The organism is Candidatus Methanomethylophilus sp. 1R26, from assembly GCF_001481295.1.
GTDB lineage: Archaea > Thermoplasmatota > Thermoplasmata > Methanomassiliicoccales > Methanomethylophilaceae > Methanomethylophilus.
This window is the reverse complement of sequence record NZ_LOPS01000013.1, coordinates 1-46376: the sequence shown is the minus strand read 5'-3', so window position 1 is coordinate 46376 and position 46376 is coordinate 1. Positions and strand designations below refer to the sequence as shown.

53 protein-coding genes, 5 tRNA genes and 3 pseudogenes are annotated in these 46376 nt (G+C 59.0%); 21 read left to right on the top strand and 40 right to left on the bottom strand.

The genetic code is table 11. The features are described from left to right. Positions 1-163: 163 nt before the first annotated feature. The 5 genes and pseudogenes from AUQ37_RS02755 to AUQ37_RS02735 form a co-directional block, all read right to left on the bottom strand. Positions 164-239: transfer RNA gene (locus AUQ37_RS02755), tRNA-Glu, on the bottom strand. A 227-nt stretch (positions 240-466) separates the two neighbouring features. Beyond that, on the bottom strand, positions 467-847 hold the full coding sequence (locus AUQ37_RS12005) for a PD-(D/E)XK nuclease domain-containing protein (protein ID WP_255354870.1): 381 nt from the start codon (positions 845-847) through the stop codon (positions 467-469). A 441-nt stretch (positions 848-1288) separates the two neighbouring features. Continuing rightward, positions 1289-1954 (bottom strand): annotated as a pseudogene (locus tag AUQ37_RS12000) (AAA family ATPase); the annotation flags it as partial. An 8-nt stretch (positions 1955-1962) separates the two neighbouring features. Further along, positions 1963-2202, bottom strand: coding sequence for an AAA family ATPase (locus AUQ37_RS12845; protein ID WP_058747306.1), 240 nt, complete (start codon positions 2200-2202; stop codon positions 1963-1965). A gap of 243 nt (positions 2203-2445) precedes the next feature. Further along, a complete protein-coding gene (locus AUQ37_RS02735) occupies positions 2446-2919 on the bottom strand; it encodes an HD domain-containing protein (RefSeq protein WP_201013665.1) in 474 nt (157 codons plus the stop codon). 26 nt (positions 2920-2945) lie between these two features. Between AUQ37_RS02735 and AUQ37_RS10660 the strand changes: the two genes are divergently transcribed. From AUQ37_RS10660 to AUQ37_RS02725, 3 genes are read left to right on the top strand one after another with little or no spacing between them, the layout of a single operon-like run. Further along, positions 2946-3167: a hypothetical protein gene (locus AUQ37_RS10660; protein WP_201013664.1), complete on the top strand. Its 222-nt coding sequence runs from the start codon at positions 2946-2948 to the stop codon at positions 3165-3167. Further along, positions 3148-3948 carry a nitroreductase family protein gene (locus AUQ37_RS02730; protein WP_058747305.1) on the top strand — a complete coding sequence of 267 codons (801 nt, stop codon included), beginning with the start codon at positions 3148-3150 and terminating at the stop codon, positions 3946-3948. The genes AUQ37_RS10660 and AUQ37_RS02730 overlap by 20 nt, the downstream gene beginning before the upstream one ends. A 7-nt stretch (positions 3949-3955) precedes the next feature. Then, the gene (locus AUQ37_RS02725) at positions 3956-4606 is read left to right on the top strand and encodes a bifunctional precorrin-2 dehydrogenase/sirohydrochlorin ferrochelatase (protein WP_058747304.1); all 651 of its coding nucleotides are present in this window, start codon (positions 3956-3958) and stop codon (positions 4604-4606) included. Here the strand turns inward: AUQ37_RS02725 and AUQ37_RS13415 are convergent. From AUQ37_RS13415 to AUQ37_RS02690, 10 genes are all read right to left on the bottom strand, one after another. Beyond that, positions 4600-4752 carry a topoisomerase DNA-binding C4 zinc finger domain-containing protein gene (locus AUQ37_RS13415; RefSeq protein WP_201013663.1) on the bottom strand — a complete coding sequence of 51 codons (153 nt, stop codon included), beginning with the start codon at positions 4750-4752 and terminating at the stop codon, positions 4600-4602. The two genes, AUQ37_RS02725 and AUQ37_RS13415, sit on opposite strands and share 7 nt — an antisense overlap. 26 nt (positions 4753-4778) lie before the next feature. After that, complete coding sequence (locus tag AUQ37_RS02720) at positions 4779-6830, bottom strand: UvrD-helicase domain-containing protein (protein WP_235584850.1); 2052 nt, start codon at positions 6828-6830, stop codon at positions 4779-4781. A 19-nt stretch (positions 6831-6849) separates the two neighbouring features. Beyond that, positions 6850-8370: a cobyrinate a,c-diamide synthase gene (locus AUQ37_RS11995; protein WP_082662363.1), complete on the bottom strand. Its 1521-nt coding sequence runs from the start codon at positions 8368-8370 to the stop codon at positions 6850-6852. Positions 8371-8374: 4 nt separating this feature from the next. Beyond that, on the bottom strand, positions 8375-9112 hold the full coding sequence (locus AUQ37_RS02710; protein WP_235584845.1) for a hypothetical protein: 738 nt from the start codon (positions 9110-9112) through the stop codon (positions 8375-8377). Next, complete coding sequence (locus AUQ37_RS11990) at positions 9058-9459, bottom strand: nitrogenase component 1 (RefSeq protein ID WP_235584844.1); 402 nt, start codon at positions 9457-9459, stop codon at positions 9058-9060. Before AUQ37_RS11990 ends, AUQ37_RS02710 begins: the two co-directional genes overlap by 55 nt. After that, complete coding sequence (gene cfbE / locus AUQ37_RS02705) at positions 9456-10610, bottom strand: coenzyme F430 synthase (RefSeq protein ID WP_235584849.1); 1155 nt, start codon at positions 10608-10610, stop codon at positions 9456-9458. Before cfbE ends, AUQ37_RS11990 begins: the two co-directional genes overlap by 4 nt. A 102-nt stretch (positions 10611-10712) precedes the next feature. Further along, positions 10713-10877, bottom strand: a complete 165-nt coding sequence (locus AUQ37_RS11985) for a hypothetical protein (RefSeq protein WP_320408843.1) — start codon at positions 10875-10877, stop codon at positions 10713-10715. A gap of 5 nt (positions 10878-10882) precedes the next feature. Further along, the gene (locus AUQ37_RS02700; protein WP_235584843.1) at positions 10883-11461 is read right to left on the bottom strand and encodes a sirohydrochlorin chelatase; all 579 of its coding nucleotides are present in this window, start codon (positions 11459-11461) and stop codon (positions 10883-10885) included. After that, positions 11461-12258, bottom strand: a complete 798-nt coding sequence (locus tag AUQ37_RS02695) for an AAA family ATPase (RefSeq protein ID WP_058747302.1) — start codon at positions 12256-12258, stop codon at positions 11461-11463. The genes AUQ37_RS02700 and AUQ37_RS02695 overlap by 1 nt, the downstream gene beginning before the upstream one ends. A gap of 109 nt (positions 12259-12367) precedes the next feature. After that, complete coding sequence (locus AUQ37_RS02690) at positions 12368-12826, bottom strand: universal stress protein (RefSeq protein WP_058747301.1); 459 nt, start codon at positions 12824-12826, stop codon at positions 12368-12370. 206 nt (positions 12827-13032) lie between these two features. Here AUQ37_RS02690 and AUQ37_RS02685 point away from each other — a divergent pair, with 206 nt between their 5' ends. The 6 genes and pseudogenes from AUQ37_RS02685 to AUQ37_RS13410 all read left to right on the top strand — a co-directional run bounded on the left by AUQ37_RS02685 (position 13033) and on the right by AUQ37_RS13410 (position 17717). Next, on the top strand, positions 13033-13527 hold the full coding sequence (locus AUQ37_RS02685) for a homoserine dehydrogenase (protein ID WP_235584842.1): 495 nt from the start codon (positions 13033-13035) through the stop codon (positions 13525-13527). Then, positions 13523-14527 (top strand): homoserine dehydrogenase, encoded by a 1005-nt coding sequence (locus tag AUQ37_RS02680; protein WP_058747311.1) that lies wholly within the window; start codon positions 13523-13525, stop codon positions 14525-14527. Before AUQ37_RS02685 ends, AUQ37_RS02680 begins: the two co-directional genes overlap by 5 nt. Then, positions 14520-15650 carry a citramalate synthase gene (gene cimA / locus AUQ37_RS02675; protein ID WP_235584840.1) on the top strand — a complete coding sequence of 377 codons (1131 nt, stop codon included), beginning with the start codon at positions 14520-14522 and terminating at the stop codon, positions 15648-15650. The genes AUQ37_RS02680 and cimA overlap by 8 nt, the downstream gene beginning before the upstream one ends. A gap of 5 nt (positions 15651-15655) precedes the next feature. Then, positions 15656-16078, top strand: coding sequence for an alpha-isopropylmalate synthase regulatory domain-containing protein (locus tag AUQ37_RS11980; protein ID WP_235584847.1), 423 nt, complete (start codon positions 15656-15658; stop codon positions 16076-16078). Continuing rightward, positions 16075-16350 (top strand): ACT domain-containing protein, encoded by a 276-nt coding sequence (locus AUQ37_RS02670; RefSeq protein WP_058747300.1) that lies wholly within the window; start codon positions 16075-16077, stop codon positions 16348-16350. Before AUQ37_RS11980 ends, AUQ37_RS02670 begins: the two co-directional genes overlap by 4 nt. Positions 16351-16354: 4 nt before the next feature. Next, positions 16355-17717: pseudogene (locus AUQ37_RS13410) on the top strand (PFL family protein). 96 nt (positions 17718-17813) lie between these two features. Here the strand turns inward: AUQ37_RS13410 and AUQ37_RS02660 are convergent. The 5 genes from AUQ37_RS02660 to AUQ37_RS02640 form a co-directional block, all read right to left on the bottom strand. Further along, positions 17814-18242, bottom strand: a complete 429-nt coding sequence (locus AUQ37_RS02660) for a universal stress protein (protein ID WP_058747299.1) — start codon at positions 18240-18242, stop codon at positions 17814-17816. Between the two features lie 144 nt (positions 18243-18386). Beyond that, a tRNA-Trp gene (locus tag AUQ37_RS02655) sits at positions 18387-18561 on the bottom strand. Between the two features lie 178 nt (positions 18562-18739). Continuing rightward, positions 18740-18836 (bottom strand) — tRNA-Arg (locus tag AUQ37_RS02650). A gap of 22 nt (positions 18837-18858) precedes the next feature. After that, on the bottom strand, positions 18859-19080 hold the full coding sequence (locus AUQ37_RS02645) for a hypothetical protein (protein ID WP_058747298.1): 222 nt from the start codon (positions 19078-19080) through the stop codon (positions 18859-18861). Next, positions 19077-19460, bottom strand: a complete 384-nt coding sequence (locus tag AUQ37_RS02640; RefSeq protein ID WP_157844257.1) for a hypothetical protein — start codon at positions 19458-19460, stop codon at positions 19077-19079. Before AUQ37_RS02640 ends, AUQ37_RS02645 begins: the two co-directional genes overlap by 4 nt. 621 nt (positions 19461-20081) lie before the next feature. Here AUQ37_RS02640 and AUQ37_RS12840 point away from each other — a divergent pair. The 5 genes from AUQ37_RS12840 (at position 20082) to AUQ37_RS02615 (ending at position 23453) form a co-directional block, all read left to right on the top strand. Continuing rightward, positions 20082-20456, top strand: coding sequence for a hypothetical protein (locus AUQ37_RS12840; protein ID WP_058747296.1), 375 nt, complete (start codon positions 20082-20084; stop codon positions 20454-20456). A 5-nt stretch (positions 20457-20461) separates the two neighbouring features. Next, positions 20462-21280, top strand: coding sequence for a hypothetical protein (locus tag AUQ37_RS10650; protein WP_058747295.1), 819 nt, complete (start codon positions 20462-20464; stop codon positions 21278-21280). Beyond that, positions 21216-21689, top strand: coding sequence for a hypothetical protein (locus AUQ37_RS10645; protein WP_201013662.1), 474 nt, complete (start codon positions 21216-21218; stop codon positions 21687-21689). Before AUQ37_RS10650 ends, AUQ37_RS10645 begins: the two co-directional genes overlap by 65 nt. Before the next feature lie 207 nt (positions 21690-21896). Further along, positions 21897-23144: an InlB B-repeat-containing protein gene (locus AUQ37_RS02620; protein WP_058747294.1), complete on the top strand. Its 1248-nt coding sequence runs from the start codon at positions 21897-21899 to the stop codon at positions 23142-23144. Positions 23145-23240: 96 nt separating this feature from the next. Then, on the top strand, positions 23241-23453 hold the full coding sequence (locus tag AUQ37_RS02615; protein ID WP_058747293.1) for a hypothetical protein: 213 nt from the start codon (positions 23241-23243) through the stop codon (positions 23451-23453). A gap of 191 nt (positions 23454-23644) precedes the next feature. On the opposite strand, the gene htpG is transcribed toward AUQ37_RS02615, so the two are convergent. The 6 genes from htpG to AUQ37_RS02595 all read right to left on the bottom strand — a co-directional run bounded on the left by htpG (position 23645) and on the right by AUQ37_RS02595 (position 28597). Further along, on the bottom strand, positions 23645-25087 hold the full coding sequence (htpG, locus tag AUQ37_RS02610; RefSeq protein WP_201013666.1) for a molecular chaperone HtpG: 1443 nt from the start codon (positions 25085-25087) through the stop codon (positions 23645-23647). Further along, entirely contained in the window at positions 25084-25554 is a 471-nt protein-coding gene (locus AUQ37_RS10640) for an ATP-binding protein (protein WP_201013661.1), read from the bottom strand. Before AUQ37_RS10640 ends, htpG begins: the two co-directional genes overlap by 4 nt. A gap of 89 nt (positions 25555-25643) precedes the next feature. Next, positions 25644-26990 carry a CotH kinase family protein gene (locus AUQ37_RS02605; RefSeq protein WP_058747292.1) on the bottom strand — a complete coding sequence of 449 codons (1347 nt, stop codon included), beginning with the start codon at positions 26988-26990 and terminating at the stop codon, positions 25644-25646. Beyond that, the gene (locus AUQ37_RS02600) at positions 26975-27490 is read right to left on the bottom strand and encodes a DUF4956 domain-containing protein (protein WP_235584838.1); all 516 of its coding nucleotides are present in this window, start codon (positions 27488-27490) and stop codon (positions 26975-26977) included. Before AUQ37_RS02600 ends, AUQ37_RS02605 begins: the two co-directional genes overlap by 16 nt. Before the next feature lie 26 nt (positions 27491-27516). Continuing rightward, positions 27517-27669, bottom strand: a complete 153-nt coding sequence (locus AUQ37_RS11965) for a hypothetical protein (RefSeq protein WP_235584837.1) — start codon at positions 27667-27669, stop codon at positions 27517-27519. A 76-nt stretch (positions 27670-27745) separates the two neighbouring features. Continuing rightward, entirely contained in the window at positions 27746-28597 is an 852-nt protein-coding gene (locus AUQ37_RS02595; RefSeq protein WP_058747290.1) for a hypothetical protein, read from the bottom strand. 64 nt (positions 28598-28661) lie between these two features. On the opposite strand from AUQ37_RS02595, the gene AUQ37_RS02590 reads away from it, so the two are divergent. Then, entirely contained in the window at positions 28662-29444 is a 783-nt protein-coding gene (locus tag AUQ37_RS02590; protein WP_082662367.1) for a polyphosphate polymerase domain-containing protein, read from the top strand. A 107-nt stretch (positions 29445-29551) separates the two neighbouring features. Continuing rightward, a complete protein-coding gene (locus AUQ37_RS02585; protein ID WP_235584836.1) occupies positions 29552-30895 on the top strand; it encodes an MFS transporter in 1344 nt (447 codons plus the stop codon). A gap of 93 nt (positions 30896-30988) precedes the next feature. Here the strand turns inward: AUQ37_RS02585 and AUQ37_RS02580 are convergent, their stop codons facing one another. Then, the gene (locus AUQ37_RS02580; RefSeq protein ID WP_058747289.1) at positions 30989-32428 is read right to left on the bottom strand and encodes a nicotinate phosphoribosyltransferase; all 1440 of its coding nucleotides are present in this window, start codon (positions 32426-32428) and stop codon (positions 30989-30991) included. Positions 32429-32725: 297 nt separating this feature from the next. Between AUQ37_RS02580 and AUQ37_RS02575 the strand changes: the two genes are divergently transcribed. Continuing rightward, on the top strand, positions 32726-33289 hold the full coding sequence (locus AUQ37_RS02575) for a hypothetical protein (RefSeq protein ID WP_058747288.1): 564 nt from the start codon (positions 32726-32728) through the stop codon (positions 33287-33289). A gap of 478 nt (positions 33290-33767) precedes the next feature. On the opposite strand, the gene AUQ37_RS02565 is transcribed toward AUQ37_RS02575, so the two are convergent. The 7 genes and pseudogenes from AUQ37_RS02565 to AUQ37_RS02535 all read right to left on the bottom strand — a co-directional run bounded on the left by AUQ37_RS02565 (position 33768) and on the right by AUQ37_RS02535 (position 39049). After that, positions 33768-33840 (bottom strand) — tRNA-Ala (locus tag AUQ37_RS02565). An 86-nt stretch (positions 33841-33926) separates the two neighbouring features. Then, a pseudogene (gene purF, locus AUQ37_RS13405) lies at positions 33927-35329 on the bottom strand (amidophosphoribosyltransferase). A 31-nt stretch (positions 35330-35360) separates the two neighbouring features. Further along, positions 35361-35531, bottom strand: a complete 171-nt coding sequence (locus tag AUQ37_RS02555; protein WP_058747286.1) for a 50S ribosomal protein L37e — start codon at positions 35529-35531, stop codon at positions 35361-35363. Positions 35532-35685: 154 nt separating this feature from the next. Then, a complete protein-coding gene (locus tag AUQ37_RS02550) occupies positions 35686-36810 on the bottom strand; it encodes a YkgJ family cysteine cluster protein (RefSeq protein WP_235584833.1) in 1125 nt (374 codons plus the stop codon). A 57-nt stretch (positions 36811-36867) separates the two neighbouring features. Beyond that, positions 36868-38070, bottom strand: coding sequence for a dihydroorotase family protein (locus tag AUQ37_RS02545; RefSeq protein ID WP_201013660.1), 1203 nt, complete (start codon positions 38068-38070; stop codon positions 36868-36870). Continuing rightward, positions 38067-38672 (bottom strand): TIGR00296 family protein, encoded by a 606-nt coding sequence (locus tag AUQ37_RS02540; protein WP_058747285.1) that lies wholly within the window; start codon positions 38670-38672, stop codon positions 38067-38069. Before AUQ37_RS02540 ends, AUQ37_RS02545 begins: the two co-directional genes overlap by 4 nt. Continuing rightward, positions 38669-39049: a hypothetical protein gene (locus AUQ37_RS02535; RefSeq protein ID WP_058747284.1), complete on the bottom strand. Its 381-nt coding sequence runs from the start codon at positions 39047-39049 to the stop codon at positions 38669-38671. Before AUQ37_RS02535 ends, AUQ37_RS02540 begins: the two co-directional genes overlap by 4 nt. A gap of 234 nt (positions 39050-39283) precedes the next feature. Here AUQ37_RS02535 and AUQ37_RS02530 point away from each other — a divergent pair, with 234 nt between their 5' ends. Beyond that, positions 39284-39490 carry a hypothetical protein gene (locus AUQ37_RS02530; protein ID WP_058747283.1) on the top strand — a complete coding sequence of 69 codons (207 nt, stop codon included), beginning with the start codon at positions 39284-39286 and terminating at the stop codon, positions 39488-39490. Here AUQ37_RS02530 and AUQ37_RS12835 read toward each other — a convergent pair. The 3 genes from AUQ37_RS12835 to AUQ37_RS12830 form a co-directional block, all read right to left on the bottom strand. After that, a complete protein-coding gene (locus tag AUQ37_RS12835) occupies positions 39477-40133 on the bottom strand; it encodes an ArsA family ATPase (RefSeq protein WP_201013659.1) in 657 nt (218 codons plus the stop codon). The two genes, AUQ37_RS02530 and AUQ37_RS12835, sit on opposite strands and share 14 nt — an antisense overlap. Continuing rightward, positions 40067-40648 (bottom strand): ArsA family ATPase, encoded by a 582-nt coding sequence (locus AUQ37_RS10630; RefSeq protein ID WP_201013658.1) that lies wholly within the window; start codon positions 40646-40648, stop codon positions 40067-40069. Before AUQ37_RS10630 ends, AUQ37_RS12835 begins: the two co-directional genes overlap by 67 nt. Positions 40649-40754: 106 nt before the next feature. Beyond that, entirely contained in the window at positions 40755-40883 is a 129-nt protein-coding gene (locus tag AUQ37_RS12830; RefSeq protein ID WP_255354869.1) for a hypothetical protein, read from the bottom strand. 446 nt (positions 40884-41329) lie between these two features. Here AUQ37_RS12830 and AUQ37_RS02515 point away from each other — a divergent pair, with 446 nt between their 5' ends. Genes AUQ37_RS02515 through AUQ37_RS02505 form a run of 3 tightly spaced genes read left to right on the top strand, consistent with a single transcriptional unit; the run spans position 41330 to position 44017 of the window. Beyond that, positions 41330-42295 carry a hypothetical protein gene (locus AUQ37_RS02515; protein ID WP_157844256.1) on the top strand — a complete coding sequence of 322 codons (966 nt, stop codon included), beginning with the start codon at positions 41330-41332 and terminating at the stop codon, positions 42293-42295. Further along, complete coding sequence (locus AUQ37_RS02510; protein ID WP_058747280.1) at positions 42292-43218, top strand: ABC transporter ATP-binding protein; 927 nt, start codon at positions 42292-42294, stop codon at positions 43216-43218. The genes AUQ37_RS02515 and AUQ37_RS02510 overlap by 4 nt, the downstream gene beginning before the upstream one ends. A 25-nt stretch (positions 43219-43243) precedes the next feature. Next, the gene (locus AUQ37_RS02505) at positions 43244-44017 is read left to right on the top strand and encodes an ABC transporter permease (RefSeq protein ID WP_058747279.1); all 774 of its coding nucleotides are present in this window, start codon (positions 43244-43246) and stop codon (positions 44015-44017) included. Between the two features lie 410 nt (positions 44018-44427). Here AUQ37_RS02505 and AUQ37_RS02500 read toward each other — a convergent pair. The 3 genes from AUQ37_RS02500 to AUQ37_RS02490 form a co-directional block, all read right to left on the bottom strand. Further along, a tRNA-Met gene (locus AUQ37_RS02500) sits at positions 44428-44537 on the bottom strand. An 88-nt stretch (positions 44538-44625) separates the two neighbouring features. Continuing rightward, positions 44626-45435: a 30S ribosomal protein S3ae gene (locus tag AUQ37_RS02495; protein ID WP_058747278.1), complete on the bottom strand. Its 810-nt coding sequence runs from the start codon at positions 45433-45435 to the stop codon at positions 44626-44628. Positions 45436-45569: 134 nt separating this feature from the next. After that, a complete protein-coding gene (locus AUQ37_RS02490) occupies positions 45570-46298 on the bottom strand; it encodes a B12-binding domain-containing protein (protein ID WP_235584832.1) in 729 nt (242 codons plus the stop codon). Positions 46299-46376 lie beyond the last annotated feature (78 nt).

Below are 46376 nucleotides of genomic sequence, written 5' to 3'. Positions count from 1 at the left end.
CGGCGACAGAGAGATGCGCAGGCTGCTGTGCCAGTCGGCGATCGTCCACGTCCGCACCGCCGAGGACTCGGTGGTCTCGGCCCTCTACAACAGGCTGAGGGCGAGGGGGGTCTCCCACCGGGAGGCCTAGGTGGCGGGCGCTGCCTGAATGGAATAAGTAGAATGGTGCTCCCGATGGGATTTGGACCCATGTCGAAGCCTCGAGAGGGCTTCATGATTGGCCGCTACACTACAGGAGCAGTATTCTTCCACATTCAGATGTTGTTTATAATAGTTACGCTGGAAGAACCGTGAACCAGGCCCCGAGGCATTGCTGAAATCTGATCCCAGAAACAATCTGTCAGTGCTCGACAGCAGGCATGTGGCAGAAGCCACACTTTCGTATCTCCGCCGTTCCATGATTCGTCGTTGCGCAGAAAAGGGCATCGCCCTCGGACGACTTTCGGAAAGGTAATCCCGGGAAACATCATTTACCGCAGGAAATGCGCTCGACGGCAATCTTCGTCTTCTTCCCGAAGAAGGCAACGCCGTAAAGGATGGCCTCACCCTTCAGACCTGAGAAGTACCGTCTGTCGCGGATCTGGGTTATCGCCGCCTTCGCCGCCGTCTCGGCCTGCTTGGCGGTTCTGCAGCGCTTGATCTCGATGATGATGCTCGGACTCCTCGGGACGAGGCTCAGGACGCGGATATCGTAGTAGCCGTCCCCTGCCTCATGGTCGGAATCAACCTCGCAGGTGCCTCTGAGGCGAGCAAGCATCATGAGGACCATCATTTGATAGACGTGCTCCGAATCGAGGATCCTAATGCTCGCAAGAGCGTCCAGAACATTCTGCAGAGACTCTTCCATCGCCTTCACGTCTCCTTTCAGCACAGCGCTGCAGAAGCCATCGACCGGCTTCCTCACGTCCCTGAACCTCCCAAGAGCCCCGATGACGGCATCGCAGTAGACCTTCTGCATCTCCCTGTTAGGGATGGTGAGCCTGTAATGGCCTCCGTCCATCTCCGCGCGGAGGTATCCCGACGCGGCCAGAACGGAGTAGATGTCCTTGCCGCCGGGGTCGCGGAGACCTTCGAACGTAACGGACATTTCGATATCCGCAGATATCGAACCTCCCGATTCAAGTATTTTGAGATCCCCGAACATATCATGATCGACGTTGTTCACCAGATCCGCTATGATGCTGTTGCCGCTGGTTCCTGCCCAATACTTCCCGGGCGTGAACTTCTCGCTGACGTACATGAGGATGCTCCACGGATTGTACAAGTCTGCGTTCCCGAAGCGGTAGCCGTCGTACCATTCCTTCGCTTCCGCGAATTTCTCAGGGCTTCCGAAGTCCGCGCATAGCTTCCGGACCTCCGGCTCCGTGAACCCGAACATGTCATCGAATCCGGCGGACAGGATGCTGTCTGCTCTGAGGTTGTTGAGCCCGCTGAAGATGCTCTCCTTCGATATCTGCATGATGCCGGTCATGACCGAAAACTCCAGCGAGTCGTTCCCTTTGAGGGCGTCCGACAGGAAATTGCGGAAGAATCCCAGGATGCGCTTCGAATCATCCAGGCTGCAGGTGCTGTTGATGGGCGTGTCGTACTCGTCGACGAGGATGACCGCTTTCTTCCCGTAATGCTACTTCAAGAAGCCCGACAGAAAGCTCAGGGCCGATTGCAGCGCTCCGATACCCTCTTCGCCATCGGCGATGGATCTGTACAGTTTCTTCTGCGATGGGGAAAGCCTGTCCGAACCGTCCAGCTCTCCGAATCTCTGAAACAGTTTCATCATGCCGGCGCGGACTGCATCCACGGTGTCCTCGTAGTTGTCCCCGTACATCGTCTTCATGTCGACGGAGATGACCGGGAAGGAGTTCTTCAGAGGGTCGTCCGGTCTGAGCTCGGAGACCTTCAGCCCGTCGAACCAGGAATTCCCTTTGTATCTCTGGTTCAGGTAGGCGTCCAGCATGCTGAGGTTTAGCGATTTCCCGAAGCGCCTGGGCCTTGTGAACAGGAAGGCCTTCGTGGACCTTTTTCGAGGATCCTGCCGATGAGCTCCGATTTGTCGACGTAGTACGCTCCCTTGTCGCGTACCTCGCTGAAGTTCTGGATGCCGATCGCCGCTTCCATGGACTTCCAATCGATTGCCGTGTTTAAATCACTGTCCTTCCCTTTCTCTCTTTGATCCTCGGAACCGAGATGTCCCATGGAGAGCATACGCGGAAACGGTTTACTTATAACCCGGATGCGGCAGTCAGCGGGAACTCAGCATCGGCGCCGAACAAAATTCCGGGTCCTCTCAGCCTCTGATCCAATATCGCTGTGACCGGATTTCTTCAGATGCTGAATTTCAGATTCATAGCATATAACTGCGTCTGGCACATCCGGAATGAGCGATCCATGAAACTCGTAGCATATGCTGTGCCGCGGCAGCATGCTCTTTCCGGGGATCCAGACCTGTTACGTTCGGAACTTCCCCTCCCACTCGTCGGCGAACTCCTCAAGAAAACTCTCCAGCACCTCATGGCGGTGCTCCGCAATCCTCTTCCCTGCCTCCGTGTTCATCATGCCCTTCAGCTTCAGCAGCTTTTGGCGGAAGTGGGATATGGTATCGGGAGACCCTCTCAGGTACTCCTCCTCGGTCGGATCCCCGCTGTACTTCGCGAATGGGTCGTACATCGGCCTCTTGTGGGCCCCTCCGTAGGCGAAGGCCCTCGCTATCCCTATCGCCCCTATTGCATCGAGCCTGTCCGCATCCTGGACGATCTTGCCTTCCAACGAAGAAGGGACGACGGTTCCGGATGCCTTGAACGGGACCTCGGAAATCGCTCTGAGCACCGCCTCGGTCTCCTCCTCGGTCGCATGCACCTTCAAAAGGAAGTACCTGGCCTTCGGCTGGCCCGCAGTCCCCTCCCAGCTTCCTGTCGTCGACATCGTGCAGCAGGGCGGCGGCCCCGACGATGACCGGGTCGGCTCCTTTCTCCTCCGAGCAGATGGACATCGCCGTCCTGTACACCCTGATGCTGTGCCAGATATCGTGCCCCGATGAATCAGCCGCGAACACGCCCGTTATGTACGCCTCTGCCCTGGCCTCCCAGTCCGCATCCATGCACCCCGCCATGACGTGTCCGTATTTCTATATCTGGAAGGCGATTATCCGCCATGGAGTTCCTTGCATCTGATATCCTGGAGGCCGACCCTTCCGTATGCGTCGGCTGCGGGAGATGCGCGTCTGTCTGCATCAGGAACGCGATCGAGATCCGCGGGAAGAAGGCCGTCTACACCGGGGACAGATGCTTCGCCTGCTTCCACTGCTTCGCCGTCTGCCCGAAGGGGGTTATATCGGTGAAAGGCTCGGACTACGTCCCGAAGCCTGTTGCTAAAACGCCCGTTCTGGATTGCGGGCAGTTCATGGGCTTCCTGGAGCAGAGGAGGAGCATCCGCTGGTTCGACAGGAACCTGACCAGGGAGGAGCTGGAGCCGGCGCTGGCGGCCGGGGCCCTGAGCCCGACTGCGATGAACTACGAGGATGTCGAGTTCGCGGTCGTGGATGACAGGCTCGATGATTTCATGCAGATGGTGTACGAGATCCTGAAGCCAATCCGCGGAGAGCTTCCCAGGATCGAGGAGTTCTGCCGCTGGATGGAAGGAGACCGGCCGGACCCGAAACGCCACCCCTTCCTCTGGGAGGGAAGGCAGCTCATCCTGACGTTCGCGAAGGTCGATGCGAATGCCTTCATAGCCATGGCGAGGGCGGAACTCGCCCTCTATGCAGAAGGGCTGGGAGGGTTCTACTCCCTCTTCATGAACATGGCGGCCGAGAGGGACCCGGAGAGGTTCGCCGGGTTCTTCCCGGATGTGCCGCGGGATAAGAAGCTGAAATGCGTCTTCGTCTGCGGGCATCCCAGGATCAGGTTCGCGAGGACAGTGCCGCCGAGGAACATCTCGGTTCATTGGAGCTGATTTTTATATGGCAGGGAAAGAAGAGCAGGCGAGGATGGTGCCGGTCTTCCTGAAGCCGTCGAAGGACCGCAGGATCGTGGTCTTCGGCGGAGGAGAGGTCGCGTATCGTAAATGCAGGCAGTTCAGGGGTTTCGACATCACGGTCATCGCCGAGGATGCGGTCGACGGGATATCGGAGGTGGCGGACAGGCTGATCATCGCCGAGGTCGTCCCGGAAGAGGTCGCAGGATATCTCGACGGTGCATTCGCCGCGGTCGCCGCCACGAACTCGCAGGAACTCAATGCCGCCATAAAGGACGAGGCGCTGAGATGCGGGGTGCTGGCCAACTCCGCCCACGGCGGAGGCGACCTGCTGCTGCCGTCTTCGGTCAGGAAGAGGAACTTCACCGTTGCCGTGTCCTCGGAGGGCTCGGCGCCGGCGTTCCCCCCGTACGTCGCATCGAAGATCGACAGTTTCCTGGGCCCGGAGTACGAGGACATGCTCGACCTGCTCACCGAGCTCAGGAAGGGCCTGAAGGAAAGGATCTCCAGGCAGCCCGACCGGGCGAGGTTCCTCGCCGAGGTGCTCGCCGATGAGGCTGTATGGAACCTCCTCAGGAACGGAGACAGGGCAGGGGCTGAGAAGGAAGCCAGGAAGATTTTGGAAAAATATCATTGACCGTATCTGCGCCCTTTTCTACGGGGATGCTGATATCTCGTCTCCTCGTTCAGAGTATAGCTGCAGTCGGGATACCTGCTGCATCCCCAGAACGTTCCGAACCTGCTCTCGCGGAGCGTCAGCGGCGCCCCGCACTGGGGGCACATATGCGAATCCTTCCCCCTTATCAGGGCTACAGATGACAGCATCTCGGCCGCGAACGGGGATTCCGACTTCGGGTCCAGTACCAGGAACGTGCCCTTCCTGCGCGCGTGACCGCCACGTAGAACAGCCTCCTCTCCTCCGCGAGCGGGAATTCGTCCTTCCCGGCCATCAGGAACTTCGCCAGAGGCGATTCGTCCATTAGGTTGGGGAATCCCAGAAGGCCGTTCCGGCAGTTGATTATGAACACATAATCCGCTTCCAGGCCTTTGGAGCGGTGCACGGTGAGGAACCTGATCTTCAGGTCCGGGCGCGGCTCGAAGAGCACCTTATCGTCTCCCGAATCCCCCGCGTCCATGCCCGGATACTCCAGGAGCTTCTCGTCGAAGGTGTACCTCCCCAGCAGCAGAACGGAAGCGCCCCGGGGAAGATTCCCCAGAATATCCGACAGCTCCGGGAACGGAGGCCCGCTGTGGCGCACCCACAGCCCCTCCAGGAACGTGTTCCCGTCCCCGCCCTGCAGGTACTTGCGGATCTGCCGGGGGTTGCGCATGATGAACCTCCCGCTCGCTTCCAGCAGCTCCCCAGAGAAACGGTACGTGCGCTCGATCCTGAGCACCTCCGCCCCTCCCCAGTGGCTCTCGAAGTCCATGATGTACCCGACATCCGAGCCGTTGAAGCGGTAGATGGACTGCCAATCGTCCCCCACGCAGAAGAGGCAGTAATCGGAGCTTGCGCGCAGCTCCTTCATCAGCCTGAACGACGGCCCGGCCAGGTCCTGATACTCGTCGACGATGACCCAGCGGTACGGATTGCGGTACCTTCCGCTGCGGACCTCCTCAGCGGCCAGGTTGAGCATGTCAGAGAAGTCTACCGCTCCCTCCCGGCGCAGGTACTCGGTATAGGCGGAGACCATGGGGTTCAGCAGCTTCCTGAGCGAGCGCAGCATCAGCCTCTCGGCGCCCGGTTCCCCGTCGGGATAGACCTCCTCAGGAGGTTTGCCGGTATCGCGCAGGAGTATGAGCGAGGACGACAGCCGGGACACCAGCTGAGAACGGACGACAGGATTCCCGACCATGTCCTCGAGACGGTCGCGGTGGATATCGGAGAACGCCGCCCCGGCGGCCTCCAGCCTCTTCTCCAGAAGCGTCCTCAGGTTCCCTGCCAAACGCTCCCCGGCAGCGACCTCGATCACCCTGCACCCCTCCGCCTCGGCGGATTTCCGCTTCTTCTCAAGCTCCTTCAGGTACTCCTCTTCGGCGTTCGGACGGTTCTTCAGGAACCACCTGCACGGCTCCCCGTCCGCGCCCATCCCGGTGTAGAGGACGCGGATCCTCCTCCCGTTCAGGAAGAAACCCGCCCCCGGCCCGTCGAAACGGTAGGATATCCCGCCGAAATAGAGCGCATCGGCGATCTCCCGTTCGCCCGAGAGGTTCATGGATTCCCCCTTCTGGCTCTTCAGAGGGGAATGGCGGTACCATGCCGTCCTCTCCTCCCAGCTTCCGAAGGAGGACTCGTCCCTCTCCCCGCCGGAGAGGGAGATGAACTCCGCGGCATCCTCCAGGTACCCGGGGACCTCGGAGAGGATGTCCAGCGAGTCGCTGACGAACCTGCCCATCTCCATCTTCGATACTATCGGGCGGGAACCTTCCGCGGCCTCGATGATCCCCATTCCCAAGGAGTGGAAGGTGGACACCTTCACCTCCTCCCCCGTCTCCGCGCGCAGCCTGGCCGCCAGCTCGTTGACGGAGGCGTTGGTGAACGACAGTGCCAGTATCTCCTCCGGGCGGGCCCTTCCCGTGGCCAAGAGGTACTTGACCAGCCCCACGATGACCGTCGTCTTCCCCGTGCCGGCGCCGGCGACCACCAGCCTGCTGCGGACATCGGTGGCGATGGCCTGCAGCTGCCGTTCGTCGAGATCGCGCCCTTCCACAGGGTTGATGATCCTGCCTGCTTCCGCGCCCTTCTCTTTCCCCAGGGTCTCGTTGTGCAGCCTTATCCTGTTGACCGCTTCCCCGACATTGCGCTTCAGATCGGAGTACGCATTCCTGGCGGAGACTGAGGACAGGGAGAAACCGCTCATGTCCAGAAGCCGGCCGGCCTTATCCAGCATGCGGTCGCATTCGTCCGGCTCCAGGAACCTGTCCTCGGGAGGGACCATGGCATCCGCGGCGGAGGCCCTGCGGCGTATCTCCTCCGCTGTCTCGGCTGCATTCGGGAACCTCCGCGCCATGAGCGGGATTTGGAGGTGTGGGTATATTATCTGTTCGCTTCCGGACGATTATAACTTCATTCACGCCTTCGGCGAAGCCCTTGGCCCAGTCTGCATAGGACAGCGCATGCTGGTGCATATAGGTCCCCAGGCTCCGGCGGGCGGTCAGCCCGTCCATACCGCCGCGGATCCCCAGACCGCGGTCGACCTTGACCGATAGTTCCGAGTCCTTCCCGGGGACCACCTCGGAGTAATGGTACTCGTGGCCTTTCATCGGCCCCCTGAACAGCGGGTTGTTCCCCAGCCCTTCCGCCAGCATGTAGGTGGGGCCGTGGCGGACGTCGACGAACACGGCCTCGGCATCGAAGACGCCCGCCATCCTACGGACGGAGCCGTCCTTGAGCCTCATGCTCCGGCACATGGTCATCAGCCCGCCGCATTCGCCCAGGATGGGCTTCCCTTCGAGCGACATCTGCTTCAGGCCCTCCAGGAAGTCCGTGTTGGAGGATATCTGATCCGCGTACAGCTCCGGGTATCCGCCGCCGAGGTAGGCCATGTCGGCATCCGGCATCCCCTCCCCGTCCGCCGGCCTGAACGCCTCGACCTTTATCCCGGACGCCTCAAGGCACTCGAGGTTCTCGCGGTAGTAGAACGAATACGCATCGTCGATGGGGACGGCGGCCTTCATTCCCGCCTCCCTGACCGTGTAGGGGCATGACTCCGGGAGGCCCGCAGGGCTGTCCTCGGCGATCCCCATGAGCATGTCGGTGTCCACAGCGTCGGCCAGCCTCTCGAGGGGCTCGATCTCCCCTTTCTCGAACGAATGCAGGGTCTTGAGACCCAAATATCTCTGCCCCAGGGTGTTCTCCCGGTCCTTCCGTATCTTCCCGAGGACCTTGATGCCCGGGCAGTACTCGCGCATGGCGGCATCGAGCTTGTCCGCATGCTGCTTCCCGGAGACCTTATTGAGGATCACCCCGGCGATCCTCACATCCGGGTCGAAGTCCCTGAACCCGCGGATGATGGCGGCGGCGCTCCTGGTCAGCGACCCGGCGTCGACTACGAGGACCACCGGGAACCCCAGCAGCTTTGCGAGATATGCTGTGGACCCGACGTCCCCGTCGCCGGTGAACCCTTCATAAAGCCCGCGGACGCCTTCGACGATGCAGAGGTCTGCATCGCGGGAGGCCCAGCCGACGAGGTTCCTGATCGTCCCGTCATCCATCATGAACGAATCGATGTTCCTGCCGGGGCGGCCGGTGGCCGCCGTGTGGTACATCGGATCGATGAAGTCCGGGCCGGCCTTGAAGGCCTGCACCCGGTATTGTTTCGATAATTTCGACATCAGGCCGGTGGTTATGCTGGTCTTTCCGACCCCGCTGCCGGTGCCCGATATGACGATCCCCTTCACGGGATCACATCTCCCTGACGATCTCCCTGAGGGTGTCGGCGGTCTCCAGGTGGACTATGCCGGTCGCTCCCATGACCATGTTGTGGCTGGACACCTCGCCCACCGCCTGCAGGAAGTTCTGGTTCAGGTAGTTCGCGAGCTCCCTGGGCTGGTCGGTGATGAGGATGTCCTCCTTCTTCAGGCCTGGGAGGGCATGGCAGATACCGAGGACCACGGTTAGGTCGGGCTTCTGCGCATCCAGCTCCGCCTGCATGCGGTCGCCGACCACTGCGTACTCATCAAGGCCTCCGACGATCCTGTCGATCTTCACCCCGTCGGAATCAAGCTCGGCGAGGATGCTGTCGCAGTACCTGCGGATGCGGGGAAGCCCGAGGTTCCTGTCCATGTTCGCCATGAAGAACGTGCTCCCGCCCAGTTTCCGGCGGGCCTCTTCCACGGCCACGAACATATCGGCGAAGCGGTAGGCAAGCTCCTTCTTGGCGTTCATGACGACCGCTACTTTCTTCCCGTCCTTCAGGGCCTGCGCGATCCCCCTGCAAACGTGCAGCTTGGTCGGGCTGACCGCCGGCGACAGGTACGTCCTCGCGGCCATCCCCCTGCGCTTCTCCAGCTCCGTGGCGGCCTTCAGCAGGGCGGTCTGCCTGTCGCATTCCGCCTGCGGGATGATGCCGGCCGCCGCGCCCGCTTTCAGGGCGCGGATGGCCCCCTCGGTGTTGGCCGGGAGGCAGCCGTGGCAGTCCACGGCGAAGACGGTCCCGCCGATGTCCGCCCGGCGGATGGAGGCGGCGATGTCGTCGCCGATGATGGAACTGGCACAGGTGCTACGACAGCGACGGTCTTCGGGTCGAACTTGGCGCGGACCTCCTTGAGCGTGCGTATCAGGGGCTCGGAGCCCCCGAAAATGAGGTCGTCCTCCTTCAGGGCGGAGGTGACCACCCTGACGCCGGCGTTCTCCAGCGGGCGGGAGGCCATGAAGCTGCAGCCGGCCGGGCCGTGCAGGACGATGACGCCGACGTCCATGTCGCGCAGGGTGTACATGGCCGCCACTATGGGGTTCGGCCGGGGGTGGATCACGGCCGGGGTGCTCACTGATACCCCTCTTTGACCATGCAGATGACCGTGTCCTTCCCCTCGGGGACCTTCTGCTCCTCGCCGGGCTGGGTCAGCACGATCGGCACCCCGTAGCGGGCGCAGACCTCTCCGATCTCGTCCTTGTCGAGCTTGTCGCAGACCTTGCGGTTCACCGGGTCCATCATGATGACGGCGTTGCCCAGGACGTCCATCTGCTTGAGGCAGGACAGCAGGTAGTCGATGCTCATGTGGGATATGCCGGGGTTCCTGTCCTTCAGGTACCTGACCCCGTCTTTCACGGAGACCTCTCCGCGTCCCGGGACGCCCGGGAACGACTCCATCGCCGCGATAACGGCCTCGGCGGGCACGTCCATGGCGTCGCAGATCTCCAGGGCGAGGTCGAAGGACCTCAGGTACTGGAGTGCCAGATAGTCGGCCCTGAGCGTCGCCTCATGCTTCCCGCGGTATTCCACGGAGACCTTCAGGGGCTCTCCGAACACAGGTTTCCCGATCGGGATCACGCGGTGACCGTAGGTGCGCAGCGGCTTCCCGTACTTCGACCATATGCCCTGCTCCTCCTCGGCGACGATATTGACGCCCCTGTCGGTCAGCACGTACTTCTTGGCGTCCTCGGAGGTCCGGGTGTTCTTGGCTATCCCGGGGTTCCCGACCAGGTTGGTGATGGCGGCGATGTCCGCTTTCCCGGAGCCTCCCAGCGACACCTCGCAGACCATAACGTCGTACTCGCCCTTGGGCATGGTCAGGAGCATCGGCGGGGCGATCGACTTGAACTCGGTGATGAAATGCTTCCCTTTGGCGTACGGGCCCATGCCGCGGGAGCAGTGCAGGTAGACGTACTTCCCCTGCTCCGAAAGGATATGTGCCAGGATGTACGCGGTGCTGGTCTTGCCCTTGACCCCGGTGATCTCCACCCTGAACCTCTTGTCATGGATGAACTCCCCCACGGCCTCGGAGTACCAGATCCTCCTGTCGTAGGTGGCCTCCCCGATGAACCTGTCCGCGCAGTGGATCGGCTGCACCAGCAGGTCGAAGTGCTCTGCAGGGGGGTCGAGCATGACCCTCGCGCCCTTGTGCTTCAGGTCGCCGAGGATATCGCGGGGCGTGACATGGTAGACGTCCGTGGCGGTGACCTCGTCGCCTCTCTTCAGATACTCCTCCGCGAGGACCTTCCCCCCCGTGGACCAGATCGAGAACCAGAACCTTCATTTTCCCGGACCTTCACATCCCGTAGAAATCCCTGGCGATCTTGATCATCGCATCGCAGAGGCGCGGGTCGTCCTCGACCGGCCTGAGATAATCGACGCGGATCCTGCGCCTCCGGCCTCGATCTCCCCTCCGTCGGAGTACGGAGGTATCCCGATCTGCTCCGGGATCTCCTCGCCGAGATGAAGGCCCATGGCGATGAACATCGGCACGGCGACTATGCGGCCGACGCTTCGGCGGCGAGAGCGGAGACCGCGTCCGCGACGGACGGCTCGTTGAACTCATTGTACGCATGGGCGACATGCCTGAACCCGTACCTCCTGAGCCTGTTCTCGGCATCGGCAACGGCCTCGGTGTTGCCGGACAGGGGATCCAGGGTCCCGTGTCCCAGCACGAGGATGCCGTCGTCCTTCGAAGCGCCGGCGTCCGCAAGCTTATCGCAGAGGATGCTGGCGAGCAGGTCCCCTGCGCCGAAGGCGGGGGCGGTGCGGACCTTCATCGGCCTGCCGAACTTCTCGGTCACCCCGTATGAGCAAGGGAGGCCCAGCTTCTCCGGGATCAGGGACCGGGTCATCTTCCCCTCGGCGATGTAATAGGGGATGACTAGGACGTCGTCAATGCCGGCGGCGGCCATCTCGGCAGCGGCCTCCGGGATGGACGGGGAGCTCACGCGGAAGTATCCGATGTGCACCTCCGGGATCCCCCTGGCCCTCATCCTGGCGGCCTGCTTCTCCATGACCTCCTCGAGGTTCCCTTTCCTGGTTCCGTACCCTGCGATAAGTATTCCCTTCGTCATCAGCAATCACATCCTCCGAGAGGGCCCAGGCGCATGGCGCCGGCCACATCCTCGGACAGGTCGTAAAGCGTTTGCGCCAGTCTCCTGTACTCCTCCGCCTGGGCGGAGTCCGGAGCGCCTGACACCACAGTGGTGAGCCGGGCCTCGCATTCCTGAACGGCCGGGCTCCTGGGGACGCGGTAGACGGTACGGGACCCCATTTCGGCCGCGGCCGCATCGACGAGCCCATCCTCACCGGCAACTCCGCGGGAGTTCTGGATCAGCCCGCCGAACCTGGCATAGCCGTCCTCCCTGAACCCGGCGACGGCCTCGGAGATATTGTTGGCCGCATAGAGCGACATCATCTCGCCCGAGGTGACGACGAACACGTCCCTGGCATACCCGTTTCTTATAGGCATGGCGAACCCGCCGCAGACGACATCGCCGAGGACATCGTACACGATGACGTCCGGACGGCAGACGTCCATGGCGTCCAGCCTCTCGAGCTCAGCGAAAGCGGCCATGATGCCCCTTCCGGCGCAGCCCATCCCGGGCCTGGGACCGCCGCACTCCACGCAGAGGACCCCGTGCCTCCCCTCGGCGACTATGTCGTCCAGCTCGAGTTCTCCTCCGTCCCTCATCTTCTGGAGGACGGTGGCGGGCCTCTCTGTGCCGGTGAGCAGGCGCGTCGAATCGGCCTTTGGGTCGCATCCGATCTGCATGACCCTCAGGCCTTTCTCGGCCAGCGCATCGGATACATTGGAGGATGTCGTCGATTTGCCGATCCCCCCTTTGCCGTATACGGCGATCCTGCGCATGCACCGAGTTATGACCGCTTGGATAATAAGATTAATCCCTGCTCGTGTTACTGATGCCGGCAGGCACGTTTCCCCGGCGGGCCGCATGCGGTGCGGCCCGTCTGCGGGTTCAATCCTCGGGGCTGCGGCAGACCAGGACGGGGCACTTGGACAGCCTGACGACCTTCTCGGCGACGGAACCGATGATGGCCCGCCTCATGCCGGTGCGTCCCAGGGTCCCGGTCACCACAAGGTCGTGATTCTCGGACTCGGCGACGATGGCCTCATACGGATGGCCCGAAACGATCTTGGGCGTGACGCAGACCCCCGCCTCCTTCCCCTTCTGGATGATGTACTCGAGGGACTCCTCGGAGATCTTTATGATGTAGTCGCGCTCCTGGCTGCTGCCGTCTGAGGAGGCATAGTTGCCGTAGCTGCCGATGTCGAAGACGCAGAGCGCGGTCACACTGGACCCGAGGCGCTTGGCAAGGGCGAGGCCGGTATCGACGGCGGCATGGTTGCTGTTGCTACCGTCGACCGCGATGAGGATTCTCTTGAAGAGCGGTGTTGCGCTGGTTTCTTCGGTCATATTCGGAACATGATATCCGATACGCGGATATCAAACCATCCCTGAACGGAGCCGTGTCCGATTCAGTGAAACAATGGAAATACCGAACACATTCAGGGAAGGAAGGCCCACAGGACAAGAAGCTGCGGGCCCCTTCCTGTCACTTATTTAATATGCCCTCTGCCATACACGCCTGTTACCGAAGAGGTGAGCCCCCATGATGGTTAATGCCGAACTGTACGTCCGCGATCTCCCCCGGCCAATTGGTCGGGTCCCTCGAGCCCATATCCATGGTCGACGGGAACATCGTGGGCGTCGTCCACGACCGCGAGCAGAAGGTCAACAACAGGATCCTGGTCAGCGTTACCTTCGAAGTTTCGACCACCCGCGAGCTGGACCAGCTTAAGGCCATCTGGAGGTCCAAGGACATCGTCATCTCGAAGCTCGGCTCCGTCTACGAGACGGTCACAGCCGAGTACATGCTCCTCGGCAAGTTCGGGGCGGCATACGTGGACGACATCATCGACAATGCCTCGAAAATCGTCGACTTCGAGAGCGTGGATGTTTCGTACACCTCGAAAAACTCCGCCGACGACTCGAGGACGGCGCTCATCACCGCTGAACTCAGAGACCATGAGGACCGCGACAAGCTCGACAGGTTCCTCTTCTCATCCTCGGAAAGGGACGGCCTCATGCTCATCAGGGGGCTGGGCTTTGATTAAGATCGCCGTCTCCGGCTTCGGCACCGTCGGCCAGGGGGTCGCCGAGGTCCTCCTCAGGAGAAGGGATTTCCTCACCGGCCGCTACGGGGAGATGCCGCAGATCGTCCTCGCCATGGATTCGAGGACATATGCGGCGGACCCGGAAGGCCTGGATTTGCAGGCCCTTATAGACCGGAAGAAGGAGACCGGATCCGTAGGCAAGACCGGATACTCCGACTCTGCCGAGCTGCTCTCCCGGACGGACTACGATATGCTGATCGAGGTCACGCCGACCGACATCAAGACCGGCGGTGCGGGGCTGAAGAACATCACCCGCGCCCTGGAATCCGGGAAGGATGTGATCACGGTGAACAAAGGCCCGCTGGCACTGAGGTTCTGCGAGCTCATCGGGCTTGCCAGGAAGAACGGCTGCAAGTTCCGCTTCGAGGGCACCGTCGGCGGCGCCATGCCGATCATCAACCTCTGCCACGAGAACCTCGTGGGGGAGCACATCCGTTCCATCCGCGGGATCTTCAACGGGACCTGCAACTACATACTCAGCAAGATGGACAAAGGGCAGCCCTACGAGCAGGCGCTCAAGGAAGCCCAGCAGCTCGGCTATGCGGAGACCGACCCGACCAACGACGTCGAAGGCTACGACACCGCCGCCAAGGTCACCATCCTCGCCAACTCGGTCTTCCACAAGAAGGTCACCGTGAACGACGTCAAGATCACCGGTATAAGCAAGATCACGGCCGAGGCCGTTGCCCAGGCCGCATCCCACAACATGGTCATACGCCTCATCGGAGAGGTGTCCGAGACCAAGCTGGAAGTAAGTCCCAGGCTCATACCTGTCGGCCATCCGCTCAGCATCAGCGGGACGCTGAACATCGCCCAGATCGAAGCAGACCTGGCCGGGCCCATCACCATCACCGGCAGAGGGGCCGGTAAGATCGAGACCGCCTCCGCAATCCTCAGCGACCTCATCGCCATTCTGGACGAGAGGCGCGGGCATGCCTGACGTCTGGCTCTACGATACTTCCCTCCGCGACGGGGCCCAAGGGGACGGAGTATCGTTCTCCGCCGCCGACAAACGCGAGGTCGCCCGCCGGCTTGACGCCTTCGGGATACCGTACATCGAAGGAGGATGGCCGGGCTCCAACCCTGTAGACGATGAGTTCTTCAGAGACCCGCCGGAACTGAAAAGGTCCGGGCTCTGCGCTTTCGGGAGCACCCGCCGCGCCGGCGTGCCGGAGAGCGGTGATGCCTGTTTGGCCTCCCTCGCCTCCTCGCCGGCCCCCGTCTGCACCGTGTTCGGCAAAACCTGGGACTTCCATGTGGAGAGGGCGCTCCGCACGACCCTGGAGGAGAACCTGGAGATGATCTCCGGCTCCGTCCGCTTCCTGAAAGACAGGGGCAAAGAGGCCGTGTTCGATGCTGAGCATTTCTTCGACGGGTACGCCGCCAACCCCGGCTACGCGATGCAGTGCCTCGGGGCGGCCGTATCGGCAGGCGCCGACTGGCTTGTGCTCTGCGACACCAACGGCGGGACCCTTCCCGACCGCGTATCCGAAATCGTGAAGAAGGTCTCGGGAGAGTTCGATGCCCCCGTCGGCATTCACGCCCATAACGACTGCGGCCTCGCCGCCGCGGTCTCCGTCGCCGCCGTCAAGGCCGGCGCGGAGATGGTCCAGGGAACGGTCAACGGGATAGGGGAGCGCTGCGGGAACGCCGACCTCTGCACAGTCGCCGGGATCCTGGGGACCAAAATGGGCATGGACCTCGGCGTGGACCTGAAGAGATTGACCCAGCTGTCCGCGGGCATAGCCGATGTGGAGAACCTCGTCCGCCCTCCGGGGCTCCCGTTCGTGGGCGAAGACGCCTTCGCGCACAAGGGCGGCATGCATGTGTCGGCGCTGGTCCGCGACCCGCGCACCTACGAGCATATCGATCCATCCTCCGTCGGGAACTCCCGCCGCGTTCTGGTGTCCGACATGGCCGGGAAGGCCAGCATCGCCGAGAAGCTCCGCGAGCTCGGCATCGAGGAGGGGGCGGACTCCGGCGCCATCGCCGACAGGGTGAAGGGCCTGGAGGCTGAGGGATACCAGTTCGAGGCGCCGATGCCAGCTTCGAGCTCCTGGTGAGGAAGATGCGCGGAGAGCTGAGGCCGGCCTTCCGCCTCGACGGATTCCGCCTCTTCATCGATGCAGGCGCCGGCGGGGGCATAACCAGCGAGGCCAGCATCAAGGTCTCCGACCTGCGGGGGGAGACGGAGCACACCGCCGCCGACGGCCACGGACCGGTGGACGCCCTCAACAACGCCATCCGTAAAGCGCTCTCGCGCTTCTTCCCGGTCATCGACAGCATGAAGCTGACCGATTACAAGGTCCGCGTCCTCGATGCCAAGGCCGCCACGGCATCCACCGTCAGGGTGCTGATAACCACTTCGGACGGGGTGCGCAGCTGGACCACAGTTGGCGTATCGGAAAATGTTATAGAAGCTTCGCTATACGCATTATTGGATTCGGTCGAATACGCCGTGTATAAAGAGAAGGAAGGGAGAACCAAATGACCAGCAGAACCGTAGTCACCCTCGTCGGTAAGGACCACACAGGAATCATCGCCGCCGTCTGCAATTACTTCGCAGAGAACGACATCAACATCCTGGACCTGAGCATGACCACCGTCGAGGACTACATCAACATGATGCTCATCGTCGACCTCGACAAGTACTCGAAATCGTTCCCGCAGCTGACCGAGGACCTGGACTCCATCGCCAAGAAGGTCGGATGCTCCATCAAGGCCCAGCACGAAGACGTTTTCAACATGATGCACAGGATCTGAGACCATGGTAGACCTGAACGAGGTCATCGAGACCAACCAGATGGTCTCGGCAGAGAACCTGGACGTCAGGACCATCACCATGGGGATCTCGCTCCTTGACTGCATGACACCTGACCTGGACGACCTGTGCCAGAACATCTACTCCAAGATATCGGACAGCGCTAAGGACCTGGTCTCGGTCGCGACGAGATCGCCCTGGAGATCGGCATCCCGGTGATCAACAAGAGGGTGTCCGTCACCCCCATCGGCATCGTCGGGTCCCCCGCCTGCAAGACCCCCGGAGATTTCGTGGAGATCGCCAAGGCCCTGGAGAAGGCATCGCAGAAGGTCGGGGTCAACTTCCTCGGAGGATACTCCGCGCTTGTCCAGAAGGGGATGACGTCGGCGGACCGCCTCCTCATCGACTCTATACCCGACGCCCTCGCCGAGACCGAGCACGTCTGCTCGTCCGTATCCCTGGGCTCCACCAAGACAGGGATCGACATGGATGCGGTCAGGCTGATGGGGCAGAAGGTCGTAGAGACCGCTCTGGCCACAAAGAACAGGGATTCCATCGCTGCGCCAAGCTCGTCGTGTTCTGCAACCCCACCGACGACAACCCCTTCATGGCCGGCGCCTTCCACGGCGTGACCGAGGGGGACCGCGTCATCAATGTCGGCGTCTCCGGACCGGGCGTCGTCCGCACTGCGGTGTCCAAGGTGCACGGGGAGAGCTTCGAGGTCCTCTGCGAGACCATCAAGAAGACCGCGTTCAAGATCACCCGCGTCGGCCAGCTGGTGGCCAAAGAGGCCTCCAAGAGGCTGAACACCCCGTTCGGCATCGTGGATCTCTCCCTCGCCCCCACCCCCGCCGTCGGGGATTCCATCGCGGACATCATCCAGGAGATGGGGATGGAACGCTGCGGAGCCCCCGGCACCACGGCGGCGCTGGCCATCCTGAACGATCAGGTGAAGAAGGGCGGCATCATGGCATCTTCCTATGTAGGCGGACTGTCCGGCGCGTTCATCCCCGTGACCGAGGATGCATCCATGGCCGAGGCCGCCGCCTGCGGAGCTCTCACCCTCGAGAAACTCGAGGCCATGACCTGCGTATGCTCTGTCGGCCTCGACATGATCGCCATTCCCGGCGATACCCCCGCATCCACCATTTCCGGGATCATCGCCGACGAGATGGCCATCGGGATGGTCAACCAGAAGACCACCGCCGTCAGGGTCATACCGGTCATCGGCAAGAGGGCCGGCGACTCCATCGAGCTCGGAGGCCTCCTGGGGAACGCGAAGATCATGCCGGTCAACCGCTACGGATGCCTTGACTTCATCGCCCGCGGCGGAAGGATCCCCGCGCCGATACACAGCTTCAAGAACTGACGTCCGGCGCATCTGCCGGAACAGCCTCGGGCGGGCACTGCCCGTCCGAGGATCCGGATCGTTTTGAGATAATGCAGCAGGGAACTGCGGCCGGCCTCAGTTCTCCGAGGGGCGGCAGACGACCACGGTGCACTTGGCAGACCTGATGACAGTCTCCGCGACCGAACCGAGGGCCAGCCTGCGGAACCCGGTCTTGCCGAGGGTGGCCAGCACCACGAGATCGAAATCCGCCGACATCGACACGATCACTTCGCTGGGATGCCCCTCAACGACCTTGTATTCGGCATCCACTCCCAGAGCATCCGCCTTCTCCTTGACATAACAGAGCGCGGACCTGGATTCATCGTGGATGGACTTGCGGTAGGCCGCCGTGCTGTCGCGGGGGACGGTGGAAGACGGCCCCGGATCGGCCACGGAGACCGCGGTGACCTTGGACCCGAAGATCTTGGCCATTCCGAGGCCCTGATCTACCGCTGCCTTGTTCGATTCGCTGCCGTCGACTGCGATGAGAATCTTGCCGTACATGATTTCAATATGTCCGAACGGAGAATTAAACGGAACCGCGCACAGGTTCGCGTCCAGGAAAGAAAAGCAGAAATCTCAAAAGTCCCGTGCGGGAGGAAAAGTTTGTCTCCCCGTCGATACGGGGCAGCGCTCATAGATGCGGTATGGTGGGGACTGAGGGATTTGAACCCCCATGGGCGGGTTTCCACCACGGGGAGGAGCTACCTCCCCATGAAATTGATGAGTCATCGCTCCAGTTATTCATCATAACTTCAGCAAACTCAGTCAAATCACGCTCATAACTGGAGCCCGCTAGTCTACCAGGTTAGCCTAAATCCCCAATTGAGCGGCGCCGAGAGCGTCGGCGTCACTGCTTGCGCATCTTTGCAGCTCTCTTTCTTCTCCTCATCTTCTTCTTGCGCCATTTCCAACGCTGGTTGCCGCGTTTCTTCCAGGCGCGTGAGCTTCTCTTCATGTTATTCCTCTCTGGGCGCCTTTTGGCGCAGACGGACTCTGAGCGGGCCCGTCGGGACTTTCGGTAGCTTGCCACTACTTTCGAACCCGAGGCGTCTGGCTTAGAAGGCCAGCGCTATATCCTGGCTAAGCCACGGGCCCTTAGCACCACCATCTGGTACTATCATTTAAAACTTACCACAGCGGACTTCAGGGCCTCCAAAGAGGCCAGATCGCCCGATGCGCTCCCGTAGTACTTGTGATAGAGATCCACTATGGTGCCGGAACCCGACATGATCAATGCGGCCTCGGTTATGCAGAGGACAGCGATGATGAACAGGAAAGGCCACCAGTTGAGGACCTTCCCTATGAATATGGCCGCTTTCGTGATGAAATTGAATATCATGTACACGACCGATCCCGCGAGGACTGCGACAATGATCCTCGGAGCTCGTGGGAGAGACCCTCAAGGTCCCCGGTCATCTCGCCGAGGTATGCATACGCGAGCAAAACAGCCAAGATTCCGAGCACAGCTGCGAAATCGATGTTCTTGAACGGACGGATCACCATCGCATATCCGGCGACAATGCAGATGACGACGCACTCATCGGTCCATTCCCCGTAATTGATCGCGGCCGTATAGATCGCGGCGGCGCCCGCGGCCATACCGACCAGCACCATCAGTTTGTACGCTGCGGAATCCCTGTGCTTGAGATACAGAAACACTATCAGCAACGCGGATACACCGGCCGCCAGGAGAACATACTCAGCAATGCTGCCATCCATCCCATCCACCCTTCATGCGCTCATGCAGAAAAGCGGATTTATACGTAACGGAAAGGGCCGTTCAGACAGAGGAGAGGGGAACGGAATGCCAGGTGAGTGCGAATAGATCCGCGGCAGTTGTGCAATCGGCGGCGAATGGCAAACGCCGCCTCCGCGGACGCGTCTGGAGGAGGAAGAGGCATTCCGTCCCTTCTGTAGAGCATAATGTATAGCGCGTATATAAATTAATGGATATAGCATCCATCCATTATACGGCCGATACGGAATGCACTGCGGATCATGCGCTGCCCGGTATCGGCAACCGACAAAGACCGGATCCTCGAGCATTCCCGCCGGAAAACAATAAAAAACGACGTGAAGACTATGCCGGTTCGGACGGGTTATGTGGTGCGAACGGATTCATCGTTCAGCCGAACCGGCTTCTAGAGGAGGGAAGACCTCGGGCCTTCCTTGATTCCGTTTAAGAACTCAGGGTATTTAAAATAATGGACGAACCATCCATCCAACATATTACATCATCGGGCCCTGCCGCCTGCATAAAGTCATCCAGCCGCAGCCTGAACGCGCCTATCTGATTATATAACAATGAATCCATCCCGAGCGCACATTGAGGCATAACCAATGAGCGACCAATCTGTCACGCTCGCCGTCGTCATCATCTATTTCATAATCGTGATCGGCGTCGGGTACTACTTCTACCACCGCTCCACGAACCTGTCGGACTACATCCTTGGCGGGCGTTCCCTCAACCCTTACGTCACCGCGCTGTCGGCGCAGGCATCGGACATGAGCGGGTGGCTGCTCATGGGACTGCCCGGGTCGATCTACGTGGCAGGCATGGGGCAGGTGTGGATCGGGATCGGACTCGCGATCGGTTCCTATCTTGCCTGGCTGTTCATAGCCAAAAGGCTTAGGATCTATTCTGAAAAAGCGAAGAACTCCCTTACCCTCTCCGAATACTTCGAAAACCGCTTCCACGACGATACCGGCGCCTGAGGACCGTGAGCGCAGTCATCATCCTCGTTTTCTTCACCATCTATGTCGCATCCGGATTCGTCGGGGCCGGCAATGTGTTCAGGATGATCTTCCCCGACTTCACTTACACGGCCGCCATGATCATCGGGGCGGTCGTTCTGATCGTTTACACATTCCTCGGAGGGTTCAGAGCGGTCTGCTGGACCGACCTCCTGCAGGCGATACTCATGATATTCGCCATCGTACTGGTCCCCCTGGCCGCTGTCAACGAACTCGGCGGCTGGGACAACACGGCGGACATCCTCGATGACATGATGAGCACCGGACGCGCTCCGGACCACTTCACCAGCCTGCTGTACAGCGGCGGGACCGGGATCGCCGCCGCGACGGTCATATCCTGCCTCGCCTGGGGCCTGGGATACTTCGGGATGCCCCACATCATAGTCAGGTATACCGCCATCAAGAACCCCGCCGACCTGAAGATCTCGAGGCGTGTCGCCACGGTCTGGGTGGTCATATGCCTTGCGGCCGCGTGCGCCATGGCCATCATCGGCAGGGCGTACATCTCCGACAGCGGAACCGCGCTGGACAACCCGGAGAACATCTTCATCGTCCTCGCAGACTCCATGTTCCCGGCAGCCCTGGCGGCCATCATATACGCTGCGCTGCTGGCGGCCATTATGTCCACTGCAGACTCTCAGCTGCTGGTCGCTTCGGGCGCAGTATCGAACGACCTCTATACCCACATATTCAAGAAAAAAGGCCGACGACAGGAAGCTCATGTGGGTCGCCAGGGGCGTCGTGATCGTCATCGCCGTCATCGCCGCGCTGCTGGCGCTCGATAAGGACGGCGCCATCATGGACCTCGTCTCCTACGCATGGGCAGGATTCGGAGCGGCCTTCGGCCCTGCTGTGATCCTATCTCTGTACTGGAAGAAGACCAATGCGAAGGGGGTTATGTGGGGGATGGCCACAGGGTTCGCCACTGTCATCATCTGGAACACGTTCTTCATCGCCGGAGGGATCATCGCCGGAGGAGACTGGCTCATCTGGGATTCCCAGCTCTATGAGCTCGTTCCCGGCTTCGTCCTCTCCTTCATCGTCACCGTTGCCGTCTCTGTGAAGACCGGCGGCGCGGGCAAAGAGATCGAGAAGGAGTTCGACGATTATGAGGCGGCCGTGGACGACCCGGATTGGGGATCCGACCCCAAGGTCTCTGGGCCCCAGACGACTCTCAAGGAAAAGGGCCAGTGAAACCTTGGCGGGCATTCGCCCGCCTTTCCTAAACAATCCTCGGCCTGCACAGTCCGGAAAAGGGCCTGAAAGCACCGTATCGAGACATGGATTGATCCGGCATCCAGATCAGGTGGCCAGAGAGCAGATGCCTCCGGATGCAGAACACTGGATGGGAGAATCCGAGGGAATTATTAATAAAGTGTCAGCGATTGTTGTCTGGATCTGATGAATTCTGCCATATACATCATAGGTGCCCTGCTCGCAGCGGCCGTATGCGTCGGAGCCGGCGCATACGTCGTCGTGGGGGGGGGAGATGACGGCAGTTCCGCCGAAGAGGAACTGACTTTCGACTCTGCTGGCGGCTCCGATATCGGGAATGTCGCAGTAAACGAAGATGGCAAGACCAAGATTCCTGCCGCAGTTCCGACATTCGCCAAACACTCTTTCAAAGAATGGAACACCAGATCTGACGGGACCGGCGATTCATTCCTTCCGGGAAATGAATACAATTTCACCTCCGGCCTCACTCTTCATGCAATCTGGAACAACGTCTACACCATCTCCTTCAACACCAGCGGCGGGAACGGCATTGACTCTGCAGACGTGGTAGACGGGAAGCCGTACGTCTTACCCCCAGCCGTCAAAAACGGCATGTACTTCAAGGGATGGAACACCAGAGAAGATGGTTCCGGAGAATCCTATGCCTCCGGAACAGGATTTGTTCCTGCATCCGACACAATCCTCTATGCGCAATGGGCTGAATGGGGCCTGCTGAACGCCCGTGTCGGCACCGAGCTAGTATACAGCATAAGCGGAGATGTCGACCCCCAAGGCCACGAATGGATAGAGGATAAGATAACGTCCATCAGGGACGCGATCAACATCGCACTGTCGGCGCACACGGGCTGGAAGATCGATTTCGGCGTAGACAGCACATCTTTCGTCGGAGAATATACCCAGAAGATCACGGCATTCAGTGATAACGGGACTGATAGCAATGACGACGATTCCTTCACCTACTCGCGCGGCGGGTCCGCGGCAGTGACGCTTAAGTTCCACATCTCCGCCGATCACGATAACAAATCATACTCCCGCTTGAGCGCGGAATTGATTAAAGCGGTATTGACGTCCGAGAAAGTAGGCTGCGCTTACGCCGGTAACAATGATTACATCTATACATGGACCGACTGTAAGCTCGTCGGCGATGCAAACGATGAAAAGACCATAGGCATGAACGGGGCCTTTACATGCACTGTCGCTCAGGTAACCCCCTCGGCAGAGGCAGCATACAGATTGATAGACAACAGCTTCCTGGGAACCATCGATGCAGTGTCGGTCACGGTGACGGTCGACGGGGCCCCCATAAACTTCACAGTTTCCAAAGACACACTCATAACGGTGATGATCTCCAGCGATGTTACGGGCCTTTACTCGTTCGAAGCATCACTGAAGGAAATCAACGGCAGGTGGTGATGCATTATGTCAGGAGAGATATTCGGTTACACATACGGAGAGTTCGCACTATATGCTTTAGCGGCCTGGGTTATCCTCAGTATCCTGGGCGGGTTGATGCTGTACGCCACGAACAGAGGGAACGAGAGCCTGGTGAAGGAATGTCTGATCGCAGCAGGTTACATCCTGATTGTGATAGTTTACATCGCTGTGTCCCTGGTGGCCCTGGCGTTCAGCCTGATCGCAGGAGTCATCGTCGTGGTCGTCGGCCTGCTGATAATCGCAGTCATCGCCACTGACGGAGACCTGCTGGACATCTTCGACTGGTGACCGCTCCGTCAGAATATTGAAGGTTAGGGCACTGGCCTCTCCGGGATGCCGGTGCCCGCACGACCGCACAGGCTGAAATCCTCGGCGATCGCGGATTTCATCCTTAGGCCGGAATCCTGATAAGAGGTTCGGCCCGATCGTCCATGAAGGCTGAAACCTCAGCAGGACCCTGGTCAGATCGCTCCCTGCCCTCAGAGCATGCTGAGGACGAGATCGGAGTACGCGACAGGATCGTCCAGCGGCTGGCCGGCCATCAGGCATGCCTGGCCGTACATGACCTTCACGATTTTCGCGGCCCTGTCCTTATCGGTCTTGAACGCCTCGTTCAGGGCCTTGAAGGCATCCGATTCGGAGTTGAGCTCCAGGACCCTTGCTGCTTTCACGCCGTCGCCGGCCGCGCCGGGCATCTCCCTGAAGTACTTCTCCACCTCGAAGGTTATGCTGCCCTGGGTGGTCAGGAGCACGGCGTGGTTCTTCAGCTTGTGCGAGATCTTCACCGCCGCAACACCGTCGCCGAGAGTCTGTTTCGCGAAGTCCGTGAGCTCCTTGAACTCCTCGTCCTTCTTCTCGGCGGCCTTCTTCTCTTCGTCCGTCTCCAGGCCAAGGTCCTCGTTAGTTACGTTGCAGAATTCCTTCTCCTGGTACTCCCTGAGCACATTGGCTACGAAGGAGTCGATCTCATCGGTGAACGCGAGGACGTCGTATCCCTTGGCGAGCACAGGCTCCGCCTGGGGCAGCTCCTTCGCATGCTCAACGGTGTCCGCAGAGACATAGTAGATCTTCTTCTGGCCCTCGGGCATGCCCTTCACGTAATCGGCGAGCGAGATGAGCTTGCCCTCCTTCGCGGACCCGAACATTATCAGGTCCTTGAGGAGATCTGCATCCCTGCCGTACTGGTCGACGCAGCCGTACTTAAGCTGCCTCCCGAAGCTGCCGTAGAACTGCTGGTACTTCTCCGGCTCGTCCTTCATGAGCCTCTCGAGCTCTTTCTTGACCTGCTTGGTCAGGTTGGAGCCGACCGCTTTCAGCTGGGAATCGTGCTGCAGCACCTCCCTCGAGATATTGAGGCTGAAGTCGGGCGAGTCCACCACTCCGCGGACGAACCTGAAGCAGTAGGGAACGAGGTCCGAGCACTTGTCCATGATCAGCACACCGTTGGAGTACAGCTGCAGCCCGGGCTGGAAGTCGCGGGTGTAGAAGTCGTACGGGGCCTTGGATGGGATGAACAGCATGGCCCTGTAAGTGACTGCGCCCTCGACGTTGACGCGGATGACCGAGATCGGCTTCTCGTAGTCGTGGAATTTGTCCTGATAGAACTGGAAGCATTTCTCGTCGTCGGCCTCCTCCTTAGACTTCTTCCATATTGGGACCATGGAATTGACGACCTTGTCGACTTTGGTGGTGACGTAGTCCTTCTTGGGATTGCCCTTCTCGTCCTTCTCGCCGGTCTCCTTCCACTCGCTCTCGTCCACAGTCATGTGGATCGGCCAGCGGATGTAGTCGGAGTACTTCTCCACCAGTTCCCTGAGCCTCTCGGTCTCCAGGAACTCGGAATAATCCTCGCCCTCCGCATCCGCTTTGACATGCATGATGACGTCCGTACCGAACGAATCCCTCTGGGACTCTTTGATCATGTAGCCGTCGGCGCCGTCTGACTCCCACTCGTTGGCCGTGCCACTCCCGTAGCGCGGGACACCACCTTGACATCGTCGGCGATCATGAACGCGCTGTAGAACCCGACCCCGAACTGGCCGATGGCCTCGCTGTCCTTGTCCTTGTCACCGACTTCTTTCTTGAACTCGAGGGTGCCTGAATGGGCGATGTACCCCAAGTTCTTCTCCAGCTCATCGGCAGTCATGCCGATCCCGTTATCGGACACGGTGATGAGCCTCTTGTCGCGGTCGACCTTCACATCGATCCGGAAGTCGTCCCTGCTCACCTTGGAGTCAGGCTCCTGCATTATCCTGTAGTTGAGCTTGTCTATCGCATCCGATGCATTGGAGATAAGCTCCCTGAGGAAGATCTCCTTGTGCGTGTAGATGGAATTGACCATCATGTCCAGAATGCGCTTCGATTCCGTTTTGAACTGTTTCTTCGCCATTCGGATCACTGTCTGAACGGCACAATATTAAATGCCCTTCTATATAAATATTATGAACTGCAGGTTAACAACGTCCGGCAGATATCACCTCATCGGTAGATCCTGCCCGCGTATTCGGAGTAATAGGACACGACATAATCGAGGCTGCGGTACAGCCAGTCGGCGAGGTAATCCATGTGCGATTCCCAGGTCCTCAGCTGGATGAACTCGAGGGGGTTCGACCAAATGGAGGACCCCAAGACCGGCCAGCGGTCGAAATTGCGTTCGAAGTCGGAGCTGTGCGACATCTCCTCGCTGTACAGCGACGCCCAGAGCTCCCGGACCGCACCGGCATCCGCCTCCAGTATATCAGCGACCTGGGTCCGGAACTCATCGTAATCCAGGAGATAATGGTACCAGGCGTTGGTCTCGGCCGCCCAGAGATTGTCCGGGTCCTTGCTGTGCTCGTTCCTGGTGTTCCCGGAGCTGGTATCGAAGTCCCAGACAGGCCCGCTGGAGATCTTCAGCTTATCCGCGGCGCATTCGTTCCCGTACACAAGGAACTTGAAGCTGGACCAGTTGATGTCCTGCACCGCGAAGATCTCGTTGACGATATACGTCTTGGCGAAGGACTCCGTGTCGAGGACCGACTGGATCTCGCTGAAACGATATTCGTCAGGTCCGGCCCGGAGCATGGAAAGAACTCTGCCGAAAAGCTCCTCGACCGTCCCGAATACACCGTTCTCCAGATCGCTTCCGTGGGGATCGCTGAACTCATAAGGCTGGTCATCGGCCACGAAGTAATCCCTTCCCTCTGCCGCCCCTTCGGAGTAATCCGTCAGGACCCAGCCGTTGAGTTCCAGGAGGTACTGGCACACATACGGGTTGCCCAATGGGTCCAAAGCCTGCACACGCCCCTCCCCCAGTTCGATCTGGTCGCATACAAGATATACCCCCTCGTACACCCCGTTGAGCCACAGATTGACGAACTGGGTGCTGCTGGCGTACATCCCGAGCAGGAGGGCGGTATTGTACGCGAAGTAATCCCTGCTGAGGCTCTGGTCCGTGTAATTGGCGATGAGCGTCCATTCCCTGGCGGGGCCGCTGCCGAATAGATCGACCGGGTCGCTGAACTTGATCTTGAAGGGCTTCTTCTTGGTATCGTACCAGTGATTATCGTTGCCGTACCAGGTGGTGTTCCCGCGGCCTTTAATCTCCGCATCCTCCCCGCTGAGCTCGTACTCTGGGTCGCAGTCCGACACTGAGATTCTGCAGTCCAGGTAATATTCCTTGGAGACCACGTCCTCGTAGCCGTCCGTCACTATCGCCATGGCCGGCAGGGTATACGGTTCCGATGAGCTGTCATCATTGACGATCCACAGCCCCGCCGCCGCCACGGCCGCGGCGGCGAGGATAGCGAATGCCGCCTTCGCCGGTCTTCTCACAGGCTCTGCCACTCCGTTTCCTTCGTGTCCGAGACGGAGACTTCCAGGTTCCCGTTCATGACGCGTATCTCGTCCACCAGCGCCTTGGAGTCGAAGTCGTCGGCCACGACCAGATCGTACGTCAGGCGGAACATGCTCCCCATGTTGGTGGTCCTGACCTTGGTCAGCTTGATGTCGGTGGCGTACTTCTTCAGGACGCTGTCGAAAAGCCCGGTGTAGTTGAGCGATTCCGGGATCGTGACGTTGAGGGTCTTGCGGTTGTCCTTCCTGATGGGCTCCCTCCCGGAAAGGCGCTCATATGCCACATAGAAGAACCCGATCAGCATGACGAAAAGGATGCTGAATCCCAGATATCCGGTGCCGATGAGCAGCCCGGAGGCCATGGCGATGAATATCGCCCCTATCTCCGTAGCCTTCCCGGGGACGGAACGGAACCTGACGAGGCTGAACGCCCCTGCGACGGCTATCCCCATGCCGATGCTGTCGCTGACCACCATGATGATGACCGCCACCACGGCCGGTATGATGGCGACTGTGATCAGGAAGCCTCGCTGTACTCGTTGTTGTATGCGTAGACGACGGAGATCAGCATCCCGACGAACACAGCGCAGATCATCACCAGCAGGAACTGCTCGACGGTGAATGTGCTTATGTAGGGGCTGTTGAAGATGTTGTCAAAGAACGCGCCCATTCTCCCTCGTTCTCGGAGAAATCGTCTAGGATAATAAATGCGCGCGATAGATTCAGTCTCCGGCAGTGACAGTGTATCAGCCGTATAACGTCATATCGAGGAACATGACGGAAACGAGCGCGAGCAAGCAGGTGAAGCACACGGTTCCTGACAGCGTCCCGGCGGCGAGCGCCTTCTGACCGACATGCCTCATGGACATCGTCAGCACGGCGGCGGACAGGGACTGAACCGCGCCCGCGACCAGCGCGTACCCGAACGGCCCGATGTTGTCCGACAGGGACCCGGATACCGATGCGCTGTCGAACCCCCGGGAGGATTCGAGAGGGCCCCCGGCGCCGAATATCGCATGTGCCAGATCCGTTCCTCCGTTGACCGCCAGGAAGAATCCCGATATGAACACGGCCAGGCCCGAAACGAGGAGGACGGCGCAGAGGACCATATCGCTGCCGGCCGGCCCGGTCCTGGGCGTGCAGTCTTCCTTGAAATCGCTGACCGCCCCTTTCCTGTTCCTGTGCACGAACTGCATGAACAGAAACAGCAGCACCGCCGCGGCCTGCGCTTCCGCGAACCCCATGTCTCCGACGAGGGCCATGTATTCCAGCACAGCCGTCCCGACGGCGACCGTTACGGTCTCGATCCTGCGGTTGAAACTGAGGTTGTTAACATCGATGACCAGGACCGCCATCAGGAGCGCGAGGACCAAGGCGGCGATCGCAGAACCGTATGTGCTGCGGGTTACGGTCGCGGGATCGGAGAAGACGGATATGATGAAAACGGTGAGAGGGCAGACCAGACCGCCGGCGAAGAAACCCACATAATACGGCGAGATCCCGCTGCTGGGCGATATCCACCTGACGCCCCTGGAGATCCAGACGGCGCCCAGGATGACCAGGGCAATGCCCGCCGGTATTCCTATGCACCAATCCACGGGCAGGCTAACGGCAGGAGATTATTAATGGGTGTGCATTCCGGATATCGAAGGGGGTCAGACCATGGCGGACTACCAGTCTACTTTCAGGCGGGTCGAGATGAAGTATGTGATGAACCCGGACCAGAAACGCGCCGTCCTGGATGTCCTGGACGGGCGCATGGCCGTCGACAGCTACGGACGCACCGAGATCCGCAACATCTACTACGACACCCCCGATTTCATCCTCGCCCGCAGGTCCATCGAGAAGCCCGCCTACAAGGAGAAGCTCAGGACCCGCTCCTACGGCGCGCCCGGCCCAGATTCCAGGATCTTCGTGGAGCTCAAGAAGAAGTACCTCGGGATCGTCTACAAAAGACGTCTGGCACTTACTGAGGCAGAGGCCGAGGAATGGCTGGACAGGGGAGGGAGCGGCCCCGACACGCAGGTAGGGAGGGAAATCTCCTACATGTTCAGGAACTATCCGGGGCTCGGTCCCGCGATGTACCTTTCATACGAGAGGGAGGCGCTCCGCCCGCTGGACAGCGCCCTCGATCTGAGGATCACATTCGATGAGCGCATAACCGCCCGCCTCGACGGCCTGGACATATCCCTGCCGGCAGGAGGGACCGAACTCATCCCCGGGGGAACGCTCATGGAGATCAAGACCGCGACCGCGATACCGCTGTGGCTGGCGCGCACCATGTCCGAGAACAGGATCTTCAGGTCGCCGTTCTCGAAATACGGCAACGCGTACAAGAAGCTACTTTTCGACAGGGTCGACTGGGAACTCTGCGACCGATACCGCATATCCAGACATCATGTTTTTACATGTTTTCCGCACGTAATGCTGCATTCTGATTTTTAAGGGCGAACATACCGGAAACATGTTCGCAAACCCCGTTAATTACCTACATTCAGATGCTAATAGGAGGTTGGATTGCCTCGTCGTAAATATACACAGGAGGAATATGTATGACAATAGACGATGCTAAGAAGACGAAGATGCTGTCCTACAGATGGATCATCTTCATTGTCCTGGCTATCGCGTACTTCTTCGTCTACTTCCACCGTACGACAGGAGGTGCGATATCCGATACCCTGCAGGACTCGTTCGAGGTAGGTTCGTCCTCGATCGCCCTGCTCGCATCGGCCTACCTATACGCCTATACGCTGATGCAGATACCCAGCGGGATACTCACCGACAGGATGGGGCCCAGGAAGGCCGCCAGCATATTCGTCATGCTGATTGCGCTGGGTTCCGTGCTGAGCGCCCTCGCCGATACCTTCAGCGAGTTCGACCTGATGATCGCCGGGAAGTTCCTGATAGGGATCGGCGCCGCGGTCGTATACATACCGATAATGAAGGTCCTGGCCGTATGGTACAGGAAGAACGAGTTCGCATCGATGAGCGGCGTCCTGCTCCTGGTCGGGAACGTCGGAGGCATCGCCGCAGCCACGCCGATGGTCGTGATGATGGACGGTCTGGGAATCCAGAACACCTACCTGGTCCTCGCGGTCGTCACCGCCGCCATCTCGCTGCTCTGCTGGTACTTCGTCAGGAACCACCCCTCGGAACTCGGCCTCCCGAGCATCGAGGAGATCGTCTCCGAGGAGACCGGGGAGCCCGTCACCGAGTCGACATCGGCCAAGATGGGCACCGTCGAGGCCCTGAAGCTGACGTTCGGCGGGGGCAGGAAGTTCTGGCCCCTTGCGATATGGTTCTTCTTCATGTACGGCACCATCATGCTCTGGCAGGCATCCCAGTCCGGATCGTTCTACAAGAACATCTATGACTTCTCCAATACCGAAGCGTCGCTCATGGTCACCATGGTCGGCATCGGGATGGTGTTCGGATGCCCCCTGGCAGGGATGCTTTCCGACCGCGTGTTCCACTCAAGGAAGAAGGTCATGGTGTTCGGCACTGCCGTGTACACCCTTGTCTGGGCGGTCATATGGCTGACGGCCGGCAGCGACGGCATGGACAATATGGCGGTCCAGGGAGCGATCAATTTCCTGTTCGGGTTCTTCGGCGGGTTCTTCGTGGTCTCATACGCGCAGATCAAGGAGCTCTTCCCGGTGGCCATGGCAGGTACGTCGACGGCTGCCCTGAACCTGTTCCCCTTCGCCGGAGGCGCGATACTCATCACCATAGGAGGGTTCATAATCTCCGACAAGACCCTGGGCGAGTTCCAGGACCTCTGGCTCATGGCATTCATCATGATGCTGATCGCTCTCGTGTGCGCTCTGCTCTCAGTCGAGAAGGGGCATGAGGACGAGGGTCTGAAGTTCGGGAGGAAGCCTGAGAAGAACGACTGAGGTCTGCAGTCCCCGAAACCTTTTCCGAGAGGGGCGCCCGCCCCTCTCTTTTCCGGTCCGCCGCCATTCAGGAGGGCGGCGGGCCGCGCCGGTTCATTCCGGCCTGTACAGCCCGCCGTTATCGAGCATGGAGCGCTTCATCTTCCACAGCCTGTCCGACAGGTCCACATAATAAGTCTGGGGGTTGGAGAACCTCTTGACCTCTTCCCATAGGGTGCCGATCTGCTCGGCGCAGTATTCCCTGACCTTGCCCAGCGGGGGGCAGCGATACACTTTCTTCCCGCCTTCGAACACCTTGACCTGCAGGGGCCTGACGGTGAAATCTGTCAGGGTCTTCTTCTTCCACGGGGCATCTGGGTCGAAGATGGTCAGCGGCTTGGACTGATCGATCTCCTCGTCGGCAAGGCATACGAGGTCGGCGAGCGCCCTGCCGTCGGCCTTCCCGTAGAGGCGGTAGACCTTCTTGTATCCGGGAATGGTGATCTTCGAGACGTTGTTGGAGATCTTGATCTTCGGGACTATCTGACCGTTCTCCTCCACGGCCGCCAGTTTGTAGACCCCTCCGAATACCGGGTTGCTGTGGCTGGTGATGAGCCTGTCCCCGACCCCGAAGGAATCGATGCAGGCGCCCTGCTCGATCAGGTCCTTTATGATGTACTCGTCCAGGGAGTTGGACGCGACTATCTTTATGCCGGGGAGGCCGGCCTCATCGAGCATCGCGCGGGCCCTCCTGGTAAGGAACGCAAGGTCCCCGGAATCGAGGCGGATGCCGCCCTTGGTTATGCCGGCCTCCTTGAACGCCGTTATCGCATCCGGCACGCCCCTCCCGAGGGCGTCGTATGTGTCCACCAGAAGGACGGCGTTGTCGGGGTAGAGCCGGCAGTACTGCCTGAATGCCTCGAGCTCCGAATCGAACATCAGGACCCAGCTGTGCGCCATGGTGCCGCTTGCCGGCACTCCGAACCTCTCATCGGACAGGGTGCAGGCGGTGCCTACGCACCCCCCGATGTAGGCCGCCCTCGCGCCGAGGATGGCCGCCTCCGACCCCTGAGCGCGGCGCGACCCGAATTCCGCGACGCCCCTCCCGTCGGCGGCGCGGACGATCCTGTTGGCCTTGGTGGCTATCAGGGACTGATGGTTGATGGTCATCAGGAGCAGGGTCTCCAGCATCTGGGCCTGCGGCGCAGGCGCGACCACGGTGACTATGGGCTCCATGGGGAAGATCGGCGTACCCTCTGGGACCGCATAGACGTCGCCGGAGAATCTGAATTTCCGAAGATACTCCAGGAACCTCTCGGAGAACACCCCTTTGGAGCGGAAGTATTCAATGTCCTCCTCCTCGAAATGCATGTTCTCGATGCGCTCTATGGCCTGCTCGAGCCCTGCCATGATGGCGAAACCGCCGCCGTCCGGCACATTCCTGAAGAACATGTCGAAACAGACCTTCCTATCCTCCATCCCGGATTCTAAGTAACCGTTGGCCATCGTATACTCATAGAAATCGCAGAGAAGCGAGAGGTTTTCCTTGTTCATGCTTAGTGCGGCTATGCGCCGGCCGATTTTAATTTTCTGCACGGACAGAACGGAACCTGTGTCCGCTTCTGCCGGCGGTCGCTTCAATCAACCGAACGTTTCCGCATCTCTTGAGGCGGAAAGGCGATCCATAATCAAAAAATGGCCCGAATTTCCTGCACATCAGAAGAAGATAACGGCGTATGACTGACTCGGAAATATAAAACACAGTTGATCTGTCAATTCTGTTTTACGATACGATTAAATAATGTTGGATGTATATTCCAATATGTATGAATAGTGATATTAGGCGATATAATGAAGAAGAATCATAAAATATACATTACAATTTTATCATTTGTACTCCTGATAACAACAATCGCGTATATTGCATTGGATAAGGATGAAGGATATCACGAGTATCGGAATCCAGTCAATAACGGACTCGCATCGCTCACTAAATTTGATGCGGCATGTTCCGATGCCGGCACTTCTGTAGAGGGAATAATCTTCCTTACACGGGACAAGAACTCACTGAGTGCAACCATCGTTGCCGATTTGATCGTAGGTGGGGCGGATGATATGGGGGTAGAATTCTCCATTCCTGCCGGACTTGATGTTGACAAAGTCCTATGCAGTTTCAATGATGATACTTCATCAAAATATGCTTACGTTAGAGCGTGGCCGGACGGTGGACATTCCATCTACATAGCGAAGGCCAATGGCTCTCCAGAAGTAATTACTGTCGGAGGATCCGGAACGGCTGTGATAGAGCTCCATTTGAACGGAAAAATTAAGTTGGAAGATATCAACTCGTTGGACTTCGTCATTTTAACAGCGAATAAGACGCACGATGATATCTCGATACAGATAACGCATTGATATTGTTATGATGATCAAATTGTATAGTGAAATGAATGAAAAAATTCAAAAACTAAATAGACAGTTGAAAGAAGTAAAATGACATGAAGCCCACAATCACGCTAATAGAGAATAACATTAGTTATGCACCTGAATTTAAAGGCAGATATATTGGCCATAGTCTCGAACCCTGTCCATGAACATGAACCGTTGCATTCCATCTCTTTAATGTCCTGCACAGTCTGTTGCATCACCGCCATATCGGCTATACTTCCTGGGGCATGCGAAACATCACCGGTATCCCATCGCCGTCCGTGACCCTGGCCATGTTGGTCTGTTTCAGATCCTCCCCGTCGCGGTTATGTCCCACTGCGTCTAGACATCCATTCTGGAACATGTGGACCGTGAGAATGGATGCCGTGCAACGGAATCTGTACAGAGTCTGATCGGAACGGACTGACAATACGGCAGCAGACGTCGATCGGTGTGATAAAAAAGGTGGACAGGGCGAGATTCGAACTCACGACCTCTACAATGCCAATGTAGCGATCTTCCAACTGATCTACCTGCCCAGTTGATGAACCCTTGATTATATGGTTGTATTTATAGATTCTCAAGCCGCGGAGGCTGCTGGGAGAACATAGTGCCAGTATCCGGCTCACTCTGTGTCGAGACGGGCTTGGAAACGCTGGACCTCGCCGTCTATGCGGGTAGGATACCTGCCCGTGACGCAGGCAAGGCAGAGCTCCGATTCGGGCTTGCAGCACGCCTCGACCAGGCCGGGGACGCTGATATAACCGAGGCTGTCGGCGCCGATTATCTTCCTGATCTCTTCGACATCATGCTTGTTGGCGATGAACTGGTCCCTCGTCTTCATATCGACCCCGTAATAGCAGGGGGCGATGATCGGCGGGCACCCGATCCTGACGTGGACCTCGACGGCGCCTGCGTTCCTGAGCATGGTGACAAGCTGTTTCAGAGTGGTGCCGCGGACTATGGAATCATCGACGATGACGATCTTCTTGCCGCTCACAGTGCTCTTGATGGGGTTCATCTTGGTCGCAACGGCCTTCTCCCTCTCCTTCTGGTCAGGGAGGATGAAGGTCCTCTCGGCGAAACGGTTCTTCATGAAGCCCTCCTCATACGGGACTCCGGACTCGTTCGAGAACCCGATGGCGTGCGCCCTCCCGGAATCGGGGATAGGCATGACGAGGTCGGCATCGGGGCACGGGTGCTCCCTGGCCAGGATCCTCCCGATGTTCCTGCGGACCTGGTATACGGACATGCCGTCGATGACGGAATCGGGCCTCGCGAAATAGACCCATTCGAACATGCAGTACGCCCTGTCGGCCTTTATCCTGGGAGGATAGGATTTTATGCCGTCCTTGGTCAGCTCCACTATCTCCCCCGGCATGACATCCCTGACGATCTCACCGCCGAGGGCATCGATGGCGGCGCTCTCGGAGACCACCATGTACCCGTCGTCCAGCTTCCCGATGATGAGGGGCCTGATCCCGCAGGGGTCGCGGATCCCGAACAGGCGCCCGTTGATCATGAGGCAAGGGCATATGCACAGCCGATCTCGCCCATGGTGGAGCGGATAGCAGCTACGTAATCGCCGTTCTGCCCGAGGTTCTTGCTGAGGATCTTGATGATGAGCTCTGTGTCCGAACTGGTCTGGAAGGCGGACCCGGACTCCATGTACTTCGCCTTCAGCCTGTCATAATTGGTGATGTCGCCGTTATGCGCGACGGCGATCATGCCCGCCGAAGCGACCATGGTCATAGGCTGGGCGTTCTCGATCCCCTTGGAGCCGGTGGTGGCGTACCTCACGTGCCCTATGCCTATCTTGCCCGAGAGGTTCTCGATGCGGCTTTTGGGAAGAGCGGTCTGGACAAGACCGATGTCCTTCACCGTGTTTATCTTCATCCCGTCGTAGACGGAGATCCCCGCGGAATCCTGTCCGCGGTTCTGGATGATCATCAGGACCTTCTGCAGAGAAGGTACCACGTTATGATCGGCGGCGATGCCGACTACTCCGCAGTGATGCCAAGGGCCCATGATGATCCGTTGAACTGTTTCCCTTATCCCGTCAGTCGCGGATCTTGGCCCACTCGTAGGACCTGATCCTCGCGGTCTTGCCGTAGCCGCAGGAAGCGCAGTAGCCCTTCCTGACGTTGTACGAGCGCTTCCCGCACCTGCGGCAGGGGATATGGGTCTTGAATTTGTTGTGCCTTCCCTGTGCTGCTGTACCTGCTCCCATTTCGAAGTCTCCTTTATCGTTTATACGGCCCCGCCCGCAGGTGTGCCGTCTCCGCGTCCTTCAGGCACTGTACGCCATGGCCGCGGCTTATCAGGCATGCGATAAAGCAGTCAGTATTAAAGGTTATCCTATTAAAATAGGGCCCCGGCGGAGGTCAGACGAACGCTCCGATAGCGGGCGCGTCCAGCCTGTCCATGTCGTAGAAGATCACCGCATCCCTGATGCCCCTGGCCCCGAAACCGGTGCCGAAGAACCTGTCCAGGAGGGCTGTCCTCCAGAGGATGTCCAGGACTGCCGTGGCCATGCTCCCGTAATAGGCGTTGGCCATATCGTCAGCGTACCCGTCGGCGTCGATGAGCCAGTAGACACTCCCGAGGAAGCTGTCGCGGCCGTTCAGCACCCTGATGTAGTCGGCGAGGACCTTCCTGCCCTCGTCGTTGGGGACGTTGATCCTTATGGACTGCGGGGGCGCGGAGCCTTTCCTCTCCAGGTTCCCATCGCCGTCCAGGACGTGCCAGACGATCTCGGACTCGGCGGCCGAGAATATGTTCCAGGAGAGGTCCTCGCCGCAGTATACGGGAAGGTTGACCGGATCCTCTGACGACAGCGATTCCATGGCCGCCGCACGGGCGGCATCGTTCAGGTCATTGATGTCGTACGCCGCTCCCCTGAGCGCTCCGGAAATGGACATCTCGGAATCGGAGTCGGAAAGAGCCAGTATCTGGGATATGAACCCGAGGTCCGTGAAATCGTCCAGATGCTCCGACACCGACATCCTGAGCATGGACGAATCGGCCATGACCCCGGCGGCGCGGGCATTGGCATAGAACTCCTCGTAGACCGCCGATGCGTCCTTCACCGCCTCTGAAAGCCGGTCGGAGGCGGCGGCCACTACGGCCTTCGCCTCATCCAGGGCAGAGGCACCGCGCCCTGTCCACAGCCCGCGGCAGGAAAGGTCCAGTTCCACCTGCACGCGGTCCGAGGCATAGAGGTGGTACGGGTACTGCCTGCAGTAGGTGGTCCTGTGGCCGTACACCCTGCAGCGCCGGTCCCCGTTCAGGAAGACGCAGGAACCGCAGCCTTTCTTGAGGGCGAGGGCGGTGTAGGGCTCGGGCCCTTTGGTCCTCACCAGGTCCCGGGGATGGTTCTCCTTGAAATAGGCACGCTCGGAAGGCAGGACCTCCGGCTGGCACAGACAGCACATGCCGCAGCCTTCAATGCATTCCGCCTTCTTCCCGGCAACCTCGGAATAATCGACTACGTACTCGGCCACAGACATCCCTTCCGAGGGGCTCCGCGCAGGGCTCCCCTTCTGAGACCTGTACCTGGCCCCTTATTATAACGGTATCGGGGAACACCGCGCGCATCCCGCGGTAAGGGGTGAATCCGGCCTCGAATGCAGTTTGGAGGCGTCTATCTCGGTGACCCTGCGCATATCGAAGATCGCGAAGTCGGCATCGTATCCGGGCTCTATCCTGCCCTTAGGCTGGGAGAATATCCTGCCGGGGTTCTCGGCGCCCATGGAGACCAGCAGCTCCAGGGGGATCTCCCCAGACCTCACCATCTCGGCGGCCATTGGTATCTGGGTCTCCACGCCGGGTATGCCCCCGGGCGCCGAATCGAAATCGGCCGATTTCTCATCGAGGGTGTGCGGGGCATGGTCGGAACCGAACATGTCAATGCCCCCGCGCCTGAACAGCTCCCTGAGGCCGTCGCGGGATACTTTATCCCTGATCGGCGGGTTGACCTTGTATAGGGCGCTCTCATATCTCCCGGTGAAGAACGTCAGATGGTGCATGGCCACCTCGGTGGTGAACCCCAGGCGGTGCGCCTCCTCGGCCTGAGGGGCGTTGGTGCAATGGCAGATATTGATCCTGTTGGAGCCTGAGTACCTCGCCAAACGCCTGAGCGCCGAGTACTCGGCCTCGGCAGGGCGGTCCCTTAGGTGGTCCTGGCAGCACTTCTCCTCGATGCCCTTCGCGATGAGGTCGTCGTCTTCCGCGTGCACGCTGACGACCTTCCCGGTACGGGCGACATCGGCCATAACGTCCGGGATCTCCGAGTCATCGTTGAAGAGGATGTTCCCGGTGGTCGAACCCATGAAGAGCTTGAAGGCCGGAACATACGGTGCCAGAAGCGATGCCCGGCACCCTTTTGTGAGAGCGGCGAAAAGCCCGTAGTCGGTATACGAGCGCCCGGCGACCGCGGCCTTCTTGCGCATGAGGGTATCGATATCGGTGACCGGCGGCTTGGTGTTCGGCATATCGAGGACGCAGGTGACGCCTCCGCATAGGGCTGACATGGACCCGGTCGAGAATGTCTCCTTCTGGGTCATCCCGGGGTCGCGGAAATGCACATGCGGGTCCATGAAGCCGGGGAGCACGGTCATGCTCGAGCCGAGCTCTATCCTGTCCTCCCCGCCGGACACCAGGCTCCCGACGGTGACGATCTTCCCGTCGGTTATGCCGACCTCCGTGTACTTCAGCTCCCCTCCGCGGTACATCCTGCCGCAGAGGACGGTCTCCGGCTCCTGGGTCATACCCTGACGACCTTCCCGCGCGGAGTTTCCTCGGAGAACACCTCGGCGGAGAACCTGCTGAACTCGATGACCCCGGAGAGCCAGGCATCATCCTGCAGGCCGGCCTTCTCGCATAGGTTGGAGAGGTACTCCTCGGCGTTCCATCCCTGCTCCGCCGGCACCTGCGGGAGGAATACGGCGCTGCGGCACGACTTGGCGTTGCGCCTGTAATTCAGCAGCAGACCGTCCCTGCCGAGGACGATCATCCCCGGAAGGTCCCTTGGGTCGGAATACTCTATCTTCTCGGGAGGAGTGAGGACCGATACTTCCACGATGCAGGCGGCGGGCTCGTTATCCCTGAGCGGGGGGAAGCGCGGATCGCGGCAGACGTCCCTCGCCGCATATGCGAGGGCCTGGCGGGCGGGGTAGACGGGCATGACGATCCCTATGCATCCCCTGAGCCTTCCCTCTTTCTCCAGGGTCACGAAGACGCCGCGGTTCTTGTCCATGGATGCCGGGAGGCCCTCCGGGAGCGTTATGTCCCTGCCGGCGGCCTCGGCCTCCACCACAGTCCTGGCCGCCCTGACGATGCAGGCCCCCTCGCCGTCCGTGAGCAGGCTCACTCCCCCTTGCCCTCTCCGTCCTCTTCCTTCTTCCCGGAGGCATCGGCGATATTGATCGATATGGGGGTGGGCCCGTCGGACGGCTTCTCTTTCTCCGGCCGATAGCTCCCGTATCCGCCGCGGTAGCGCGGCGCGTCAGGGTTCTTCTTGCTCCGGCAGTACTCGTTCTTCCGGCAGTACTCGATGTTCTTGCTGCGGTCGGCCATGTCGGCGAAATCCTTCATGAAATCGGGAGCGCTGCTGCTCCTGAGGAGGGAGTTGAGCGCCATCCAGGCCTCCAGGCCGGCCCCGACCAGGTGCTGCTGGAACTTCGGGTCGGTGAAGGGGCTGAATACGCGCTCCATATCCTCGTTCGCATATCTGCGGATGCGGTCCATGTCGTCTCTGATGTTCTCCCTCGCCTCGTCGGCCGCCTCGAAGGCGTAGCGGCGTTCGTCCGCATACCTGCCGCGGATGCGGTCCCTGGCCTCGCGGGAGCGCCTGTAAGCGTACTCCTCCTGGTCGCGGGCGAAGTCCGCCGCCCTGTCCCTGGCATCTCCGAAAGCGCTGTAGGCGCGGTCCGCGGCATCGTCATAAGCGGTGCGGCGCTCTCCTCCTCTGCCTCCCGGGCCATGGCCGCCCTGTATCTCTCGTCTGCCGAGGCGCGCCTCTCCTGCTCCTCGATGCGCCCGCGCATCTCCTCGAAGCGGGCCCTGTCCGCGGCCTCCTCCTCGGCCTTCCTCTTGGCGATGATCCTGTCGATCATCTCCCTGTTCTCCTCTTCGAACTTCCTGAGATCCTCGTCGTTCGCGCCGTCTGCCATGGTCATTCCTTCCTGAACTTCACTATGAGGGCCTGGCCGCCGAAGTCCGCTCCGACGATATCCGCTCCGGAAAGGGATGTCGGTAGGGACACGGTGCGTTTCTGGCTCCCTGCGTGGATTATGATAGTGTTCTCCTTGCCCTTAAAAAGTTCCACCTGGTCCTTCGGGACGAACGGCATCTTGATCCGGAGCTCGGTGAGGCCGTCCGGACCGGCGGTGAACTTCATCGGACTCTCAGAGCTGTAGGTCTCGATAGGATCCGAATCGCCGAAGATCTGGTCTGCCAGCATGCACAACCTGTCCTTGCCGCGGACCTCGGTGCTCATGAGGTATGCTTTCATGATCTTCAGTCCGGAGAAGGACTCGTCGATCATCCTCATGTAGCCGTCCTGCTCGGACAGTTTGCTTTTCATGAAGTCCCCGTCGGCATCCTCCGGGATGACCTTGTTCACGATCAGGCACTCCACGTTCTTGTTGTAGAGGCACATATAGGAATAGGAACGGCGGGTCTCGTTTATCGCCATCCTCTCGGGATTGAGGACCAGCCTCACGGTGGTTTTCTCGGAGTCCTCGAGGATCCTCTTGACCTGCTTCATCTGGTCCTTGAGCACCATGACAGAGTCCATGACCTCCTTGGTCGGCAGCGGGAAGTCCACCATGCGCCTATAGTCATCCTCGCCAGCCCCATGAGCCTGGAGACGACGGAGAAGATCTTGTCGATGTACCAGTTGGACACATCGGGGAACGAGAGCAGCCTGAGGGTCTCTCCGGTCGGAGCGGTATCGATGACCACGACATCGTACCTTCCCTCCTTCTCGAACGTCAGGACGTAGAGCAGGGCCGCCACCATCTCCATCCCCGGGAGGATCGCCATCTCGTCGGCGGTGATGCCGTCCAGACCCTGGGACAGCATGAATGCCTGGAGATAGTCGTTGATGGCGCCCCATTTGGTCTTCATCTCGTGGATTATATCGATCTCGAAGGCATCGAGGTTCGGAGCGACCGTCACGGGTTCGGCCCCCAGCCTGACATCGAGCGAGTCGCCTACCGAGTGGGCAGTGTCCACGCTCATGAGCATTGTGCGGTGGCCCTTCTGTGCCAGACGGAGCGCGGTGGCGACCGAGACGGATGTCTTGCCCACGCCCCCCTTGCCGTTGTAGATAATGAGCCTCATTGCGGCAACAGTACGGTACGCAGATTAAAACTCTAACTCGGCAAATCTGGCATGAGTTAATGAGGAGGGTCCGGAAATCTTAGGCTCCATGCTTTCTTCTTGATGCCTATGAGCTTTCCCTGTCCTCCGGTGTGCTGTACTGGGACAGCCCGAACCAGCTGAGGAAGCCCCCGCACATGCCGGACGCTGCGGACAGCGCCGCAGCTGATGCCGCACCCAACATCAAGTCGGCCATCACCGTTGGCCGGCCATCCCATTCCGCGTGAATGCGATCCCCCGCAGGAACACCTCATTCAGACAAGCTTTCTGAAAAGATGACCCCCTTAGGGCCTCAGCAAATTCCAGAACGAGTTCGAGATTGACTATATATAATTGAACTAAGCAATTTGATATCTGAATCATGATGTTAATCATGTCCCATTATTGTGTCGAAAATGAAATCAAGACACGTATAGAATGAATAGTGTGAAGAACAGGGCAATTGTGTTGGCAACACTAACCGTATTGCCCTGCTTAATTATTCTATGCATCAATGGGACAGAATCTGGGGGAGAAGTGAAAAACAATGCAGTTGAAAAACAACATATGATGCTGCCGTGTTTGTCGATGACGCGGTCAAAATGGAACAATTGAATTCTATTCATGAATTGAACTTCCGGTCTTCGGGCCGGATCCATTTCTGTGGCTGAAATGAAGAAAAAACTTGTCATTTTGGGTGCGATTGCCGTCTTGTTCGTACTGTCATTGTCCGGTCTCTATGCCATTCATGATAATTCTAGGTCGGATGTGGAGATCATATATGGTTCGGCATATGATGCCGATTGCAAATCATCGGTGAGGATCGATGACAGGAACTATCAGAACATAACGGTTGATTCCGACCTCAGCGCACATAGGAGTTCTGATGATGAGGTGACGTGCGACATCTACATCAGAGCAACCGTCAATGAAGATTACAAATACCTGCCGTTCGACCTTCATTACTCCTATAAATCGTCCATACACTCATTGATCCCGCTGGACTCAGGCAGAGATACTGACAACGGTCCTGGCATCTCATGTCTCTACAAGGATCCTGTTTCCGGGGACAGCCTTCAGTTCTATGAGTCGGACAGGGCCCTTCAGAGCATAAAATTCACAGGAACAACAGTGGTCGGAACAGAGGGCGATTTTCAATTTGCTCAGTTCGACTTGATCATCTCATATAAGATGGATATGACGTATGTAAACTCCATAGAGACACAGAAGAAGGACGAGCTTAACGGATGCAATCTGACCGGCGAAGAGAATGGGGCGGAGAAGAGCGGTACGGTCAATGCATATCTAGAACTCAACATGATTGTACCCTATGAGAGAAAGAATATCAGGACGGAGATATTGTTGGAAGGAACAGAGATTCCGGCCGAGTTCCTTACATATGAGGCGTATGTAGGCTCTGAAACAACATATCAGAGCGACAATCTCACACCGTACCTGAGAAATGACGGGATCTATATCGTCCCGCAGATTCATTACAGCATAAGCGTGAATGATACAGGCAGCCTTGTTCTCGAAATGTCTGGAACCGTCACCATATACGGACTTGATGATTCATGCAACATCACATCCAAGCAGATCATTGAATTCGAATACGGAGCGATGGGATGAACGGAACACTGCTCGTCGAAGACCTGGTGAAAACGTTCAGAGGGACCCGCGCCGTCGACAGCATCTCTTTCGCCGTCAGCAGGGGAAGTTTCACTGCACTACTGGGTCCTAACGGCTCCGGAAAGAGCACGACCCTGAAGCTGTGCACTAACATGCTGCAGCCCGATTCAGGGAGGGTCCTCCTGAACGGAATCGATGTCGCCGAGGATACGGTCGAAGCTCTGTCAGACGTCGGCTGCGTGATAGAATCTCCGGAGATCTACCCTGATGTGACCGCAAGAAGATATCTGGATTACCTTGGAAAAATCTCGGGGATGACTGCGGAAGATGCAAAATCCGAAACGGAACGTGTCCTGGGAATAGTCGGCATGTCCGACAGCCGTTCAGATAGGAGGATCGGATCCTATTCGAAGGGCATGAAACAGAGGATCGTTCTCGCTCAATCCCTGTTGGGCGATCCGGAAGTGCTTATTCTGGATGAACCCACATCGGGGCTGGATCCCAAAGGTTCGGCTGAATTCAACAGCATATTGAAAAAACTCAATCGTGAAGGGAAAACGATCCTCATGAGCTCTCACATGCTCCACGAAGTTGAGGGCCTTTGCGACAGCGCAGTGATAATCGACTGCGGCAGAACGGTCAGACGGGGCGCTATGGAGGAGATCATCCGCAGGTCCACGGTGATGATCTCGGTTATTGGCCAGATTGAGAAAGAAACCATCTCCATGGTATCCAGGATCCCCGGAGTCATCGAAGTCGGTTCATCTGGTAACGAGATGTCCATCAGGATCGATGGAGGACCGGAACTGCAGGCAGAATTGGTTAAAACATTGACTGATAGCGGAATCCGCGTATATTCAGTCTGCAAAAAGGATCCGTTGGAAGAAGTGTTCATGGATGTGACAGGAGGCAACAGCAGATGAACATGGGCATCAAATTAAACAGGCCATGATTGTAACCGGATTCGAAGGACGCAGGAAAATCCTGAGCTATAGGTTGCTGTTTCCGATGCTGTGTGCGGCCGTGATATTTGCCTTTGCATACGCCAATGGCAACGGAGAGGCATCCGGAATGAACGGTTCGGATACACAATATGCATTCCTGAGGCCGTTTATGGCTTCCGCACCGCTTGTTCTGGCCATCAGTGCCATTGTCATGTCCACTGATTCCCTTTCGGAAGAGTTCGAACGCAGGTCCGGGTTCATAACCTTCACAAAGCCCATAAGCCGGAACACGCTGTTTATCGGAAAGTTCCTGTCGGGATTCTTTCCATCGATGATCGTCCTGGCATTCTACTATGCAATAACGTTCGTCGCGTGTTTCATCGATACAGGGGACGTTCCGTCCCGCGCATTCGCCGCGATACCGCTGGCCACATTATACCTGTTGGCGATTACCGGGATATGCCTGCTGTTCAGTGCATTATCGCCGAAGGGCAGCATTGCAATGATAGTCTCATTCTTCTTGCTTATAGTCCTCCAGATATTCATGCAAAATATGAGTTTCACAACAGAGCCGTGGTACAGTATAGGGTACGAGTCCGGCATCCTCGAAAATTACGTTCTCGGTGACGTCACGGAATTCCATATCGACGGAAGCAGCGGCCTGTATACTGACGAATATCGCCCCGATACCGCATTGGCATGTTCTGTAATGTCTGTTTATGCAGTATTCTCGACGATAGTCGCCGCATTCGTCTTCAGATACAGGGACATCAAATGAGACGCCATCTCGCCTGGATCTATCTGAGACTTGCACTGTACCGAACTGCCATCGATCTTCATCACGGACAGCTGCCGAAGATCATCTCGCGGGGAGCTTCGCACAGTCCAAGTTCGTTTGGACCCGGAGCCCGGCCAGGCCTTCGGAAGGTGTCGGGAGCATCCTGCCCGAGCACCCATTCACATTGCCGGCACTGCTCCCATGTGTCTCTTCCTGTCGGAAACCGGACCGCAGATCGAGTCCGTACCGGCATGGCCGGATGTTCAAGAAGCACGAATCGCAATGTCGGAGATGCATATCTAACATTGCCGAGTCTGGGTCAAAATGGAATCTGCCGGCACAGCCGGGCTTCCGGATCGGCCGCCAACGGGCAGCGGGAACCATCACGGAATTCTGGAATAATGGAAAGTTGGTGCCGGGAGAGGGGTTCGAACCCTCGGCCTTCGGATTTCCCTGGTGAGGTCAGTTATTAAACCAAACCCTATGAGTCCGACGCTCTACCAGGCTGAGCCATCCCGGCGCTGAATCGCCCCATCCTCTCAGGGTTTATAACCCTATTGGATGGGCGGAAGAGGTTTGGATCCCGCAGGCCTGCGCCTGCGGGGAAATCACTCCTTGGTCTCCTCAGCAGTGGCCTCTGCAGGGGCTTCGGCGGCCTCTGCGGGAGCCTCCTCTGCAGGAGCTTCCTCGGGCTGGGGGGCCTCGATGATGGGGTCGGGCTCTCCCTCTCCCTTCCTGAGGACCTCGGTCTTGCGGATCTCGACCCTCTTGATGGGGACGATGACATGGCATGCCTTGGCGGTGTCCTTGGACATGTCTCCGGAGATGACGGCCTTCACAACATCGGACAGCTTCTTGTCTTTGGCGAAGCTCACCAGGTACTCCCCGATGGCGGCGCGCATGGCGTCCTCCTGGGAAGACTGGATCCTGCGGTCGGCGATGGCCATCGTCTTGATCCTCACGACATAGCCGTCGGCGGTGGTGACATCGACGACGTGGTCGGTCTTGGTCTTCTTCCTGCGGGTGAGCCTGCGGACGTGGTCGGCGGCGAACTCATGGCCGATGAACTCGGTCTTGGCCTCGTGCCCGTCCACTCCGACGATCTTGAACTTCAGCTTGATGTGCATCCTGGTGAGGTCGCCAGTCAGGTCCTTGACGGTGATCTCCACCTTCCTGTTCATGAGGGCCTCGGGGTCGACCGCGGGGGTCTCTCCGACGACGACCTCATTGAACATGCGGGGAGCGTGAATCTGGTACCACTCCTTCGCCTTCCATTTGTCCTTGCTCTTCCTGCCGCCTGCGGTCTTCGCTGCGGGCGCGGACTTCTTCGTATCCTTAGCGGGCTCTGCGGCAGCCGCTGCCTTGTCGGCGGCGGCCTTGGCCTCTGCGGCCCTCTTCTCTGCTCCGGGTGCTGCCATTTCGGTGACTCCTATTGCTGTCGCCTATCTTCGGAGCGTATAAAAAGATTACCAGAGAGGTCCGAATTTAGGAATTCATCTTCCGAACAACATCCAGATGTTGAAAAATTCACCTAAAAATATAATAAATTCCATCAATGGGTGGTACCGCTATTATTTATAACATTCTCATCAGGAGACGCTCCGGCAGAAGCAGCGCCTGCATCTCCGGTCTTCTCCCCGAGTGCGGCGCGCATCTTCCGGACGCAGTCCTCGGCGTTCTCCGAGAACACATCTGCGCCGATCTCGTCTGCCCAATCCTGGGTCACGGGACCGCCGCCGACATTGGTGATGACCTTCCCTTTGAGGCCCCTGTCGGCCATCATCTCCTCCAAGCGCCTCTGGTTGACCATGGTGGAGGTCATGAGCGCGGACGTCCCCACCGCCACCGCGCCGTCGTCCTCCACAGCATCTGCGATGAACTTAACACGCACATCGCGCCCCAGATTGACGACCGAGAACCCGGCGGCCTGCAGGAGGGCGGCGCAGATGTCCTTGCCGATGGAATGGATATCCCCCTCTATGGTGCAGATGACGAACTTCCCCAGCATCGACCCGTCAGCGGGGCTGCCCAGATGGGGAGTCAGGATATCCACTCCGGCCTTCATCGCACTGCCGGCGGCCATAAGCTGAGGGAGCATGATCTCCCTGCGGTCGTACTGCCTCCCTATCTCCTTGATGCCGGCCGTGAATCCGTTTGTGATCAGGGATATCAGATCGAGCCCTCCGGCCAGGGCCCTTTCCGATATATCGCGGGCAGCCGCTGCGCTGTAATTCATCACCGCTCTCCGGGCGGCGCGTTCAGCGTCCTCCTGGGTCAACATCGGAGCTCAGAGCGCTTGAGTGCCTTTATAGAACACTCCGAAAAGGTTCGGATCCGCAGGGATCCGATAAAATAAAAA

Bases quoted from the DNA above. Each gene is read 5' to 3' on its own strand.
- AUQ37_RS11965 (WP_235584837.1), bottom strand. From the start codon at position 27,669: ATGGGCGCGTTCTTTGACAACATCTTCAACAGCCCCTACATAAGCACA.
- AUQ37_RS02505 (WP_058747279.1), top strand. From the start codon at position 43,244: ATGATTGTAACCGGATTCGAAGGACGCAGGAAAATCCTGAGCTATAGG.
- AUQ37_RS02620 (WP_058747294.1), top strand. From the start codon at position 21,897: ATGAATTCTGCCATATACATCATAGGTGCCCTGCTCGCAGCGGCCGTA.
- AUQ37_RS11980 (WP_235584847.1), top strand. From the start codon at position 15,656: ATGCGCGGAGAGCTGAGGCCGGCCTTCCGCCTCGACGGATTCCGCCTC.
- AUQ37_RS02660 (WP_058747299.1), bottom strand. From the start codon at position 18,242: ATGTACGGCAAGATTCTCATCGCAGTCGACGGCAGCGAATCGAACAAG.
- AUQ37_RS12835 (WP_201013659.1), bottom strand. From the start codon at position 40,133: ATGGTGGACTTCCCGCTGCCGACCAAGGAGGTCATGGACTCTGTCATG.
- AUQ37_RS02685 (WP_235584842.1), top strand. From the start codon at position 13,033: ATGCCGAACTGTACGTCCGCGATCTCCCCCGGCCAATTGGTCGGGTCC.
- AUQ37_RS02700 (WP_235584843.1), bottom strand. From the start codon at position 11,461: ATGACGAAGGGAATACTTATCGCAGGGTACGGAACCAGGAAAGGGAAC.
- AUQ37_RS02585 (WP_235584836.1), top strand. From the start codon at position 29,552: ATGACAATAGACGATGCTAAGAAGACGAAGATGCTGTCCTACAGATGG.
- AUQ37_RS10630 (WP_201013658.1), bottom strand. From the start codon at position 40,648: ATGAGGCTCATTATCTACAACGGCAAGGGGGGCGTGGGCAAGACATCC.
- AUQ37_RS02725 (WP_058747304.1), top strand. From the start codon at position 3,956: ATGGCAGGGAAAGAAGAGCAGGCGAGGATGGTGCCGGTCTTCCTGAAG.
- htpG (WP_201013666.1), bottom strand. From the start codon at position 25,087: ATGATCAAAGAGTCCCAGAGGGATTCGTTCGGTACGGACGTCATCATG.
- AUQ37_RS12840 (WP_058747296.1), top strand. From the start codon at position 20,082: ATGAGCGACCAATCTGTCACGCTCGCCGTCGTCATCATCTATTTCATA.
- AUQ37_RS02555 (WP_058747286.1), bottom strand. From the start codon at position 35,531: ATGGGAGCAGGTACAGCAGCACAGGGAAGGCACAACAAATTCAAGACC.
- AUQ37_RS02670 (WP_058747300.1), top strand. From the start codon at position 16,075: ATGACCAGCAGAACCGTAGTCACCCTCGTCGGTAAGGACCACACAGGA.
- AUQ37_RS02690 (WP_058747301.1), bottom strand. From the start codon at position 12,826: ATGACCGAAGAAACCAGCGCAACACCGCTCTTCAAGAGAATCCTCATC.
- AUQ37_RS02695 (WP_058747302.1), bottom strand. From the start codon at position 12,258: ATGCGCAGGATCGCCGTATACGGCAAAGGGGGGATCGGCAAATCGACG.
- AUQ37_RS02490 (WP_235584832.1), bottom strand. From the start codon at position 46,298: ATGTTGACCCAGGAGGACGCTGAACGCGCCGCCCGGAGAGCGGTGATG.
- AUQ37_RS12005 (WP_255354870.1), bottom strand. From the start codon at position 847: ATGGAAGAGTCTCTGCAGAATGTTCTGGACGCTCTTGCGAGCATTAGG.
- AUQ37_RS02645 (WP_058747298.1), bottom strand. From the start codon at position 19,080: ATGATATTCAATTTCATCACGAAAGCGGCCATATTCATAGGGAAGGTC.
- AUQ37_RS02730 (WP_058747305.1), top strand. From the start codon at position 3,148: ATGGAGTTCCTTGCATCTGATATCCTGGAGGCCGACCCTTCCGTATGC.
- AUQ37_RS02495 (WP_058747278.1), bottom strand. From the start codon at position 45,435: ATGGCAGCACCCGGAGCAGAGAAGAGGGCCGCAGAGGCCAAGGCCGCC.
- AUQ37_RS02545 (WP_201013660.1), bottom strand. From the start codon at position 38,070: ATGACCCAGGAGCCGGAGACCGTCCTCTGCGGCAGGATGTACCGCGGA.
- AUQ37_RS10640 (WP_201013661.1), bottom strand. From the start codon at position 25,554: ATGGCGAAGAAACAGTTCAAAACGGAATCGAAGCGCATTCTGGACATG.
- AUQ37_RS02575 (WP_058747288.1), top strand. From the start codon at position 32,726: ATGAAGAAGAATCATAAAATATACATTACAATTTTATCATTTGTACTC.
- AUQ37_RS12830 (WP_255354869.1), bottom strand. From the start codon at position 40,883: ATGGCCGACTTGATGTTGGGTGCGGCATCAGCTGCGGCGCTGTCCGCA.
- AUQ37_RS02510 (WP_058747280.1), top strand. From the start codon at position 42,292: ATGAACGGAACACTGCTCGTCGAAGACCTGGTGAAAACGTTCAGAGGG.
- AUQ37_RS02530 (WP_058747283.1), top strand. From the start codon at position 39,284: ATGGCCGCCCTGTATCTCTCGTCTGCCGAGGCGCGCCTCTCCTGCTCC.
- AUQ37_RS12845 (WP_058747306.1), bottom strand. From the start codon at position 2,202: ATGCTCTCCATGGGACATCTCGGTTCCGAGGATCAAAGAGAGAAAGGG.
- AUQ37_RS02590 (WP_082662367.1), top strand. From the start codon at position 28,662: ATGGCGGACTACCAGTCTACTTTCAGGCGGGTCGAGATGAAGTATGTG.
- AUQ37_RS02735 (WP_201013665.1), bottom strand. From the start codon at position 2,919: ATGTCGACGACAGGAAGCTGGGAGGGGACTGCGGGCCAGCCGAAGGCC.
- AUQ37_RS02615 (WP_058747293.1), top strand. From the start codon at position 23,241: ATGCTGTACGCCACGAACAGAGGGAACGAGAGCCTGGTGAAGGAATGT.
- AUQ37_RS02720 (WP_235584850.1), bottom strand. From the start codon at position 6,830: ATGAGCGGTTTCTCCCTGTCCTCAGTCTCCGCCAGGAATGCGTACTCC.
- AUQ37_RS10660 (WP_201013664.1), top strand. From the start codon at position 2,946: ATGACCGGGTCGGCTCCTTTCTCCTCCGAGCAGATGGACATCGCCGTC.
- AUQ37_RS10645 (WP_201013662.1), top strand. From the start codon at position 21,216: ATGTGGGTCGCCAGGGGCGTCGTGATCGTCATCGCCGTCATCGCCGCG.
- cimA (WP_235584840.1), top strand. From the start codon at position 14,520: ATGCCTGACGTCTGGCTCTACGATACTTCCCTCCGCGACGGGGCCCAA.
- AUQ37_RS02580 (WP_058747289.1), bottom strand. From the start codon at position 32,428: ATGAACAAGGAAAACCTCTCGCTTCTCTGCGATTTCTATGAGTATACG.
- AUQ37_RS02535 (WP_058747284.1), bottom strand. From the start codon at position 39,049: ATGGACCGCATCCGCAGATATGCGAACGAGGATATGGAGCGCGTATTC.
- AUQ37_RS13415 (WP_201013663.1), bottom strand. From the start codon at position 4,752: ATGTGCCCCCAGTGCGGGGCGCCGCTGACGCTCCGCGAGAGCAGGTTC.
- AUQ37_RS02550 (WP_235584833.1), bottom strand. From the start codon at position 36,810: ATGTCTGTGGCCGAGTACGTAGTCGATTATTCCGAGGTTGCCGGGAAG.
- AUQ37_RS02640 (WP_157844257.1), bottom strand. From the start codon at position 19,460: ATGGATGGCAGCATTGCTGAGTATGTTCTCCTGGCGGCCGGTGTATCC.